Below are 57,671 nucleotides of genomic sequence, written 5' to 3' on the forward strand. Positions count from 1 at the left end.
CGTACCGTCGAAGGTGCGTGTCGTCGTCGATGCGCTCGTCGACGAGATTCCGCAGATGCTCGCGTCCGACGACGCCGACGGAGAACGCGCGCCGCGACGCGCGAGCCGCACGCGGTAGCCACGGCGCACGTACGCCAGCACGATGCGCGGGCGCGAGCATTCGGCTATCGGCGAAAGCGCGTGGGCGTACGCGGATGGCCGCGCATGGCGGTTGCGGCAACCGGCTCGTATCCGGCGATGCCCGACCTCGTTGAGCGCAAGAGCAGTGACCCGTCACCGCGTCACAGCGCTTCCACCAGCAACCGGTTGCTGTTCCCGCAATACTCATGACACGCGGCGCGCGCGGCGATCGACGCGCCGTGCACGAACTTCGGCGCATCCGCGCGCCGTGACATCGACACCACGATCGACGGGGGCAACGGCTGCAGCGGCAGCTCGACCACCTCGCCGCGCTCGATCAGCGCATCGACGAACAGCACCGGAATCGCCGCGACGCCGAACCCGTCGCGCACCAGCTGCACGATGACCGAGATCGACGGCGAGCCGGTGATGCGCGTCTCCGACAGCGGCACGCCGTGCGCGTGCGCGAGCGTGCGCACGATGTCCTCGAGCGCGCGATGCGGCGCGGTCCCGCGCCCGTAGGTGAGGATCGGCTGACGCAGCACCTGCCGCGCGAGGCCCGTGCGCGTGTTCGGCAGCAGCCCCGCGCGGGCGATCCAGCGCACCGGATAGTTCGCGAGCGCGTCGCACACCACCGACGGCTCGTCGCTGCCTTCCACCCGAATGATCAGATCGAGCTCGCCGGCCATCAGCCGGCGCTGCAGCACGACGCTGACGTCGACGGTCAGGTCGACCTCCAGTTGCGGATAGTCGGCGGCGAGCCGGCGCAGGTAGTGCGGCAGCCAGCTGTGCACGACCGTCTCGATCACGCCGAGCCGCAGCTTGCCGCGCAACGCGCTGTCGCCGGCCGCGGCCGCCTGCAGCTCCTGCGTCGCGGCGACGACGGCCTTCGCGTAGCCGAGCAGGTATTCGCCGTGCGCGGTGAGGCGGAATTCGCGGCTGTCGCGGTCGACGAGCACCGTCTGCAACTCGTCCTCGAGCGCCTTCACGCGCTGCGAGATCGCGGCCGGCGTCGCATGCAGCGCAGCCGCCGTGGTGCGGAAGCTGCGCAGCTTCGCGAGCGTGACGAAGGTTTCGAGAAAGCGCGTGTTCATGGGCGATCGGTGGACGTGGGACGCGCAGCTTGCCGGTGAAGAAAACTGAACGGGATCGGGGAAGACCCCGATACGCGTTAAGGAATTCTATACACCGGCAGCAAAAAAACTCGTTGGCCGGCCAATTTTTTCTTTCCTATTCTTCGCCGTATCCGCTGACGCAAGCGCGTCATCCCGACCACCGACCGATCTTCAGAGCACCTACATGACCCCTTCAGAATTCCGCCGGTCCGTACGCAGCGGCGCGTTCCGCGGCCCGACGGCCGGCCAGTGCGGGCCGTTCGCGCAGGCGAACCTCGCCATCCTGCCGAACGCGCATGCGCACGATTTCCTGCGCTTCTGTCATGCGAATCCGAAGGCGTGTCCGCTGCTGGGTGTCGGCGAGCCGGGCGCGTTCCGGGTCGACGTGCTCGGCGCGGATCTCGACGTGCGCACCGACGTGCCGAGCTACAACGTGTACCGCGACGGCCGGCTGACCGAGCGCGTCGATTCGCTCGAAGCGCTGTGGCGCGACGATTTCGTCGTGTTCGCGATCGGCTGCTCGTTCTCGTTCGAGGACATGCTCGCACGCGAAGGGATCGCGCTGCGCCATATCGAAGAAGGCCGCAACGTGCCGATGTACCGCACGTCGATTCCGAACCGCCGGGCGGGCATCTTCGGCGGCCAGCTGGTCGTGTCGATGCGCCCGCTGCGCGGCGCCGACGCGATTCGCGCGGTGCAGATCACGAGCCGCTTTCCCGGCGTGCACGGCGCGCCCATCCATATCGGCCATCCGCGGGCGTTGGGCATCGCCGATCTCGGCGCGCCCGATTTCGGCGACGCGGTGACGGTGCGCGACGACGAGCTGCCGGTGTTCTGGGCGTGCGGCGTGACGCCGCAAACCGCGCTGATGGAAGCGAAGCTGCCGCTCGCGATCGCGCATACGCCCGGCTACATGCTGATCACCGACATGACGAACGCGTCGCTCGCGGTGTTCTGAGCCGGCGTCCGCCGGCGCGACTTACCCGACGCGCATCGACCGAACCGCACACTTCGACAGGAGCTTCACCATGGAAAGCAAGACGCTCGCGGCGCCCGCCGCCGATCCGACGGGCCCCGCACGCAACGACAACGGCCTGTTCGGATGGTATGCGCACGCGCAGCCGCGCGAGCGCCGCGCGTTCTGGAGCTGCAAGGTCGGCTACATGCTCGACGGGATGGACACGCAGATGCTGTCGTTCGTGATCCCGACGCTCGTCGCGACGTGGGGCATTTCGCTCGCGGACGCCGGCTTCATCGGCACGATGACGCTGCTCGCATCGGCGCTCGGCGGCTGGCTCGCGGGCATCCTGTCGGACCGGATCGGCCGCGTGCGCACGCTGCAGCTGACCGTGCTGTGGTTCGCGGTGTTCACCGCAATGTGCGGGCTCGCGCAGAACTACTCGCAGCTGCTCGCGGCGCGCGCGCTGATGGGCTTCGGCTTCGGCGGCGAATGGACGGCCGGCGCGGTGCTGATCGGCGAAGTGATCCGCGCGCGCGACCGCGGCAAGGCGGTCGGGCTCGTGCAGTCGGGCTGGGCGATCGGCTGGGGCCTGGCGGCGCTGCTGTATGCGCTGCTGTTCTCGGTGCTGCCGGCCGAGCAGGCATGGCGCGCGCTGTTCCTCGTCGGCCTCGCGCCCGCGCTGCTGGTGGTCGTGATCCGTCGCTACGTGAAGGAGCCGGACGTCTACGAAAAGGAGAAGGCCGCGCAGCGCGCGACCGACGCGCCGCGCCTCACCGAAATCTTCGCGCCGAAGCTGCTGTCGACCACGCTGCGCGCGGCGCTGCTGACCACCGGCGCGCAGGGTGGCTATTACGCGATCACGACGTGGCTGCCGACGTTCCTGAAGACCGAGCGGCACCTGACCGTGATGGGCACGGGCGGCTATCTCGCGACGATCATCGTCGGCTCGTGGATCGGCTATCTGACGAGCGCCTACCTGACCGACCGTCTCGGCCGCAAGCCGAACTTCATCCTGTTCGCGCTCGGCTCGATGGTGATCGCATTCGCCTACACGTCGCCGGCGCTGCATCTGACGAACACGTCGATGCTGTGGCTCGGCTTTCCGCTCGGCTTCTTCGCGTCGGGCATCTTCTCCGGGATGGGCGCGTTCCTCACCGAGCTGTTCCCGACCCGCGTGCGCGGCTCGGGGCAGGGCTTCTGCTACAACGTCGGCCGCGCAGTCGGCGCGCTGTTTCCGTTCCTGATCGGCGCGCTGTCGAAGCACTACGGGCTCGGCGCGAGCATCGGCATCTTCGCGGTCGCCGCGTACGGCGTGTTGATCGTCGCCGCGCTGACGCTGCCCGAAACGCGCGGCCGCGAACTCGACGCCGCGTAAGCGCACCGCGCCCGCCGCTTCACCTTCCCACGTTCATCGAAGCCCACCCGCGGCGCGCGACGCGCGCCGTGCGGCGGCGCTCGTCCTCCGCTTCAACGACGCATCGACTTCAACGCCATGACCGACCGACACACTTCCCCCGTTTCCTCCGACGCCGCGCGCTGGCAATTCTGGATCGACCGCGGCGGCACGTTCACCGACATCGTCGCGCGCCGCCCGGACGGCACGCTCGTCACGCACAAGCTGCTGTCGGAAAACCCCGAGCAGTATCGCGACGCAGCGGTGGCCGGCATCCGCCAGCTGCTCGGCCTCGCCGACGGCGAGCCGATCACGCCCGAGCGCGTCGAGATGGTGAAGATGGGCACCACGGTCGCGACCAACGCGCTGCTCGAGCGCAACGGCGAGCGCACCGCGCTCGCGACGACCCGCGGCTTTCGCGACGTGCTGCGCATCGCGTATCAGAACCGGCCGCGGCTGTTCGATCTCGACATCGTGCTGCCCGACGCGCTGTACGAGACGGTCGTCGAGATCGACGAGCGGATCGGCGCGCACGGCGACGTCGTCGTGCCGCTCGACCTGCACGGCGCCGAAGCCGCGCTGCGCAGCGTGTTGGATACCGGCGTGCGTGCGCTGGCGATCGTGCTGATCCACGGCTACCGGCACACCGCGCACGAGCGTGCGCTCGCGCTGCTGGCGCGCCGGATCGGCTTCACGCAGGTGTCGGTGTCGCACGAGGTGTCGCCGCTGATGAAGATGGTGCCGCGCGGCGACACGACCGTGGTCGACGCATACCTGTCGCCGATCCTGCGCCGCTACGTCGAGCAGGTCGCGCACGAGATGCCCGGCGTGAACCTGCAGTTCATGCAGAGCAGCGGCGGCCTCACGCGCGCCGACGCGTTCCAGGGCAAGGACGCGATCCTGTCGGGGCCGGCCGGGGGCATCGTCGGGATGGCGCGCGCCGCGCGCGCGGCCGGCTTCGAGCGCGTGATCGGCTTCGACATGGGCGGCACGTCGACCGACGTATCGCACTACCACGGCGAGTTCGAGCGCGTGTTCGACACGCAGGTGGCCGGCGTGCGGATGCGCGCGCCGATGATGAGCATCCACACGGTCGCGGCCGGCGGCGGCTCGGTGCTCGGCTTCGACGGCGCGCGGCTGCGCGTCGGGCCGGAGTCGGCCGGCGCGAACCCCGGGCCGGCCGCATACCGGCGCGGCGGCCCGCTGACGGTGACCGACTGCAACGTGATGCTCGGCAAGATCCAGCCCGAGCACTTCCCGCGCGTGTTCGGCCCGAACGCGGACCAGCCGCTCGATCGCGACGGCGTCGTCGCGAAGTTCGCCGCGCTCGCCGACGAAATCCACGCGGCGACTGGCCGGCGCGAGACGCCCGAGGCGCTCGCCGAAGGCTTCCTGGAGATCGCGATCGGCAGCATGGCGAACGCGATCAAGAAGATTTCCGTGCAGCGCGGCCACGACGTGTCGCGCTACGTGCTGACGACCTTCGGCGGCGCGGGCGGCCAGCACGCGTGCGGCGTGGCCGACGCGCTCGGGATGACGCAGGTGTTCGCGCACCCGCTCGCGGGCGTGCTGTCCGCCTACGGGATGGGGCTCGCCGACCAGACCGCGATGCGCGAGGCCGCGATCGAAGCCGTGTTGTCCGACGCGTCGCTGCCGGCGCTGAACGCGGCGCTCGACCGCCTCGCCGACGACGCGATCGGCGCGCTGCTCGAGCAGGGCGTGGCGCCCGAGCGCATCGCCACCGAGCGGCGCGTGCACCTGCGCTACCAGGGCACCGATTCGGCGCTCGACGTGCCGGCCGGCAGCGTCGCCGCGATGCAGCAGGCGTTCGAGGCCGCGTACCGGCAGCGCTATGCGTTCCTGATGCCCGGCACGCCGCTGGTGGCCGAGCTGGCGTCGGTCGAGGCGATCGGCCGCTCCGACGCGCCGGTCGACGTCGCGCCGCTCGCGCCGCGCGACGCGGCGGCGAGCGTGCCCGTGCACGACACCGTGCGGTTTTATTCGGGCGGCCGCTGGCACGATGCGGCGCTCTACGTGCGCGACGCGCTGCTCGCTGGCGACACGATCGACGGCCCGGCGATCGTCGCCGAGCGCAACGGCACGACGGTCGTGGAGCCGGGCTGGCGCGCGCAGATGACCGCGCAGGGCAACCTCGTGCTGACCCGCACGACGCCGCTGCCGGTGCGCCGCTCGCTCGGCACCGAGGCCGATCCGGTGCGGCTCGAGATCTTCAACAACCTGTTCATGTCGATCGCCGAGCAGATGGGGCTGCGGCTGCAGAACACCGCGTATTCGGTGAACATCAAGGAGCGGCTCGACTTCTCGTGCGCGATCTTCGACGGCGCCGGCAACCTGATCGCGAACGCGCCGCACATGCCCGTGCATCTGGGCTCGATGGGCGAGAGCATCCGCACGGTGATCGAGCGCAACCGCGGCCGCATGCGCGACGGCGACGTGTTCATGCTGAACGATCCGTATCACGGCGGCACGCATCTGCCCGACGTCACGGTGATCACGCCGGTGCTCGCGGACGATGCCGACACGCCGCTGTTCTACGTCGGCTCGCGCGGCCACCACGCGGACATCGGCGGCACCACGCCCGGCTCGATGCCGCCCGATTCGACCCACATCGACGAAGAAGGCGTGCTGATCGACAACTGGCAGCTCGTGTCGGCGGGCGTGCTGCGCGACGCCGAGACGCGCGCGCTGCTCGCGTCGGGCCGCTATCCGGCGCGCAACGTCGAGCAGAACATGGCCGACCTGCGCGCGCAGATCGCGGCGAACCAGAAGGGCGTCGACGAGCTGCGGCGGATGGTCGCGCAGTTCGGCCGCGACGTGGTGGTCGCGTTCATGGCGCACGTGCAGGACAACGCGGAAGAAGCGGTGCGACGCGTGATCGGCGCGCTGCAGGACGGCGCCTATCGCTATCCGCTCGACAACGGCGCGGAGATTCGCGTCGCGATCCGCGTCGACCGCGCGGCGCGCAGTGCGCGGATCGACTTCGGCGGCACGTCCGCGCAGCTCGACAACAACTTCAACGCGCCGAAGGCCGTCTGCATGGCCGCGGTGCTGTACGTGTTCCGCACGCTGGTCGGCGACGACATTCCGCTGAACGCCGGCTGCCTGAAGCCGCTCGACGTGATCGTGCCGGCGCGCTCGATGCTGAACCCCGAGTATCCGGCGGCCGTCGTGTCGGGCAACGTCGAGACGTCGTCGGCGATCACCAATGCGCTGTACGGCGCGCTCGGCTGCGTCGCGTCGAGCCAGGGGACGATGAACAACTTCACGTTCGGCAACGCGCGCTACCAGTACTACGAGACCATCGCGGGCGGCAGCGGTGCCGGCGACGGCTTCGCCGGCGTGGGCGCGGTGCAGACCCACATGACGAACTCGCGGCTGACCGATCCGGAGGTGCTCGAATGGCGCTACCCGGTGCGGCTCGAGTCGCACCGGCTGCGCGCCGATTCCGGCGGGCGCGGGCGCTGGCGCGGCGGCGACGGTGCGGTGCGGCGGATCCGCTTCCTCGAGCCGATGACCGCATCGATCCTGTCGAACAACCGGATCCATGCGCCGTTCGGCGCGGCGGGCGGCCAAGCGGGCGCGCTCGGGCGCAACACGATCGAGCGCGCCGACGGCACCGTCGAGACGCTCGCGCATATCGGCCGCGCGCAGATGGCGGCCGGCGACGTGTTCGTCGTCGAAACGCCGGGCGGCGGCGGTTACGGCTTCGTCGACGGCGAATAGGCATGACGCGCGCCGCGCGGCCGTATGCGCGGCGTGCGATTTTCCGCGCGGGCGGGGCGCCTCGCTGGATTAGTACCGGTTCCACCGCGCGTCGCGTCGCCGCCCGCGTGCCGATATGGATGCGATTCGTCCGATGGAACGCCGCAACGGGACGGGAATTAATATGCGCCACTACGCGTGCATTCTCATGCGTACGGCAATAAAAATACGGCTTTAAGCGCTAATCCGCATTGCGTTCCGACCCCGGCTGGGCACGTGACCGCCGCTCGATTGCCGCGCTCGTCCGCTGCGCCGCAAAGCCCGCCGGACGCGGCTTCCCGACGGCCCCCACCACGTGCTTCGACGCCCGCGCAAGTCGCGGGCGCGATGCGGCGCGCATTCATGGAAAATCGTTGTCAATCATTGCGTGATTCCTTGACACTCGCCGTCAAATGTGAGTGTCAATCCGCATCGTCATTTGATAAGATGGGTTACATCATTCGTTTGAATAATCCTGCGCGCGTCGAGCGCGAATGCCGGGTCGCATTGGTTGAAAACACGTACGGAACGAGGGCCGCTGTCCCTGTCGTCACGACTGCGCCGCCGCGCATGCACGGTGCACCTGCAGCGACCGATGGCAGATGGCTCGCCTCCGTCTACACTATGCGTTTTTTCTGGATCGGGGCGTGTCGATGGATGACGAAAACGATTGCGCGGTACTCGAGGCGCACTTCGGCACGCGCAGCCCGTGCTGGCGCCTGGGCAGCGACAGCAATGCGCTCGAGCTGGCCGCGCAGCGCGGCTGTACCAATGTCGCCGTCGCGCTGACCGGCGAGCAGGCCGCGCGGATCCGCGCGCTGACCGGCGTGACCACCCACCTCGTGCTCGACATCAAGCTGTTCGGCGATCCGGTCAGCCTCCACCTCGTCGGCAAGAAGCTCACGACGGCCGACTGGGCCGGCACCGCGTGCGCATATTCGGACACCGAGTCGGTCGCGCGCGATCTCGCGCATGGCCTCGCATTTGCGGAGCAGGTCGTCTCCGAAGTCAATTCGCTCGTCGTGATCCTCGACCGCAACGGCATCGTGCAGCGCTTCAACCGCCTGTGCGAGGAAGTGACCGGCCGGCGCGAAGTCGACGTGGTCGGCCGCAGCGCGTTCGAGCTGTTCATGAGCGAGGACCAGGGCGCGCAGTCGCGCACCAACATCAGCGGTTTCTTCTCGAGCAACAAGCCGTTCTCGGTCGAGCGCTACATCAACACCATCAACGGCCCGCGCCTGTTCCAGTTCCGCAACAAGTTCGTGCAGAGCGGCAGCGGCGTCGACGAGCAGTTCCTGATCTGCTCGGGCATCGACATCACCGAGGAGCGCAAGGCGCAGCAGCGGCTCATCGAGCTCGCGAACACCGACGTGCTCACCGGCCTGCCGAACCGCCATGCGATCAGCGAGCAGATCAAGACCGTGCTGGCCGGCGACCCCGGCGATAACCTGCTCCAGGTCGGCATCCTGTTCCTCGATCTCGACAACTTCAAGCGCGTCAACGATCACTACGGGCACATCACCGGCGACCGGCTGCTGAAGGACGTGTCGGCGATCATCGCCGGCTGCCTGCCGGAGAATGCGACGCTGGCGCGCCTCGGCGGCGACGAATTCCTGGTGCTGTTCTCGCGCGGCACGCGCCCGCTGCTGGAGGCGACCGCGCAGGTGATCCTCGAGCGGCTGCGCACGCCGATCCATCTCGGGCTGATGGAGGTGTATACGAGCTGCTCGATCGGCATCGCGATGTATCCGCAGCACGGCGACACGCTCGAAACGCTGATCCGCAGCGCCGACACCGCGATGTACGTCGCGAAGGAAGCCGGCAAGCACACGTATCGCGTGTTCTCGGTGGAGATGAACCAGAAGGTCGCGAAGTACATGTGGCTCGACACGAACCTGCGCAAGGCGCTCGAAGAGGAGCAGTTCGTGCTGCATTACCAGCCGATCGTCGACCTCGCGACGGGCGACGTGCATGGCGTCGAGGCGCTGATCCGCTGGCAGTCGCCGGAACGCGGGCTCGTCGCGCCGGTCGAGTTCATCCAGTTCGCGGAGGAGTCCGGGCTGATCGCGCCGCTCGGCCGCTGGGTGATGCACACCGCGGCGGAACAGGCGGCCGCGTGGAAGGAGAGGGGGCTCGAGACGCGCATCGCGATCAACGTGTCCGCGCGGCAGTTGCAGGACCTGAACATCGTGCGCCAGTTCGCGACGATTCTCGACGAGGCGGGCCTGAAGCCGGGCCTGCTCGACATCGAGTTGACCGAAAGCTGCTTCATCGAAGACGAAGGCGCGGCGCTCGCGTTGATGAAGCAGTTCCGCCTGCTCGGCGCGGAGATCCACCTCGACGATTTCGGCACCGGCTATTCGTCGCTGTCGCAGCTGTCGCGCCTGCCGCTCGACACGATCAAGCTCGACCGCAGCTTCATCACCGGCATCGACCGCAATCCGCGTTCGCAGGCGCTGGTGCACTCGGTGGTGGCGCTGGCGCGCGCGCTGAATTTCTCGGTGGTGGCCGAAGGCGTCGAGACGCGCGCCGAAGCCGATTTTCTCAAGCAGATCGACGTCGATCAGGCGCAGGGCTACTACTTCGCGCGGCCGATGGCCGCGCAGGCGTTCGAGCAGTGGCTTACCGAAAAGAGAAAGTTCAGGCTCATCGCCTGAACTTTCCCATCATGCCGTGCCGTCAGGCGACGGCCGGCATCACACCGTGCGCAGCTTCGACACGCGCCGGTTCTGCAGCATCACGAGGCGTTCCATATACGCGAGATCCTTCGGCTCGATCGTGAACGCCGCCCGCACCCAGTCCTCCGTGATGTCCATCAGTTCGGCCCGCGACAGCGGGAACACGCGCTGACGTGCGCGCAGCATCGCGCGAACGCCGTTCAGCTTCGGCCGCAGCACGTCGATGAAGGTGCGCGTCGCGAGAAACGCGTCGCCCGCTTCGAACGTCTGGTCGACGAGGCCGTGATCCGCGTACCACTCGGCGACGTGCGGCTCGCCGTTCGCGATCAGTTCCCCTCCGCGAGGCGCCGGTGCGCCTTGCGCGCGACGAGCGAATAGCCGCCCATCCCCGGGAACAGGTTGAACGCGATCTCGGGGAAGCCGAGCTTCACGCCCTTCTGCGCGAGCACGTAGTGGTGCGCGAGCGCGGCCTCGAAACCGCCGCCGAGCGCGCTGCCCTCGACCATCGCGATCGAGATCGCGCCGGCGCCGAAGCCCGTGTAGATCTCGAATACACCGTCGATGCAGGAGCGCGCATACGCGACCAGCTGGTCGCGCCTGCCGCTGCGGATCGCGTCGACGAAGAAGCTCAGGTCGCCTCCGACGTTGAACAGCTCGGGGACGAGCGAGCCCGTCACCCAGAAGTCGAATGGCAGCCCGGTCTCCCGTGCGACGCGCGCGAGATGGATGATGTCGGTCACGAGCTGCTGGTTGAAGCACGGCCGCGGTTCGGAGCGAAGCATCATCCACATGACGTTGCGGCCTTCTTCGTAGAACGCGGTCAATTGCGTGAGTTCGCCTGCTTCATGGAACGGACGGCACGCCGGATGGGATTGGAGTTGCATGGTATGTCCTCGTGAGATGTGGTTCTTCGGAAAGCGCCGCGGCCGGCGTCGCGGAAAAACAGGCCCCCGGACGGCGCCGGTCGCGAGGCACCGCCATTGTTGCGCGCGCACAAATGCCGAAATGCGGGGAACAACGCACGAGTTGGGCGCTTACGCGAGCCGCGCACGCGGCGAGCGATGTGATCGCGCGAGTGGAGAGGGAGGGGTGGTGCCGCGCGCGTGCGCTTGCCGCGCGGCGGCGGCGATGGGCAGGGTGGTTTCGTGCGGGGCGAGCGAATGCCGGGCGGGTTGACGCTGGGCGGTGCGGCGAACACACTGGCTGCTCGAACTGAGCGAGCCGACCTCATCGGCTCGCGCTCGTTGCAGCCGGCGCCGATACGCCGGCCGAATTCCTGACCCGAACCCCCACGCGTTGGAGCGCTTCGACGTGGTGCGATTTCCCTTCCGCCGGTCCGGCAGCGGGCCGCGTCGCGCCTTTGCATGGGCGGCGGTCGCCGCCGTCGCGCTGACCGCCGCGCGCCCCGTGCCCGCCGCCGACACGGGCGACGCGGCGCCCGTCACGCTCGTCGACGATGTCCACGAATTCGTGATCCAGCGCGACGGCTCGCTCGAGGAGCACGACGATGCGACGCTGCGCGCGAACAACGCGAACGGCATCGACGCGATCGCGCAGCGCTACGTGTGGTTCGACAAGGATCTCGAGAAGGTCGACCTGCTCGCGGCGCAGACGCTCGATCGCGACGGCGTCGCGCATCCGGTCGGCCCGGACGCGATCCGCGACGTGCAGGAGCCGCGTTCCGCCGGCGCGCCGACGTTTCAGGACGGCGTGCTGCGCACGGTCGTGTTCCCCGGCGTCGAAGCCGGTTCGCGCACGCGCGTCGCGTTCCGCAAGGTGCGGACCCGGCCGCTCAATCCCGGTTTTTTCGGCTACTTCGTCGAGCCGTCGCGCGATCCGGTCGATTACCAGCGGCTGGTTTTCGACGTGCCGGCCGACATGCCGCTCCATGCCGACGCGCGCGGCTACGTCGCGTTGCCGCCGGTGACCGCGAACGGCCGCACGCGCTACGCGTTCGAATACCGTCACGGCCCGTATGACCGGATCGAGCTCGGCGCGGTCGGCTATCCGACCGACGGCGACCGGCTGATGGTGTCGACGCTGCCCGACTATGCCGCGTTCGCCGCGCGCTACCGCGACGCGGCGGTGGACCCGGGCGTGGACGATCCCGCAGTCGTGCAGCTTGCGCGCGCGCTCACCGCGAACGCGTCCGACCCGCACGACAAGGCGCGCATCCTGTACGACTGGGTGCGGGCGAACGTGCGCTACGTCGCGCTGTTTCTCGGCGAGACCGCCGCCGCGCCGCACCGCGTGACCGACATCCTGCGCAACCGCTACGGCGACTGCAAGGATCATGTCGCGCTGTTCGGCGCGCTGCTCGCGGCGGTCGGCATCCGCAGCGAGCCGGTGCTGCTCAACCTCGGGTCCGTGTATACGCTGCCGTCGGTGCCGGGCTACGGCGGCGGCGCGGTCAATCACGCGATCACGTGGCTGCCCGATCTCGGGCTGTACGCCGACACGACCACCGGCGGCATCGCGTTCGGCTACCTGCCGCCGATCGTGATGGACCGGCCGGCGCTGCTCGTCGACACCGGCGTGCTGGCGCGCACGCCGGCCACGCAGCCGCGGCGCCGCACCGCGCGGCTCGCGATCGATGCGGCGCAGGCGGGCGCCGCGCCGTTCCACGCATTCGTCGAAGACGACGGCTGGACCGCCGAACTCGAGCGCAACGTGTTCCGCCGTGCGCCGGCCGAGCGGATCGGTCAGCTCGCGAACGAACGCCTGCGGCAAACCGGGCTGCGCGGCCGCGCGCAGATCGAGACGAGCGATCGCCGCGCGACGGACGGCCCGTTCGACGTGACGTTTGCCGGCACGCTCGACCACGTCGTCTGGCCGGACGGCACGACCGCGGTGCCGGCGCTGTCGAGCCTGACCGGCGGGATCGCGACGCAGATCGAAGGGTGGCTCGCCGAACCGATGCGCACGCAACCATGGACCTGCATCGGCGGCACGTTCGACGAGACCGGCCAGATCGCGCTGCCGGCCGGCGCGGCGCTGACGGACCTGCCGGCCGACACGATCGTGCATGGGCGCTTCGTCGACTTCACGTCGCATTACGTGTTCGACCCGGTCGCGCGCATCGTGCAGGTCACGCGCCGGATGACGGCGGCGTTCGGCACACAGGTTTGTTCACCTGAAGTGTTCGCGGCGTTGCGCGGTTCGCTGGAGCGTATCGAACGCGATACGCAGGCACAGATCGTCGTGCGGGTCGGGCAACGGTGAGCGTCGAGTGCGGTGTGATGGGAGGCGCGGTCGAAACCAACGCCGCGGCAACCAAACCCAGCCCCGCCGCATCGACCGAGCCACTCCCCCTAAACCTCCGCCCGCGCATCGCCCTCCGCACGCACCGCACCGGGCGGCCGGCCGACCACCCGCTTGAACGCGCGGCTGAACGCCGCGAGCGACCCATACCCGAGCCGATACGCAACCGTCTCGATCGGTTCGCGATCGCGCGCGATCCATTGCGCGGCGAGCCGCATCCGCAGCTCGGTCAGGTAGCGCACGGGCGTCATCCCGGTCGCAGCGAGAAACCGCTCGGCGAACACCGAGCGCGACACGCCGGCTTCGGCCGCGAGTTCGGCGACGCTCCAGGTGCGGCCCGGTTCGCGATGCAGCGCGACGATCGCGCGGCCGAGCTTCGGATCGCGCAGCGCCTGCACCCAGCCGGTCGCGGCGCCGCAGCCGCATTCGACCCAGCCGCGCACGATGAACGCGGCCACCACGTCCGCGAGCCGCGCGAGGATGCCCGCGAATCCCGCGCGCTCGGTGCACGACTCGCGCTCCATCGCGTCGAGCATCGTCCGGAGCTCGGGATAGCGGGCGAGCAGCGTGCCGACCAGCATCACCTCGGGCATCGTCGCGACGAGCGGCTGCATGCCGCCGAGATCGAGCTCCATGCAGCCGCTGAAGATCAGCGCGTCGCCGGCATCCGCGCCCGCGGCGCTGCGCGTTGCGGCGTCGACCGACGCGACCGTGTCGCAGATTTTCGCGGCCGCGAAGCCGTCGATTTCGCGGCACGGCGCGTCCGGCTCCGACACCAGCGCATGCTCGCCGCCGTGCGGCAGCAGGATCGCGTCGCCGGCTTCGAGCCGGTAGGTTGCGCCGCCCGACGTGCGCAGCAGCACCGGCCCGCGCCCGACGAAGTGGAATTGCGCGCGGCCGCGCGCGTTGTCGAAGCGCACGCCGAACGGCCGCGCGACCTGGATGCGGCGGTACTGGACGCCGCTCAGGCGCATCCCGAGCAGCAGTTCGCTGACGAGGTCGTGCGCGTCGGACACGGGTGCGGCGGGTGGGGCGGCGATCTGCGGGTCTGCCATCGGTTTCGGACGATCGATCAATATTTGCGGATTGTATGTCATAGACCGTCCTGTCGTCGTTCCTTACGATACGCGGTCATTGGCACCTTTTTACGGAATGGAACGACGCATGAATCCGATCAATCAGCCCGCCGGCTCGACGGCGGCGCCCGGCGAGCCTGCGTGGGGCGCGGTTTTCGCGATGACGCTCGGCGTGTTCGGGCTCGTCACGGCGGAATTCCTGCCGGCGAGCCTGCTCACGCCGATGGCTGAGAGCCTCGGCGTGACGGAAGGCATCGCCGGCCAGGCGGTCACGGCGACCGCGACGGTCGCGCTCGTGACGAGCCTGCTGATCGCCGCCGCGACCCGCACCATCGACCGGCGGCGCGTGCTGCTCGCGTTCTCGGCGCTGCTGGTCGTGTCCAATCTCGCCGTCGCGTTCGCGACCAACCTGACGACGATCCTGATCGGCCGCGTGCTGCTCGGCATAGCGCTCGGCGGCTTCTGGACCATGTCGACCGCGACCGCGATGCGGCTCGTGCCGACCGCGATGGTGCCGCGCGCGCTGTCGGTCATCTTCAGCGGCGTGGCCGTCGCGACGATCGCGGCCGCGCCGCTCGGCAGCTATTTCGGTCACCTGATCGGCTGGCGCAACGTGTTCCTGATCGCGGCCGCGCTCGGCGTCGTCGCGCTCGCGGCGCAGGTCGCGACGCTGCCCGGCATGGCGCCGTCCGGCACGACGCGGCTGCGCACGCTGGTCGACGTGCTGCGGCGGCCGACGGTCGGCCTCGGGATGTTCGCGACGACGCTCGTGTTCACCGGGCATTTCGCGTTCTTCACGTATCTGCGGCCGTTTCTCGAGCAGGTCGCGGGCGTCGGCGTGAACGGGTTGTCGGCGATCCTGCTCGGCTACGGCGTCGCGAACTTCGTCGGCACGTCGCTCGCCGGCCGCGTGCTCGAGCACCGGCTGCGGCCGATGCTGATCGCGATGCCCGCGCTGATGGTCGTGCTCGGCGTCGCGCTGGTCGCGCTCGGCCGCGCGCCGCTCGTCGACGCGGTGCTGGTCGCGCTGTGGGGGATGGCGTTCGGGGGCGTGCCGGTTGCGTGGTCGACGTGGGTCACGCGCACGGTGCCGGATGAGGCGGAGAGCGCGGGCGGGCTGATCGTCGCGGCGGTTCAGCTGGCGATCGCGACCGGTGCGGCGGCGGGCGGCGTGGTGTTCGATGCGAACGGCGCGGCGGGGGTGTTCGTCGGCGCGGCGGTCGTGCTGGCCGTCGCGGTCGCGACGATCGTGACGGGCGTGCCGAAGCGCGCCGGCGTCGCGGCGGCGCTCGCCGAGTGACGTGCACGCGGGCCGATCGGCCCGCTGCCGCCCGGCTGCGGCAAGCATCAACCCGCTGCATCAACCAGCTATGACGCGCGCCTCAGCCGCGCGTCGCCGGGTCTTCCGACAGCATGCGCAACTGGTCGCGCAGCACGTCGACTTGCTCCGGTGCGAACGACTTTTCGATGTCGGCATGCGCTTGCTGCCACAGCGGAAACGCGTCGGCGAGCAGCTGGCGGCCGGCCGGCGTGAGTTCGAGCAGACGGCTGCGCCCGTCGTCCGGATCCTGAGCGATCGTGAGCAGCCCGCGCCGCTCGAGCGGCTTGAGCGCGGCCGTCAGCGTCGTGCGATCCATCGCCAGCAGCGACGCCACGTATTTCATCGTCGCCGGCTGCGGCCGGTTCAGCGACATCAGCAGCGAGAACTGCCCGTTCGTGAGGTCGAGCGGACGCAGCGCGTCGTCGAAGATGCGCGCGAGGTTGCGCGCCGCCCGCTGCATGTGCAGGCACAGGCAGCAGTCGCGCACCATCAGCGTCGTTTCGAAGGGGAGCCTGGCTGTACGGGACATGTTGCAATTGTGTTGATATCAACCTATTGTGTCAAGGGCGAGGTGCGGCAGCCTGCCGCGCCCGCCACCGGACGGAGGAAGCATGGATGCTCGACAGCAGTTGTATCTCGCGGTTTTCGTCGGCAGCAAGGACAGTGCGCCCATGAAGGCGTGGCTCGCGCTGTCGGAGGACGAGCGGCGCGCACGCGAGCGGGACGGAATGGCCGCGTGGCATGCGTGGGTCGACCGGCATCGCGATGCGATCGTCGAGCTCGGCGGGCCGCTCGGCAAGACCAAGACGATCGGCGAGCACGGCATCGCCGATACGGCCAACGCGCTGACGGCCTTTACGGTCGTGCGCGCCGCTTCGCACGAAGACGCGGCCAGGATGTTCGAAAGCCATCCGCATTTCACGATCTTTCCGGGCGAGACGATCGACGTGATGCCGATTCTGCCGGTGCCCGGCATGTGAGCGGCGGCACGCGCTGCGCGCGACCGACGCCGGCCGTGGTCGGACACGACGCGGCCCGCGCGACATGACACACAATCTGGACGGAGACATTGCGATGAAGCTTTACGGATTCGCCGGAACCCGTTCGCAGCGCGCGCTATGGGGGCTCAAGGAGCTCGATGCGGATTTCGAATTCATCTCGGTCAACCTGCTCGAGGGCGAGCACAAGCGGCCCGAATTCCTGCGCCTCAATCCCGCGGGCAAGGTCCCCGTGCTGGTGGACGGCGACCTCGTGATTCCCGAATCGGCGGCAATCGTGCTGTATCTCGCGGACAAGTACCCGCAGAAGGCGCTGCTGCCGGTCGATCTCGCCGCGCGGGCGCAGGCCTATCGCTGGGTCATGTTCGCGGTCACCGAGCTCGAGCAGCCGCTGTGGAGAATCACCCGGCACACGATGCTCTATCCGCCGGACAAGCGCCTGCCGGCCGATATCGCGCTGGCGCGGGAGGATTTCGTGAACATGGCGGCGATCCTCGACAGGCATCTCGACGGGCGTGCGTTCATCGTCGGCGACGCGCTGACGGTTGCCGACTGCGTGACGGCCTATCTGATCGACTGGGCCGGCGAATGCCAGTTGCTCGATACGTTCCCGCAATTGCAGGCGTATCTCGAACGCCTGTATGCGCGCCCGAAGGCGCCGCAACGGATCGCGCAGGCGCGTCAGGCGGCGTGACGGGGCGGGCGCCGTCACGCCGCTTCGTTGGGGCTGCCGAAGGCGCGACTCGGGATCGACGGGTTGTGAGCGGAGCGGGCGATGTCGATCGGCGGTGCGTCGTCGACGCAATTTGCCTCGTGCGCGCTGAAGGTCGTATCCGTTGGGCTCGTGCGCGCGTGTCGAGCCGCATGCGCGCACCGCAACGCATCGTCGAAGTCAAACGTGCTTGCGCATACGCGAGATGACCGCATGGCGACGCAACCTGCCGCGCGCGGCGGCGCTCACCATGGCCACGGAACGCGGTGGCCTGCGCCGTGCTCGACGGCCTGTCGATAGACGACGCGCGCGACGGTCAGATCCTGTAGCGCGAGGCCCGTCATGTCGAACACGGTGATGTCGTGCGCCGCACGATCGACCGTGACGACGCCCGCGAGCACGTCGCCGATCTCGATGCGCGGCAGCTCGGGCGCCCATTGGCATTCGCCGATGCTGCGCGCCTGCTCGTGATCGTCGACGAAGATTCGCGCGCGCGCCAACAGGTGTTCGGGAAGTTCGCGCTTGCCTGCCGTGTCGGCGCCCACGCAAGTCAGGTGGGTGCCCGGCTGCACTGCGGCGGCGTCGAACAGCGGGCCGCGGCCGGGCGTCGCCGTGATCACCACGTCGCTGCCGGCCACCGCATCGTTGCGGTCGCGCGCGGCCCGGATGTCGCAGCGTGCGCTGAATGCCGACTCGAACCCCGGCTCCGGTTCGCCGCTGACGTTCACGTACTGCACCGTGCAACGCTGCGGCAGCAGCGCGAGCGTCCGGTCGAGCTGGACGCGCGCCTGCACCCCCGTGCCGAACACGCAGATTCGGGCGCTTTCGGGGCGCGCAAGCAGCTGCAGCCCGAGGCCGCCCGCCGCACCGGTCCGCGCGGTGGTGATCGCATTGCCGTCCATGATGCACAGCGGCCGGCCCGTGTGCGGGTCGAACAGCGCGACGGTTGCCTGGTGAGGCTCGCCGCCCCGGCCCCGGTTGCCTGGCCAGAATCCGGCCGCCTTGAATCCGAGAAGGTCCTGGCTTGCGACGTCGCCGGACTTGATGCCGAATACGCCGCCCGTGTGCAGCTTCTCGCGGACCACCGGGAAGACGCGCCCGGCGCGCCGACTGTGCAGCAGGAAAGCGTCGCGCACGGCCGCCGTCACCTGTTCGGCCTGAAGCGCGGGCCCGACGGCATCACGATCGAGAAGCAGGAGCTGGGCGTCTGACGGCATGGCGGGCGAGCCTGTGGAAAGATGATGCAAAGTGGAATTCGATGAGGCGACTGTCGTTGAACAAACGGTTGCCTCGACGTTGAATCGCAACGGCCGCGATGGCCGGCGCTTTTACCACCCGTAGAAACGCGGCCAAGTCTGCGTCGCGCCGTCGCGCGTCAGCGCACGGTATTCCGGATGTTGCGCACCGGTCGCGCACGCGTGATTCGGCAGAATCCGCAAGCGGGTGCCGATCGGAAACCGCTTCGCGATATCCGGATCCGGCGTGCCGCTGCGCGACACGATCCCATGCTCCTGATTCGCCGAGCTCATCAGATAGCCGTCGAGCGCGTCGCCGGCTTCAGTGCACACCTGACCGTAGCCGAAGTCCCGCGCCTGCCGCTGCGTGCCGCGATCGCGGCTCATCGCCATCCAGCCCGCATCGACGATCGCCCAGCCTTTCTCTTCCTGGTGGCCGATGACGGTGGTCAGCACCGACAGCGCGATGTCGGACAGCGCGCACACGCCGATGTTGTGCATCACGAGGTCGAACATCACGTACACGCCCGCGCGGACTTCCGTCACGCCGTCGAGGTTCGCCGCGGACAGCGCGGTCGGCGTCGAGCCGATGCTGACGACGTCGCACGGCAAGCCCGCCGCCCGCAGGCGCTGCGCGGCGTGCACGGTGCGCGCGCGCTCCTGTTCGGCGATCGCGACCAGCGCGTCGTGCGTGTCGTATTCGTAGCTCGAGCCGGCGTGAGCCAGGACGCCGCCGAGCGTCATGCCGCCAGCGGCGAGCGTGCGCCCCACGTCGATCAGCAAGTCGTCGTCGGGGCGGATCCCCGAACGGTGACCGTCGACGTCGATCTCGATCCAGACTTCGAAGCGCTCGCCATGCTCGCGGCCGAACGCCGCGATCGCCTGCGCGGTGTGCAGGCTGTCGGCGACGATCTTCAGGTCGCAGCCGCGCCGGCGCAGCGCGAGCGCCTGCGGGAGCCGGGCGGGAATCATCCCGACCGCATAGACGATGTCGCGCACGCCGCTCGCGAAGAACTGCTCGGCCTCCTTCAGCGTCGACACCGTGATGCCGCGCGCGCCGGCCGCGATCTGCGCGTCCACGACCTGTTGGCACTTGGTCGTCTTCACGTGCGGCCGGAACGCGACGCCGAATGCGTCCAGATGCGCGTGCAAGCGCGCGATGTTGGCGTGCATCCGATCGACGTCGATCAGTGCGGCGGGGGTGGTGACGGTGGGGATGCCCATGATGCGTTGCCTCGATGGTTGGCGACGCACACACTCTACGGCGTTCGACTCGCCGCGGGTTTAACGCGGCGGAAATCGGTCATTAACACCAATTTAATGAGGGGCGGGCGGCGGCACCTTCGCGCGCCACGGCGGCGGCGCGAGAAATTGCGTGGCCGCTTCGAGGAACACCCGTTGTCGCGCGGAACGGCCCGTGCGCGACGGCAGCAGCGCGGTCACCGGCGCGGGCGGCAGATGCCAGTCGGGCAGCAGCCTGACCAGCTTGCCGCTCGCCAGCAGCGGCGCGACGTCCCATTCGGAGCGTTCGACGATGCCGAGCCCCGCGAGCGCCCAGTCGGTGATCACGGTGCCGTCGTTCGACGACAGCGCGCCCGTCACGCGGATCACGGCCGAGCGCCTGGCGTCGCCTTCGCCGTCGCCGGCTTGCGAGAAGCGCCAGCGGACGATGTCTTCGTCGTTCTCGCGCAGGCACAGGCAGTCGTAGCGGGCGAGGTCGGACGGATGGCTCAGTGCGCCGATGCGGCGTGCGTAACCGGGGCTTGCGCACAGGAAGCGTTCGTTGGGCGCGAGCGGATAGCCGATCCACGACGACGATTTCAGGCTGCCGACGTGGATCACCACATCGGCGCCCGACGCGCTCGTCAACGGGCTCTCCGACAGATGCAGCGAGATCTCGAGCTTCGGATGCGCACGCTGCACGTCGCGCACGATGCGCGCGACGTACTTGCGCCCGAAGCCGAACGGCGCGACGACGCGCAGCGTGCCTTGCACGTCGCCGTGATCGCCGGAGAGGCTGAGCGGCAACGCTTCGACGCGCTCGAGAATCGCGACGGCTTCCTGGTACAGCCGCTGCCCTTCGTCGGTCAGCGCGATGCCTTTCGACTGCCGCACCGCGAGCCGGACCTCGAGCCGCGCCTCCATCCGCTGCAGGCGCAGCGTGACCGCGGGCGGCGTGAGGTCGAGCAGGCGCGCGGCAGACGCCAGCGAGCGTGACGCGCCGATCGCGCGAACGAGCCGAAGATCTTCGAGGTCGAGCATGAAATGTCCGTTGATGCTGGCGTGGCCGGGCATCGATTAAACCGCACTTGGCGCGCGGAATCCATCGCTGCGCAGCGGTTGTGACGCCGGATTCCATCCGCGGCCAGCAACAATCACTTCCACGCAGCCCGATAACTCTCGAGGGCGCACGTGCTTAAACTTTAGTCATTGGCAACGAACGAGGTGTTCGAAGCCACACAACCAGACACAGTCGGAGGTACGTATCATGAAGAACCTTATTCAAGCCGTTGTCGTTGCTGCTGCCCTTGCCGCTCCGGTCGCCGTTTTCGCTCAGAACACCGCACCGCTCACCCGTGCGCAAGTGCGCGCCGAGCTGATCGAACTGGAGAAGGCCGGTTATAACCCGGCGGTCGGCGAAGACCCGCACTATCCGGACGACATCCAGGCCGCACAAGCCCGCGTCGATCAGCAACATGCGCTGGCTCGCGCACAAGGTGTCGACAACAGCGGTGTGGGCAACAACGCACAAGGCGCCGCAGCGGCCGGCAAGCCGGCGAAGGTCGTCGCGCCGCGCGCGAATGACGAGATGAAGTCGCTGTACCGCGGTCACTAAGCAGCACGAGTGACGCGAGGTTCGAGCGGGAGGCCGTAGCGCTCCCGCGTCGAACCGGACGGCCCGCGATTGCGATCAGCGCAATCGCGGGCTGTTTTTGTATCGGTTGGGCGGGCGTGGGTGCGCTGCGCGGCCGGGATCGATGGTCGCGCTCGGCGCATTGAATCACGCGGGTTTTGTCGAGCCGTCGCGGTTGCCGGTTCGCGCTCATGGTCGGCTGGGCCCGACGCGAGGCGATGCGGCATGTCGTTCGCGTTTCTCTTGCGGCTCGCGTCGGCTTTGGCTTCGGTATCGCCATCGCCATCGCCGTAGAGTCATCGAGCCGACGAACGCTCGGCGCAAGCGCGTTCGAACGATGCGCAATCGCGGCCGGCCTGCAACGATCGCGGTTGCGCCCGCGCGTCGCATCGACGGATGGGTAGCCAGTCGGCAATACGCACGACGACGGCCCGCGTATCTTCTGCTGCCGATCTCACGCGAATGACCGGCCGCGACGGCGTCGGTTTCGACGACGACCGACGCCGTCGCCGCAATGCCGCGTCTGCGCCATCACACGCACTCGCGCGTGCATGCCACGAACGCATTCGCACGCCGATCCCAACCGCCAGCGAACCGCCACTCCGGCCCGGCACGGCCCCCCGCGCTATCGCGGCCGACGTCCTGCAGCAGGCCATCCGACGCATTCCTGCACGCCGCGAAAGCCGTCGCGCCCGTGTCCCGTCCCCCGGACTTCTGCCCGATTCGCCCGCCACAGGGCAAAATACGGGTTTTCCGCACCCGAGAGGGCGCGCCCGAACTACGCGCCGGGCCGGGCGGCGTGCGTTCCGCGCATGCCGCTGCCGGGCGCTCAGGCAAGCTGCTCGCCGCGCGCGAGCCCACAGGAGTCCAAGCCACATGCCCGAATCCAACCTGTCCTTCTTCGGCCGGCTGTCGCTTGCCGTCGGCACGTTCTTCTCCGTGCTCGGCAACCGCGAGTTCGCCGCCGCCGTGCTGCGCGTGCGCGACGGCGCCGCGGCACCGATCGCACCGGCACCGGTTGCGCCGGCACCGGCCGCGGCGCCCGCACCCGCACCTCCTCCCGCACCGGCCAAGGCGCCCGCGCCCGAGCTGCGCGAAGCGAGCCCGCAGGCCGCGCTGCAATTGCTCGGCCTGCTGCAGCGCGATGCGCGCTTCATCGACTTCGTCGAGGAAGACATCGCCGGCTACGCGGACGCCGACATCGGCGCGGCCGCGCGCCTCGTGCACGACGGCTGCCGCGCCGCGCTGCGCGAGCACTTCACGATCGTGCCGGTGCGCGACGAGGCCGAAGGCAGCCGCGTGACGCTGCCGGCCGGCTTCGACGCCACCGCGGTGCGCGTGACCGGCAACGTCGTCGGCGCGGCGCCGTTCAGCGGCACCGTCAGCCATCGCGGCTGGCGCGTTTCCGACGTGCGCCTGCCGAAGCTGACCGGCAGCCACGATGCATCCGTGATCGCCCCGGCGGAGGTGGAACTGTGAGCGATTCCCGTTATTCGATCGGCATCGACCTCGGCACCACGCACTGCGCGCTGTCGTACGTCGACACGGCAGCGTGCGACGGCGAGACGATCGCGCAGCAGGTGCTGCCGATCGCGCAACTGACCGCGCCGGGCGCGCTCGAATCGCGCGACCTGCTGCCGTCGTTCCTCTACCTGCCGCATGAGAGCGAGCTGACGCAGGGCGACCTGACGCTGCCGTGGACCGCGTCGCGCAACTTCGCGGTCGGCGAGATGGCGCGCAGCCGCGGCGCCGGCACGCCGATCCGCCTCGTGTCGAGCGCGAAGAGCTGGCTGTGCCATCCGGGCGTCGACCGCCGCGCGGCGATCCTGCCGAGCGACGCGCCGCCCGAGGTGGCGCGCGTGTCGCCGCTCGAAAGCTCGATCCGCTACCTGACGCACCTGCGCGAAGCGTGGGACCACGCACATCCGGACGCGCCGTTCGCGGACCAGGACGTGACGGTCACGATTCCCGCGTCGTTCGACCCGGCCGCGCGCGAGCTGACGGCCGAGGCCGCACGGGCCGCCGGCTATGCGCGGATGACGCTGCTCGAGGAGCCGCAGGCGGCGCTCTACAGCTGGATCCAGAAGAGCGCGGGCGGCTGGCGCAAGCAGGTGCGGGTCGGCGACCTGATCCTGTGCGTCGACGTCGGCGGCGGCACGACCGACCTGTCGCTGATCGCGGTCGTCGAGCGCGACGGCAATCTCGAGCTGCACCGCGTCGCGGTCGGCGAGCACATCCTGCTCGGCGGCGACAACATGGACCTCGCGCTCGCGCACGTCGTCGCGCGCAAGCTCGCGACGCAGGGCACGCAGGCCGATCCGTGGCAGCTGCGCGCGCTCACGTATGCGTGCCGCGCCGCGAAGGAGACGCTGCTGTCCGACCCGTCCACCGACGCGGTGCCGCTCGTCGTGCCGAGCCGCGGCTCGAAGCTGATCGGCGGCTCGATCCGCACCGAGCTGACCCGCGCGGAACTCACGCAGACGATCCTCGAAGGCTTCTTCCCGCAGGTCGACGCGGCCGCGCGCCCGATCAGCCGCGCGCGCGTCGGCCTCACGCAGCTCGGCCTGCCGTATGCGCAGGACGCGGGCATCACGCGCCATCTCGCGGCGTTCCTCGGCCGCCAGGTCGCGGCGCTCGACACGCTCGAAGGCGTCGAGCGCGCACTGCCGGCAGGTGCGACGTTCCTGCACCCGACCGCGGTGCTGTTCAACGGCGGCGTGTTCAAGTCGTCGCTCCTCACGCAGCGCGTGCTCGATACGCTCAACAGCTGGCTCGCCGCCGAAGGCGCGGCGCCCGCGCGCCTGCTCGAAGGCGCGGATCTCGACCTCGCGGTCGCGCGCGGCGCCGCGTACTACGGCTACGTGAAGCGCGGCCGCGGCGTGCGGATTCGCGGCGGCACGGCGCGCGCGTACTACGTCGCGATCGAATCGGCGATGCCGGCGGTGCCGGGGCTCGAGCCGCCGGTGCAGGCGCTGTGCGTCGCGCCGTTCGGCATGGAGGAAGGCACCGACGCGGCGCTGCCGCCGCAGGAGTTCGGCCTCGTCGTCGGCGAGCCGGTGCATTTCCGCTTCTTCGGGTCGTCGGTGCGCCGCCAGGACCAGGTCGGCACGCTGCTCGACTACTGGTCGCCGGAGGAGCTGCAGGAACTCGAGGAGATCCAGGCGACGCTGCCGGCCGACGGCCGCACGGTCGGCGAGATCGTGCCCGTGAAGCTGCACGCGCGCGTGACCGAGGCCGGCACGCTCGAGCTCGAGGCGATCCCGAGCGGCACCGACGAGCGCTGGAAGGTCGAGTTCGACGTGCGCGGCGCCGCCTGAGCGCGATGAAGCGCTATACGGTCGGCATCGACCTCGGCACGAGCAATACGGTCGTCGCGTACGTCGAGAACGGCTCGGATGCGATCCGCGTGTTCGATGTCGAGCAACTCGTCGGCCCCGGCGAGGTCGGCGCGCAGCCGTTGCTGCCGTCGGTGCGCTATCACCCGGCGGCGGGCGAGTTGCCGGCGGACGCGCTGCGCTTGCCGTGGCAGGCCGTCGAGGCGGCCGGCGCAGTGGGTGCGGCGGGGGCGACGGGTGCGGCTGGCGCTGGCGGGGCACATGCGACGAACGCCGCCGGCGCGCCGCCGGCCGTGATCGGCCGCTATGCGCGTGCGCTCGGCGCGCAGGTGCCGGGCCGGCTCGTCGCCAGCGCGAAAAGCTGGCTGTCGCACGCGTCGGTCGACCGGCTCGCGCCGATCCTGCCGTGGGGCGCGGCCGACGGCGTCGACAAGATATCGCCGGTCGACGCGAGCGCCAGCTATCTCGCGCACGTGCGCGACGCGTGGGACGCGCATTTCCCCGATGCGCCGCTCGCCGAGCAGGACGTGATCCTCACGGTGCCCGCGTCGTTCGACGACGGCGCGCGCGCGCTGACGGTCGAGGCCGCACGTCTCGCAAGGCTGCCCGCGCTGCGCCTGCTCGAAGAGCCGCAGGCTGCGTTCTACGACTGGCTGTACCGCCACCGCGCGTCGCTGCGCGATACGCTCGCAGGCGCCCGGCGCGTGCTGATCTGCGACGTCGGCGGCGGCACGACCGACCTGACGCTGGTCGACGTCGCGCTCGGCGGCGACGGCGAGCCCGCGCTGACGCGGATCGGCGTCGGCAATCACCTGATGCTCGGCGGCGACAACATGGACCTCGCGCTCGCGCGGCTCGTCGAGACGCGCCTGACCGAGCCCGGCGCGCGGCTGTCGGCCGCGAGCCTGTCGCAGCTCGTCGAGCGCTGCCGCGCGGCCAAGGAGCGCCTGCTCGGCGACGATGCGCCCGATGCGGTCACGGTCACGCTGCTCGGCGCGGGCAGCCGCCTGATCGGCGGCGCGCGCTCGGCGGAGCTGACGCGGCAGGAGGTCGAGCAGATCGTCGTCGACGGCTTCTTCCCGCAGGTGGCGGCCGACGCGCTGCCGCGCCGCGCACGCAGCGCGATCGTCGAGTTCGGGCTGCCGTACGCGAGCGATGCGGCCGTCACGCGGCACGTCGCCGCGTTTCTCGCGCGGCACGCGGAAGGCCCGCTGCCCGACACGCTGCTGCTCAACGGCGGCGTGTTTCGCGCGGGCGCGCTCGCCGGCCGTCTCGCGCAGACGCTCGGCGCGTGGCGCGGCCAGCCGCTCAACGTGTTGCAGAACACGCAGCCGGACATCGCGGTTGCGCGCGGCGCGGTCGCGTACGGCCTCGCGCGCGCGGGGCACGCGCCGCGCATCGGCGGCGGCTCGCCGCGCAGCTATTTCCTCGTGCTCGACGACGGCGGCGATGCCGCCGCCGAAGCGCGCGGCGTATGCCTGCTGCCGCGCGGCACCGAAGAGGGCCGCGAAATCCGGCTGGAAGACCGCACGTTCGCGCTGCAGCTTGGGGCGCCGGTGCGTTTCCACCTCGTGTCGACGGTTGCTGATACGGCGTACCGTCCCGGCGATCTGGTGACGCTCGGCGACGGCGATTTCGTCCGGCTGCCGCCGATCGCGACGGTCATCGACCGGCAGGCGGGCGGCGGCGCACGCGAAACACCGGTGAAGCTCACGGCGTCGCTGACCGAAGTCGGCACGCTCGAAATGCACTGCATCGCGACGGATGACGCGGCGCAGCGCTGGCGCCTCGAATTCCAGTTGCGCGGCGACGCGGCGACTCGAGGCGACGTGGACATGCCCTTGCGGCATCCGCAACTCGATCAGGCGATCGAACTGATCGACCGCTCGTTCGGCGGCCGCTCGGCGGACGTCACGCCGAAGGACACGCGCCGGCTGCGCGCGCAGCTCGAGCAGCTGCTCGGCCCGCGCGACGAATGGGACGTCGCGCTCGCGCGCGAGCTGTTCGACGCGCTGCTCGCGCGGGCGCGCCGTCGGCGGCGCTCGGCCGATCACGAGCGCGCGTGGCTGAACCTCGCCGGCTATTGCGTGCGCCCGGGCTTTGGCCATCCGCTCGACGCGTGGCGCATCGAGCAGCTGTGGCCGCTGTTCGACGACGGCATCCAGTACGTGAACGACGGGCAGGTGTGGTCCGAATGGTGGACGCTGTGGCGGCGCGCGGCAGGCGGGCTCGACGAGGATGCGCAGACGCAGATCCGCGACGCGATTGCGTTTCTCGAACCGGCCGACGGCAAGCGGCGCAAGCTGCCGTTCGATCCGGCCAAGGTCGGGCCGGCCGACATGACGCGCTTGTCCGCGTCGCTCGAGCGGTTGCCGGTCGAGCGCAAGATCGAGCTTGCCGAGCGGCTGACCGCGCTGCTGCAGAAGCCGTCCGACTGCGCGCTCGGCGCGTGGGCGCTCGGCCGCGTCGGCGCGCGCCAGCCGTTCTACGGCAGCGCGCATGGCGTCGTGCCGGCCGACGTTGCAGGCAGCCTGCTCGACGCGCTGTTCGCGCTCGACTGGAAGCAGGTCGAGCCGGCCGCGTTCGCGGCCGCGCAGATCGCGCGGATGACGGGCGATCGCGAACGCGATCTGCCGGACGACACGCGTGCGGCGGTGATCAAGCGGCTGTCGGCGGCGAACGCGTCGGCCGCCTGGATCGACATGGTGCGCGAAGCGATCGCGTTCGATGAAGCGGACACGGCGCGCGTGTTCGGCGAGTCGTTGCCGGCGGGGTTGAAGCTGCTGGAGGGTTGAGCGAACGGCCGGGCGCCGCATCGACGGCTCGCCGGCCGGCGAGCAGCGCCACCGTCAAGTGTTCGTCGTGGCCTGCGGAAACACCGGTTCGCCGAGCGTCAGCATCAAGCGGTTCGCCCACGCGAAGATCGCGATCGCATGCGACAGGTCGAGTATTTCGTCATGAGCGAGTCCCGCGGCCTCGAGCGCGGCGATGTCGCTGTCGTCCACCGTGTCGGGCCGCTCGGTTAGCGCGATCGCATAGCGGACGATCGCGCGTTCGCGCGCGTTCGTCCCCGCCGTCGATGGGTCTTCAAATACCTGCTCGATCGAATCGCTGCGTTTCGCGAGCTGCGTGAAGCGTTGCGCATGGACCGATGCGCAGTACACGCAGCCATTCACACGCGACACCACCGTGCTCGCCAGTTCCCGCTCCGCGCGCGACAGTCCGCCGGGGCCGTACATGATCGCGTTGAACACGGCCGAGCGTTGCCGCAGGATCTCGGGCTGATGCACGAGCAGCAGGTAATAGTCGGACGTCGTTGCGTGCGGATGGCTCGCCTCGAGCACGTCGAGCTGCTCCGCGGTGGCGCGTTCGAGCGGCACCGTATCGAGCCACGCACGCCAGCCGAGCGTGTCGGACGTGAAGCCGTGGGAGGTGACCGTGGTCATGCGGCCTCCCGCGCGACGCGCGTGTGCAACGCGCTGGCCGCCGCCGCGACGCGCAGCTGATACGCGACGAACGCGACGAGCTGCGACAACGCAACGATTGCCGCCGTCGTGAATCCCGCCGACTTCAGTGCGGCGAGATCGGACGCGTGTGCGTCGACGGGCGACAGCGTCAGGCGCCGCGCATGCGCGAGCAGCGCACCCAGACGGCGCGGCAGCGCATCGAATGCGTCGGCGTCGGCGCGCGCGATGTCGTCCGGCGTGCCGCCCGCCTCGATCAGCCGCGCGTGGTAGGTCGCGGCGAGTGCGTGCGCACTCGATCGCTGCGCGACGTAGCGCGCCGCATGCAGACGCTCGATGAGCGAAAGATCGGGCAGCGCGGCATCGAACAGCGCGGCTTCGCTCAACTGCGTATGGCGCAGCACCTTCTCGCGCGCGCGGCGCAGTGCGGCGACCGGACTGTCGTCGCGCAGCCCGGCGACCGCGTCGATCGTATCCGGCGCGGCGGCCGGCGGTTGGGTATCAATCATCGTGGTGGGTTCCGGTGGTCACGGGTGTCGTGGAAGGCGCCGTCCACGCGTCGGCGTCGCGCCATTCGTCGCCATGCAGCTCCGCGTTGGCGAACGCGACGAGCGCGTCGTAGTGGCGGTCGCGATCGTCGTCGAACAGCCGGCTCGCGATGCCGCGCGCGAGCCGTCCCGCGCCCGCGCTGATCGCGGGGATGTCGCCGGACAGCTTGCCGTGGCTCAGACTCGCCGCATTGTTGAAGCAGTGGATGCGCGTGACGGCTGGGCATGCGCCGCGCTCGCGTTCCTGGAACGCGAACGCGGGACCGAGATCGGGCGACTCGGCGAGTTCGTCGAGCCAGGTGCCGGGCGGCGGTTGGTAGCGATCCTTCCAGCGCCGCACATGCGGCCCGAACGATGCGAATTCCGTGCGCGTGGTCCAATCGGAATGGAAGCCCGTCGCGAAGATCAGGAAATCGACCGTGTAGCGACCGCGCGGCGTGACGACCTGCAGCCCGTCATGAGCGTCGACCAGCGTTTCGATCGGGCTGGCCGCATGGAAGTACGCGTGCGGGTGCCGCGACACGCGCAGCACGCTCTCGCGCGGCGGCGGTGTCTGCGACGTCAGCGCATAGTGCATGAAGCGCCACTTCGTCGCGTCGTCGAGCGCGGCGAAGCCATGCACGAGGCCCGGGCTGCCGATGCCGGTCAGCTTGTTGATGCGCGGAATGTCCGCGCGACGGAACAGCAGGTCGACGCGAGCGGCGCCTGCCTCGAGTGCGGTACCGGCATTGTCGAACGCGGACGCGCCCGCGCCCACCACGCCGACGCGCTTGCCGGCGAGCGCCGCGAAATCGATCGGCTCGGACGAATGCGCCCAGCGCGTGCGCGGCACGCGTTGCGCGACGGGCGGAACGTACGGGCCGCCGAGTCCGTCGCGGCCGGTCGCCAGTACGACGTGACGCGCGAGCACCGTCCGCGTTGCGCCGCTCGCTTGCAAGTCGAGCGCAAGCAGGCCGTCGTCACGCGGGCGCAGTGCGACGAGCGTGGTGTCGTTGTGCACCGACAGGTCGAGCACGCGGCGGTACCAGCGCAGATAGTCCATCCACTGCGTGCGCGGGATCTTGTAGAGCGCATCCCATGCGTCGCGGCCGTGGCAGGCTTCGAACCACGCGCGAAAGGTCAGTGCGGGGAGCCCGAGCGCGGGGCCGGCGAGCTGCTTTGGCGAGCGCAACGTCTCCATCCGCGCGAAGGTGACCCACGGGCCTTCATAGCCGGCCGGCGCGCGGTCGATCACGCATTGGTTGTCGATGCCGAGCAGACGCAGCTCGGCCGACGCCGCGAGCCCTGCCATGCCGCCGCCGACGATCGCGACGTCGAGTACGCGCGCACCGTCGACCTCGCGCGGCGGCACCCACGACGGCGGGGGCAGGTCGAGCCAGCGCAGGTCCTGCGCGACACGTGCTTCCAGTGCCGCGAGTGTGTCGGGCGTCGCCGTCATGCGGCCTCCTTGCGGGCGCCGCGCGCGTGCGCGGTTCGGGTCGATCGGGTAGGGCGCGTCGCGCGAGCCGGGCGCGCGTCGCCGTCGGTGCGCGGCCGGTCGCCGCGCATCCACGCGTCGTGCACAGATGCATCGTGAAAGATCACGCCGTCGAGGAGTGTGCGCGTCGTGCGCTGCAGCGCGTCGAGCAGCGCGTCGACGGCGGCCGTGCGCGGCTTGCCGGCCGGCGTCGCGACGCCGAACGCAAACGGTATGTCCGCATCGAGCGGGCGTACGACGACGCCTTCGACCGGCAGTGCGACGCCCGTTGCCGGATCGACGATCGCGATCCCGAGCGCGGCGCGCGCGGCCATCACGGCATTCAGCGATGCGTTGGTCTCGACGAATACACGGACGTCGACACGTGCTGCGGCCAACGCCGCATCGATGCGCTGGCGCAGCCGGTGCCGGTTCGCGACCGTCACGATGCGGCGCCGCGCGAGATCGCGCAGTGTGATACGCGGCTTGGTCGCGAGCGGATCGGCCGCGGCCAGCACGGCGACGCAACGGGCTTGCGCGATCCAGTGCACGTCGAGCCCGGCATGCGCGATCGGCAACGTGACGACGCCGATATCGGCGGTGCCTGCCAGCACTTCGTGCACGACGTGTTCGGCCGATTCGCTGCGCAGCTGGTAATGCGGCGCGTGCGCGCCGTCGGGCAGCGCGGCGAGCGCGGCCGGCACGAGCGCGGCCGCGAGCGAAGGCGTGGCCGCGATGCGCACGGGCTCGGCCGTTTCGTCGCCGAGTGCGCGTGCCCGCGCTTCGATCGCGCGCAGGCCGACGAGCGAACGCTCGACTTCGTCGTAGAGCAGGAACGCGCGGCGCGTCGGCGTGACGCGGGGGCCGTGCCGGTCGAACAGCGCATAGCCGAGATCGGCTTCGAGCTCCTGGATCTGCCGCGTGACGGCCGGCTGCGAACGGCCGAGCAGTTCGCCCGCGCCGGTGACGCTGCCGGCCGACATGACCGCCGAAAATGCTTCGAGTTGATGCAACTCCATGGCGCGTTCCGATGATGCAATGTGCGCATTGTAGGAGCGCCAGCATGCGTGATTCATATAATGATTTTTGCTATCGACAGCGCGAAAAGTGCGAAGCGCGGGCGCACCGCGCGGAGTTCGATTACGTGCATGCGTGCCGGTCCCGCACGGCCGCGCATGTCGAACCTCAATCGAATCAAAGCGCTGCGCCGCGTACGCACGCGCCGTGCATGTGCGCCGCACGCCGATGCATCGACGCACGCGTTCGGCTTCGCGCCGCGTGCGATATCGATATGCGCAAAACTTCGTTGGAACGCCCTGAGGCAGATGGTTACATGCCGTCACTCTTTTCGATTGGCGGACGGCTGGGGGGCGTATGAAGGTATCGGGCATCGACACACGCGGCGCATGGCGGCGCGCACTGGGCACGGTTGCGGCGCTGGCTGCCGCATGGGGTTTGTCGACGGGCGGCGCGCTCGCCGCGGGCGTATCGGGCGAGCCGCTGGTGATCGGCGTGAGCGGACCGCTCACCGGGCAGGACGCGCAATACGGCGAGCAATGGAAGCGCGGCTTCGATCTCGCGCTCGACGAGATCAACGGCAGCGGCGGCATCCATGGCCGCCCGCTCGCGGTGGATTTCCAGGACAGCCGCAGCGACCCGCGCCAAGCGGTCGCGATCGCGCAGAAATTCGTCGCCGATCCGCGCATCGTGATCGAGCTCGGCGACTTCTCCAGCGCGACGTCGATGGCCGCGTCGCCGATCTACCAGCGCGGGCAGCTGATTCAGTTCGGCTTCACGAATTCGCATCCCGATTTCACGAAGGGCGGCGACTACCTGTGGAGCACCGCGCTCAGTCAGGCCGAGGAGCAGCCGCTGCTGGCGCGTTACGCGGTGAAGGAGCTCGGCTTCAAGCGGATTGCGGTGCTGTACCTGAACACCGACTGGGGCCGCACGAGCAAGGACATCTTCGCGAAGGCGGCGGCGGGGCTCGGCGCGCAGGTCGTCGCGGCCGAAGGCTACCAGCCGGCGGAGAAGGACTTCCGCTCGACGCTCGTGCGCATCGGTGCGTCGAAGCCCGATTCGATCGTGCTGATCTCGTATTACGCCGACGGCGCGCAGATCGTGCGTCAGGCGCGTAGCGCGGGCCTCGCGTTGCCGATCGCGGCGGTCGGCTCCGTGTATTCGCCGAAATTCCTCGAACTGGGCGGCACGGCCGTGGAAGGCGTCTATACCGAGTCGAACTTTTTCCCGGCCGAACCGCGTCCGGAAGTGCAGGCGTTCGTGCAGCGCTATCGCGCGAAATATCATGCGGATCCCGATTCGTTCGTGGCGCGCGCGTACGACGCGCTGATCCTGTCGGCCGACGTGCTGCGCCGCTACGGGACCACGCGTGCGGCCGCGCACGACGGCTTCGCGAAGGTGAGCGACGTGCCGAGCGTGATCTTCGGCAAGGTGCGCTTCGACCCGCAGACGCGCCGTGTCGCGGGCGCCCGCACCGTCTATCTCGTGGTGAAGCAGGGGCAGTGGGCGCTGTGGGACGGCGCGAAGCCGCAGCTCGCCGCGCGCTGATCCAGCGCGCGCCCTGACCCGCATGCTTTCGACGGACGTATCGTGATGGCTTCCTGGCTCGACTACACGCTCAACGGTCTCATCGTCGGCAACATCTACGCGTTGCTCGCGGTCGGGCTCGCGTTGATCTTCGGCGTGTCGCATCTGATCAACTTCGCGCACGGCTCGGTCTACATGGTGGGCGCGTTCGTCGGCTGGCTGTGCCTGACGCGCTTCGGCCTGCCGCTGCCCGTCGCGCTCGCGGCGGTGGTCGCGGGCTGCGCGGCGCTCGGCATCGCGATCGAGCGCATCGGGCTGCGGCCGTTGCGCCACGCGGCGCGGATCGCGCCGCTGCTCGCGACGATCGGCATCAGTTTCATCCTCGATCAGCTCGTGCAGCTCGTGTTCGGCGCCGATCCGCGCGCCGTGCCGACGCCGTTGCCCGACTGGCACGTGCGGATCGCGGGCGCGACGCTCGGCGCGCTCGACCTGCTGATCGCGGGCATCGGCATCGCGGCGGCCGCACTGCTGTACGGATTCCTGCGCTTCACGCGGCTCGGCTGGGCCGTGCGCGCCACTGCGCAGGACCGCGACGCGGCGCTGCAAATGGGCGTCGACGTCGATCGCGTGAACCAGGCCGTGTTCGCAATCGCATGCGCGCTCGGCGGCGTCAGCGGGCTGCTGGTCGGCATGTACTACAACAGCATCGATCCTGCGATGGGCTTCCAGGCGACGCTCAAGGGCGTGGTCGCGCTGCTGATCGGCGGGCTCGGCAACGTGCCGGGCGCGATTGCGGGCAGCCTGCTGCTCGGTCTCGTCGAAAGCTACGGCGTCGCGCTGTTCGGGACGAGCTATCGCGACCTGTTCGCGTTCGGGCTGCTGATCGTGTTCCTGGTATGGCGGCCGAACGGGCTGTTCAGCGCGAAGCGCGCGCTGCCGCCCGAGCCGATGACCGGCACCTTCCTCGCCGCTGCGAGGCACGTACGCGTGTCGCGCCCGGCCGTCGCGGCGCTGATCGTGCTGGCTGCCGCGCTGCCGTGGCTCGGCGCGTCGCCGTATGTGCTGCAGACACTGACCAACGCGTGGCTGTACGGGCTGCTCGCACTGAGCCTCACGCTGGTGGCCGGCACGGTCGGGCAGATCTCGCTCGGCCATGCGGCGCTGCTCGTGATCGGCGCGTATGCATCGGCGCTGCTGTCGTCGGATCTCGGCTGGTCGCCGGCCGTGACGATCCCGTGTGCGGGCGCGATCACCGCGGCGCTCGGCACGCTGCTCGTCTATCCGGCATTCCGCTTGCGCGGCCACTACGTGTCGATCGCGACGCTCGGCATCGGCGAAGTGGTGAGCCTCGTGATCCTGAACTGGGACGGCCTCACGCGCGGCCCGCTCGGCATCACCGGCATCGCGCCGCTGCCGTGGGCGAGCACCGCGCGCGCCGCGTACTGGTTCGCACTCGCGGTGCTCGTCGTGCTGGCGCTGCTGCAGGTGCGGCTGCTGCGCTCGCATCTCGGCCGTACGCTGCGCGCGGTGCGCGAGGACGACGTCGCCGCACGCGCGCACGGCATCGCGCCGAATCGCTACAAGGCGATCGCATTCGCGGTCGGCGGCGTGGCGGCCGGCGTGAGCGGCGGAATCGCCGCGCATCTGTACAGCTACATCAATCACCAGACCTTCGATTCGCAGGTCTCGATCCTTGCGTTGACGATGGTGATCCTCGGCGGGCTCGGCAACGTGCTTGGCGGTATCGTCGGCGCGGTTGCGCTGATCGGGCTGCCCGAGCTGTTCCGCTGGGCGGCCGACTATCGGATGCTGATCTACGGCGTCGTGCTGGTGCTGCTCGTCCGGTTCCGGCCGCAGGGCCTGCTCGGCACCGTGTAAGGAGAAATGCGATGACCACTCGTCGACCGTTGCTCGACGTGCGCGGATTGACACGCCGCTTCGACGGCGTGACCGCGCTCGACGCCGCGAGCCTGACGCTCGCCGACGGCGAATTGCTGAGCGTGATCGGCCCGAACGGCGCGGGCAAGTCGACGCTGTTCAACCTGATCGCGGGCGCGGACCGTCCCGACGCCGGCCGCGTGACGTTCGACGGGAGCGACATCACCGGCGTCGCACCGGAGCGGCTCGCGGCGCTCGGCATCGCGCGCACGTTTCAGCACGGCCGCGTGTTCGGCAACCTGAGCGTGCTCGACAACGTATTGATCGGCGCCCATGCGCGGCTGCGGGCGGCGCGACGCGGCTGGCCGGTGCTCGGCGCGGCGGCCGAGGTATGGCGCGCGCTGGTGCGGCCCGCGTCGGTGCGGCGCGAGGAAGCCGCGTTGCGCGCCGAAGCGCGCGACATCGTCGCGCGATTCGGCGAGCGGCTCGCGCCGCGCATCGATCACCCGGCGCATAGCCTGTCGTATGCGAACCGCCGACGCGTCGAGATCGGCCGCGCGCTCGCGCTGCACCCGCGCCTGCTGCTGCTCGACGAGCCGACCGCCGGGATGAACGAGACCGAGACCGCCGAGATGCTGCAACTGATCCAGTCGCTGAAGGCGGGCGGCCTGACGATCCTGCTGATCGAACACAAGCTCGAGCTCGTGATGCGCGTATCCGATCGCGTGATGGTGCTCGACAACGGCGTGAAGATCGCCGAAGGCGCGCCGCGCGACGTGCGGCACGATCCGCGCGTGATCGAGGCCTATCTCGGGCGCCGCCATGCGGACGCCGCGCGCGCGGCGGCATGAGCCCACCATTTTCTGGAGCTGACCTCGCGATGACCGACACGCTGCTGAAACTGGAGCACCTCGACACGTTCTACGGACCGGTGCAGGTGCATTTCGACGTGAGCTTCGAGGTCGGCCGCGGGCAGATCGTCAGCCTGCTCGGCGGCAACGCGAGCGGCAAGTCGACGACGATGAAGCTGATTCTCGGGCTGATGCGGCCGGGGCGCGGCGTCGTGCGCTTCGACGGCGACGACGTGACGTCGCTCGCGACGCCGCAGCGCGTCCGGCGCGGGATCGCGGCGGTGCCCGAGGCGCGGCGGCTGTTCGGCGACATGAGCGTGCGCGAGAACCTGTTGATGGGCGCGTACACGCGTGGCGACCGCGCGGCGGTCGCCGACGATTACGCGCGCGTGCTCGACCTGTTTCCGCGCGTGAAGGAGCGGCTCGCGCAGCGTGCGGGCACGCTGTCGGGCGGCGAGCAGCAGATGCTCGCGATGGCGCGTGCGCTGATGGCGCGGCCGAAACTGATCTGCATGGACGAGCCGACGATGGGCTTGTCGCCGCTCTACGTCGACAAGGTGCTCGAACTCATCGATGCGATCAACCGGCAGGGCGTGACGGTGTTCATGGTCGAGCAGAACGCGAGCCTCGCGCTGGAGATCGCGCACTACGGATACGTGTTGCAGACGGGGCGCGTCGCGCTCGAAGGGCCGGCGAGGGCGCTGCTCGACGACGAACGCGTGCGCGATGCGTATCTCGGCGGGGATGCCGTGACGGCCTGACGGCGGCAGTATGCTGCGTGCTCACGCTCCCCGCCCACTCCCCACCGCCCGTGGAAACGTCAACACCACCGCGAACCCGCCCTCTGGCGGAAACGCGAAGCCGACGCTTCCGCCATGCGCTTTCATCACTTCCTGCACGATTGCGAGCCCGAGCCCCGACCCGGTGCGGCGCTCGCTGCCGTCCGGCGCGATTCGCACGAACGGCTGCAATGCCGCGTCCCACTGCTCGCGGGGAATGCCGCGGCCGTTGTCGGCGACGGTCAGCGTCACCGCGTCGCCGGCAGTTGCGACCGACACCGCGATGTCGTCCGCGTGGCCGTGCAGCAACGCGTTGTGCAGCACGTTCGACAGCGCCTCCTGCAGGCTGATCGCGTCGCCGTCGATCCACGTGTGCGGCGCGTCGCTGTCGAACGCGACCGCCACGTCACGTTCGTCGGCGAGCGGGATCGTGCGCCCGAGCACTTCCTTCGCAATCCCGACCAGTTCGACCGGCTGCAGTGGAACGACTTCGGTGCGATGGATCACCATCGCGTGATTCAGCAGTTGCCCGGTGAGCCGGCCGACGTCCGCGCAGGTCGCGCGCAGCGCGTCGAGCCGCGCCGCGTGGCGCGCCGGGTCGGCTTCGCTGCCGAGCAGCTCGATCTGCGCATCGAGCCGCGCGAGCGGCGTGCGCATCTGGTGCGCGGCGTCGGCGATGAAGCGCTGCATCACCGCGATCCGCTCCGCGAGACGGCGCATCAGCCCGTTGATCGCGCCGATGATCGCGTCGATCTCGCTCGGCGTGTCGACGGCTACCGGCCGAAGATCGGCGGGATCGCGCGCGGCGATGATCGTCTCGATCTGCGCGAGCGGCCGCAGCCCGCGCCGGATCGCGAGGCCGCTCGCGCCGATCGCGAGCACGCTCATCAGCAGGATCAGCGTCCACACCTTGAAGCTCATGTCGTTCGTCAGCTGCCGGCGCGCGTTCGTCGTCTGCGCGACGGTGACGAGCGCCCAGCCGGGCGTGCGCTCCTCGGGCATGTAGCGCGCGATGGTCGCCATCCGGATGCGCTGGCGCTGGTAGGCGCCGTTCGCGAACGCGGGGCCCTGCCGCGCGGCGGCGAGGGTCGCGGGGCTCGCGAGATCGTTGTAGCCGGCCACGACGACGCCGCGCGAATCGACGACCTTGTAGTAGACGAGGTCGTAGCGCGACAGCGTCGACAGCGCGGCGACCGGCGGATTCAGCGCGAGCACGCCGCCCTGCACGTAGAGGTTCTCCGCGACCTGGATCGCGGCGCCGGCGAGCAGCTGGTCGTACGCGCGCTCGGCGGCGACGCCCGCGTAGTAGCGCGCGATCGCGGCCAGCGCGAGCGCGCCCGACGCGACGACGAGCGCGACGAACAGCAGCGTGCGCCCGAACAGCGTCTTCGGAAACCAGTCAATGCGCGGCAATCTGATACCCCATCCCGCGCGCGGTGCGGATCTCGACCGAGCTGCCGTGCAGCTTCCGGCGCACGCGCGTCACGTATTGCTCGACCGCGTTCGCGCTCGGCTCGTTGCCGAAGCTGAACAGCTGGTTCAGCAATTCTTCCTTCGAAAAGATCCGCTGCGGCCGGCTCGCGAGAATCTCGAGCAGCGCGAACTCCTGGCGCGACAGCGACAGCGGCCGGCCGTCGAGTTCGGCGAGGCGGCTGCTGCGATCGATCGTGAGGCCGCCGAGCGTCAGCACGTCGTTCGCGTGGCCGCTGTTGCGGCGCAGGAGCGCCTGCACGCGCGCGTCCAGTTCGCGGTAGTCGAACGGCTTCACGAGATAGTCGTCCGCGCCGAGCCCGAGGCCGCTCACGCGGTCGTCGATCGCGGAGCGCGCGGTGACGAGCAGCACCGGCGTCGTGCTGCCCGATGCGCGCAGGTGGCGCAGGATCGCGAAGCCGTCCATCGAAGGCAGCATCACGTCGAGCACGACGAGATCGAAGCGCTCGATGCGCAGCAGGCTGTTCGCCGTCGCGCCGTCGGTCTCGAGATCCACCGCGTGGCCGAGCCGCGTCAGGCGGCTGCGGATCGCCGCACCGATTTCCGCGTCGTCTTCTGCGACGAGAATGCGCATGTTGCCGTCCTGCCGATTCACTGGGTTACGGGTTTTCCCGGGGAGGGGATGTCAGCATTTTCTCAGACTCGCTCGATAACCTGTGCGCAGCCGGGAATTGCAGAGACGGCATTAATACCAGAGGAGACGGCACCATGCAGCAGGCAACGAGCGAAGCGGGAGCGCGCGCATGACGCCGTCGCCGCGCCGCCGCGCGATCGTCGCCGCCGGGCTCGGCGCGGCGCTCGCGCCGTCGCTCGTGCTGCCGAAGCCGCGCACGGTGCGGATCTCGAAAGGCTACGGCGTGCTGTACCTGCCGCTGCTCGTGATGGAGAAGCAGCGGCTGTTCGAGCGGCACGCGGCGCGGCACGGCGTGCGCGACGTCAGCGTCGACTGGGTGCTGCTCGACGGCGGCAACTCGGTCAACGACGCGATGATGGCCGGCACGCTCGACTTCGCGGGCGCCGGCGCGCCGGGCTTCATCGAGCTGTGGGCGCGGGCGCGCGGGATTCCGAACGTCGAGGTGATCGGCGTCGGCGGGCTGTCGACGACGTCGCTGTCGCTGAACGCGAACCGGCCCGGGCTCGCGTCGCTGCGCGACTTCACGCCGTCCGACCGGATCGCGGTGCCGGGCATCCGTACATCGCTGTCGGCGGTCGTGCTGCAGATGGTCGCGGGCAAGCTGCTGGGCCGGCAGCATTTCGCGCAGCTCGATTCGATCACCGTGAACCTGCCGCACCCGCAGGCGATGCAGGCGCTGATCCGGCACGAGAGCGGCGTCACCGCGCACTTCACGTCGCCGCCGTTCTCGACGCTCGAACTCCGGCAGCCGGGCATCCACCGCGTCGTCGGCTCGATCGACGTGCTCGGCCCGCTGACGCTCGACGTCGTGTTCGCGCCGAAGCGGCTCGTCGACGCGGAGCCTGCGCTCGCCGCCGCATTCCTCGGCGCGCTCGACGACGCGAACCGGCTGATCGCGCAGGACCCGCGCGCGGCGGCGGCGATCTATGCGTCGGCGTCGGGCGTCGGCGTGTCGCACGACGACGTGATGCAGATGCTCGCCGCGCCCGAGACGCGCTTCTCGGTGCGGCCGAACCAGTTGATGGACTACGTCGATTTTCTCTACATGGCCGGCACGATCAAGGCGAAGCCGCGCACGTGGCAGGAGATGTTCGTGCCGATGCTCGACGGCTTCCGGCCGTCGTAGGCGCAACCTCACATACTCACAACCGACACCCCGGAGGAGCAAGCAGTGACCGCTACCGAAACCCTGAACCCCGCGTCCGCCGATGAGCGGCACGTCATGTCGAAGATGGCGCGGCGCCTGCTGCCCATCCTCGTCGTGATGTTCCTGATCGCGTTCATCGACCGGCAGAACGTCGGCTTCGCGAAACTGCAGATGGTGCACAGCCTCGGGATGACGGAGGCCGCGTTCGGCCTCGCGTCGTCGCTGTTCTTCATCGGCTACCTGCTGTTCGAGGTGCCGAGCACGCTCGCGCTGCATCGCTACGGCGCGCGGGTGTGGCTCGCGCGCATCATGCTGACGTGGGGGCTGATCACGGTGGCGATGGGCTTCACGACGTCGATGCCGGTGTTCTGCGGGCTGCGCTTCGCGCTCGGCATCGCCGAGGCGGGCTTCTATCCGGGCGTCATCTACTACCTGACGCTGTGGTTCCCGCAAAGCTATCGCGCGAAGGTGCTCGGCATCTTCACGCTCGGCAGCGCGCTCGCGAACATGCTCGGCTCGCTGGTCGGCGGCTGGCTGCTGAGCCTGAACGGCGTGTGGGGGCTCGCGGGCTGGCAGTGGGTGTTCGTCGCGACGGGCATCCCGGCGGTGGCGGTCGCGATCGTCGTGTTCCGCGTGCTGCCCGCGTCGTATCGCGACGCGCGCTTCCTCGACGAGCGCGAGAAGCAGGTCGTCGCCGCCGCGCTCGAACGCGAGCAGCCTGCGCAGGCCGAGCACGCGCAGCCGTGGAAGGCGCTGCTCGATCCGCGCGTGATGCTGTTCGCGGCGACCTACATGCTGATGTCGACGTCGCTGTACGGCGTCACGTACTGGCTGCCGACGCTCGTGAAGTCGTTCGGCGTATCGAGCGGCATGAACGGTTTCCTCAGCATGCTGCCGTGGGCGCTCGCGGTGCTGCTGCTGCTCTGGCTGCCCGCGAAGCTGCGCCGCGCGAAGAGCATCCTGCGCACGATCGCGATCGTCGCGGCGCTCGGCGCGCTCGGCTTCCTGCTGAGCCTCGTGCTGCCGTCGACGCCGCTGCGCTTCGTCGCGCTCGTGCTCGGCGGCGCGTGCATTCCGCTGCTGTATCCGTGCTTCTGGTCGATGCCGCCGCGCTACTTCACCGGCGCGCGCGCGGCGGCGAGCGTCGCGGCGATCAACTCGATCGGCAACCTCGGCGGCTTCTTCAGCCAGAACCTGATGCCGTTCGCCGGCAAGGTCACCGGCACCGCGTTCGGGCCGATGATCGTGCCGATCGTGTGTCTCGCGTTGCTCGGCGTCGGCGCGGTCGTCGCGTGGACGCGCTCGGAGCGCACGATGGTCGCCGCGCAGGCGTGATGCGCCACGCCGCGCGCGCCGGCGTGCTCCTCGCCGGTCATTCCTGTGTGCGCGCGGCGTGGCGTGCGTCGTACGCGATCGCGACATGCGCGGCCGCCACCGGAACCTCCACCTCGACCGTCGTTCCTTCGCCGAGCGTCGTGTCGATCCGCAACGTTCCGCCGACCAGGTACGCCCGCTCGCGCAACCCGACGAGCCCGAACGAGCCGGGCTTGCGCGGATCGCCGGGATCGAAGCCGGCGCCGTCGTCGCGGATCGTCAGCACGAGCGTTTCGTCGCGATATGCGAGCGCCACGCTCGCGCTCGACGCCGCCGCATGGCGCGCGACGTTCGCCAGCGCTTCCTGCGCGATGCGGAACACGGCCGTCGCATACGGCTCGTCGAGCTGCAATTCGCCGGGCTCGACGCGCAGCGTGCAAGCGACCCCATGACGGCGCTGGAAATCTTCGACGAGCCACTGCATCGCCGCGGCGAAGCCGAGATCGTCGAGCATCAGCGGCCGGAGATCCGACGCGATGCGCCGCGTCGCGGCCACCGCGCCGCGCGCGAGCCCGTGCATCGCCGCGATCTTGCGCGCGAGCTGCGCGTCGTCCTGCGGCACGTGGTCGATCAGCCATTCGAGATCGTTCTTCAGCGTCGCGAGCGTCTGCGCGAGTTCGTCGTGCAGCTCGCGCGCGATGCGGCGCTGCTCCGCTTCGCGCGCGCTCGCGCTGATCGCCGAGATCTCCCGCAGCTCCTCGCGCGACGCCTGCAAGGCCCGCTCCGCGCGCACGCGTTCCTCGACCTCGCGCCGCAGGTCGCGGTTCGACGCGCTCAGCTGCGCGGTGCGCGCGGCGACGCGCTGCTCGAGGCGTTCGTTCGCGTCGTTCAGCTCCGCGGTCTTCTGCAGCACGAGCTGATGCTCGTGCCGTTCGCCGGCGAGCGCGCGCGCCGTGCGTGCATGCAGCCGGCCGTTCTCGAACAGCAGCGCGAACAGCACGAGGCTCGATGCGACGAGCCCGTAGGTGCGCCCCGCATAGAAGCCGAGATCGAAGCGCCCGTGATTCAGCATCGCCGACATGGCGATATCGAACAGCCACGCGACCGTGACGATCATCACCCACAGGTCGAGTACCGAATGGCGGCGCCGGCGCCGCCACAGCAGCACGAGCGCCGCGAGGTTCAACCCCCAGACGACCGCGATCGCGTTCGTCATCGTCGCGGTCATCCGGTTGCCGTCCATGATGCGCGGCAGCAAATCGTGGCCGGCGGTCGCGAGCAACGCGAGCGCGGCGGTCGCGCCGGCGGTCAGCGCGATGCACAGCAGCACGGGAACCGCCGCGCGGCGCCGCTGCAGCGATGGGCTGCGCGTACGCGAGGCCGCGCGCAGCAGCGCGTATACGCCGAGCGCCAACGGAAAGCCGCCGTGCCAGAAGATGTACAGCCACGCGGTCGTCTGTTCGCCCGCGTGCAGCAGGCCGGTCGGCGCGAACAGGCCTGGGAAGGTCAGCATGTGCACGCCGGCCATGAGGCCCGTGAACAGGTAGCCGGCCGCGAGCGCCAGCAGCGCCCGCTCGCGCAGGATCGCGTATTGGCCGAGCAGCAGGCCGGCCGTCACCATGTCGTTGACGAGGATCGCCGTCTGGTAGACCGGGATGAAGCCCCACTCCTGCGCGAGCGGCATCTTCGCGAACGGCGCCAGCGCGACGAAGATCGCCGCCGATACGATCACGGTCGCGAGCGCGAGCCGGCGCTCGCGCCGCTCCGGCCGCAGCGACGACATGAACATGTGCGACGGCTGTGGCGCGTCGTCGTCGGCGGCGGCGGCCGGCTCGCGCATGCGGAACGCGGCCATCATGCGTCGCCCACGCCGAGATCGAGCTCGTGGCGCACCGCATAGCGGATCAGCGCCGCGTCGTGCGGCAGGTCCATTTTCTCGAGAATGCGCATCTTGTAGGTGCTGACCGTCTTCGCGCTGAGGGCGAGCGCGCTCGCGATCTGCGTGACGGTCTGTCCCGCGACGATGCGGCGCATCACGTCGAATTCGCGCGCCGACAGCCGTTCGTGCGGCGGCGTCTCGACCGGCGCGTGCAGGGTCCGGGCAAGGCTCTCCGCCGCCGACGGGCTCACGTAGACGCCGCCGGACGCCACCTTGCCGACCGCCGCGACCAGCTCGGCGGTTGCGCTGTCCTTCGTCAGGTAGCCGGTCGCGCCGGCCTTGAACGCGCGCGCCGCGTACTGCTCCTCCGCGTGCATCGTGAGCACGAGCGTGCGCAGCGTCGGCGTGTGGGTCTTGAGCAGCTTGAGGAGCTCGATGCCGGTCGGCGCGGGCATCGACAGGTCGAGCAGCAGCACGTCGGCCGCGCCGCGCTCGGCCAGCGCGAGCGTGGTCGGGCCGTCGCAGGCTTCGCCGATGATTTCGAAACCGCCGGCCGTCTCGAGTATGTGACGCAGCCCGTCTCGCATGACTGCGTGGTCGTCGGCCAGTATCACCTTGATCATGGAGCGGTTCTCTCCCGGATGGCGCCGCGTGGCCGCGGCTGTTCGTCCAACAATATATTCCGCCGCAGCGGCAAACGGTGTGCCCGATGTATCTTTTTGAGACACTTGAGCGGGGAATGCATATTGCAGCGAAACGATCGCCGCGTACAGGTGCAGGCGGCAGCGCCAGACGGGGCGGGCGTTTCCGCGTGGTCGTCGGCCGCCGGTCGATGCCGCGGACCGCGGGCCGGCCTGTTTAAGAGATAAACTGGTGAGCGATTGGAATGCGTCCCGCCGAAGGAATCCCGACGATGGTCGATCTCGTCCACATCCTGCCGTCCGTGCTGCCCGACGCCGTCGCGTGGGCCGGTGCGCAGGCCGCGCAGGGGCTTGCGCACGGCGCGCCTCTGACGCGCGCGCAGCACGCCGATGCGCACTCGGTCGGCGTCGCGCAGCCGGAGCGGATCCGCGTCGTGATCGCGGATCGGCTGCCGTTTCCCGATACGCCGACGCTGGGCGCGATCGCCCACGACTCCGGGCTGCTCGCGCCGGAGACGATCGGCCTGACGCTCGGCCACGCGGTGTTCGTGCTGCAGGGGCACGATACGCGCCGGCTCCTCACCCACGAATTCCGCCATGTGCACCAGTACGAAGCCGCCGGGTCGATCGGCGCGTTTCTCGCGCGCTATCTGCGCGAGATCGCGACGGTCGGCTACGACGCCGCGCCGCTCGAGGCGGATGCGCGGCGGCACGAGATCGGCTGACGCTGCCCACGGGCGCGCACGCGCATCGACGAAGCCGCGCGCCGCCGCGATGCGCCCGCTGCCGGCGCGGCGCACAGTGATGCCCGGCGGCCCGCGATGAGCGACGCGATCCACGGCTGGCTGGCCGCGATCGGCGCGCATCCGCTGCTCGTGCTGGCGGTGGTGTTCGTCGTCGCCTGTGCCGAATCGATCGCGCTGATCGGCACGGTGGTGCCGGCCGGCGCGGTGATGTTCGCGGCGGGTACGCTGATCGGCGCGGGCGCGCTCGACGGCTGGATCACGATCGGCGTCGCGGTCGCCGGCGCGGCCGTCGGCGACGGGATCAGCTACGAGGTCGGCCGCCGCTATCGCGGCGCGATTCGCAACGGCTGGGTGCGCTTCGGCTACGCGAACGCCTATGCGCGCGGCGAGCAGTTCGTGCTGCGCCACGGCATGAAAAGCATCGTGCTCGCGCGCTTCCTCGCGCCGGTGCGCGCGGTCGTGCCGGTCGTGGTCGGCTGCGCGTCCCTGCCTCGCCGGTCGTTCTATCCGACGAACGTCGCGTCGGCGCTCGTGTGGGCGCCCGTGCATGTGGCGCCGGGCATCGCGTTCGGCGCGTCGGCCGCGCTGGCCGAGGCGGTCAGCACGCGGGTCGCCGCGATCCTGCTGGTCGTTGCCGCGCTGGTCGCGGCCGTGTGGTTCGGCGTGCGGGTCGCGCTGCGGCGCGGCGTGCCGTTGTTGCGCCGCATAGCCGCCGCGGGCATGCACGCGTGCGCGCGGCGCTGGCCGCGCTTCGGCACGCGGCTGCACGCGGCGATCGAAGCGCTTCGGCGGCTGCCCGGCGCCGTGCCGGTGCTCGCGCTCCTGTTCGTCGGCAGCGTCTGGCTGTTCGCCGGCGTCGTGCAGGACGTCGTCGCGAACGATCCGCTGATGCGCGCCGACACCGCGCTGTACGCGTTCCTGCAGAACCTGCGCACGCCGCCCGTCGACGCGGCGATGCGCGCGGTCACGGTGCTGAACGGCCGCGACGTCGGCCTGATCGTCGCGGCGGCGTTCCTGGTCTGGCTGATGATCCACCGCTGCTGGCTGACGGCCGCGTGGTGGATCGCGGCGGTCGGCGTCGCGGTCGTGCTCGTGCCGCCGTTCGGCGCCGGCGCGCTCGGCACGACGCCCGCGAGCCTGCCGCCCGGCACGTTGCACGTGCCGCTGCCGGACGCCGACGCGGCGTTCGCGATCCTCGCGAGCAGCGGCATCGGCTGGCTGCTCGCGCGCGACCGGCCCGCGCTGTGGCGCGTGCCGGTCGTCACGGCCGTCGTGCTGTGGATCGTGCTCGGCGGCTTCGCGCGGCTGTATCTCGGCAATGCGTGGCTGTCCGGGCTGCTCGGCGGCTGGAGCCTCGGGCTCGCGTGGTTCGCGGTGCTGGCCGCCACCTATGCGTACTGGCGGGTGCGCGAGCACGTGCAGCCGCGCGGCGCGCTGGTCGCGCTGGTGGTCGTCACGGCGACGGCCGGCGTGTGGACCGTGCCCGCGCAGTGGGCGCTCGATCGCGCGGCGCGTCCGCATGTGGGCGACGTCGTCGCAATGACGGTCGACCAGTGGATGGACGGCGGCTGGCAGTCCGTGCCGGCGCGGCGCACCGAAATCAGCGGCGATCGCGAGGAATTCCTGCCGCTGCAGTGGTGCGCGTCGTCCGACACGCTCGACCGGCATCTCGCGCAGGCGGGCTGGCGGCGCGCGACGCCGTGGTCCGGGCAGACCGCGCTGCGCTGGCTGCTGCCGCAGACGCCGGCCGACGGGCTGCCGGTGCTGCCGCGCTATTCGCAGGGCGTGGACACGCGGCGCGTGTTCGTGCGCGTCGAGCCCGGACAGCCGAACCGCCGGCTCGTGCTGCGGCTGTGGCGCTATCCGTACGTGCTGCAGGATGCGCAGGGCACGCGGGCGCTGTGGTATGGCGCGCTGTATCGCGAAACGCTGCATCGGCCCGCGCGGCTGATGACGATCGTGCGCACGACGACGGTCGACGATGCGGCCGCGATTGCGCAGGCACTCGACGTCGAGCCGAGGCTCGAACGCCCGCCGGCGGACATGCACGCGGCGCCGGCGACGGTGGTGCTCGTGTGGATGGTGCAGCCTTGATGCGCGCGCCACTCCGCTCCCATCTTTCAACCGCAAGGACCCCAATGATCACGATTCGTCCGATGACCGAAGAGGATTTTGCGCTGTTCTGGCCGACCTACCGCGCAGTGGTCGCTGCGCAGGAAACCTACGCATTCGATCCCGCGCAGACCGAGGACGCCGCGCGCGCGCTGTGGCTCGACGCGCCGCTGTGCGCCTGGGTCGCGGAAGAGGACGGCGTGCTGCTCGGCTCGTACTATCTGAAGGCAAATGCGGCGGGGCCCGGCAGCCACGTCTGCAACTGCGGCTACATGGTGAGCGAAGCGGCGCGCGGCCGCGGCGTCGCGCGCCGGATGTGCGAACACTCGCAGCAGGTCGCGCGCGAACGCGGCTTTCTCGCGATGCAGTTCAATTCGGTGGTGTCGACCAATGCAGCCGCGGTGGCGCTGTGGCAGAAGCTCGGGTTCGAGATCGTCGGCCGCCTGCCGCACGCGTATCGCCACGCGCGGCTCGGGCTGGTCGACAGCCTCGTGATGTACAAGTGGCTCGGCGACGCTGCCGCCGCCGAAGCCTGACGCGCGCTCAGACGGCGAAGGCGCCGTCGAACACGATCCGGTCGTCGAACGCCAGCTTGCCCTTCGCGAAGATCAGGTCGAGATGGTGGCTGCCTTGCGCGCCGCCGCCGAGGCCGAGATGCAGGCCCGGATGCCGCTCCTCGAAACCGGCGTTGCGGCCGTACAGGCCCTTGATGCCGAGATTCGTGCCGATGCCGAATTCCTCGACCCGCCGGTGATTCTCGTGCCGGTCCAGGTAGGACGCGAAATCGCGCCGGAAGCCCGCATCGTCGCTGTCGAAACCGTCGATCAGGCTGTCGCGCACGTGCAGCGTCGCGAGCCGCTCGGCCACGCGGTATTTGATCGCGAACGGCACGGTGCCGAGGAAGGTGCCGCTGAACACGATCGAGCCGCGCAGGTCGGTCACGTGCGTCGCGATCTCGCCGGGCACGACGTCGAGGTTGCCCATCCCGTCCACGCTGGTCCATTTCTGGTCCGGCGCGAGCGAGCCCGTCAGCCGGTTGCCGGCCTCGTCGACGAAATGGATCTGCGACGCGCGCGAGGCGGCCTCGATCAGCCGTTCGTTGCGCGCCGCGATGTCGTCGAGCGATTCCGCGAACGCTTCGTCGAGATGCGGGCCGTAGTCCTTGAACAGCACCGACTTGCTCCAGTGCTCGACGATCGCCGGCCGGATCGCCGCGAGGAACGGCGGGCCGCTCGGCGACGGCGTCGGCAGCGTGGACGAGTCGTACAGCAGCACGAACAGGTCGGCGCGGCTGATTGCCGCGACGATCTCGGCGGGCGCGGTGGTTTCGAGGCAGAGGGTCGTCGCGTCGAGCGACGCGGGCAGCGTGGAAAACGCGCGCAACGCGATGTCGCGATTGCGCGCGTCGTAGGCGACCAGCAGCTTGCCCTGGTCTGCGCGCGCGAGCTTGTCGCGCAGCGCGGGATGAAAGCCGAGCGCGCGGTGCAGGTTCAGCATGCGTGTCTCCGGAAGCGGCGGAAGGGACGGCGCCCTTCCGCCTGGTCGAATGGCGCGCTTACAGCGGCCAGAGCGCGGTGCCGAACGGCACCACGGCATCCGCGACCATCATGTCGACGGCTTCCGGATGCGTGTCTTCCTGCATCCACTCGAGCAAGTCGATTTGCTGATTTTCCTGCATGTCAGTTCTCCTGTGGTGAACAGCGATTCAACATGAAAGCACGGTAAGGGTATTACCGCCGCCCACCCGGTATTTCCTGAATGCCGGGCGAGTGGCGTCGATATTAGTCTGAGGATTTATCGAATGCAATGCATTGCTGCGTTTTTAGTCGTTCGCTGATAAACACGCGGAATTCGCGCCTGTCGGCGTGATCCGGGGCCGGATGAAGCCGAATCGATTCAAACGCGCGCGGCGATTTTTTTTGGAATATCGGCGATGGGAGCAATTCAGCGGGGAATTGTATTTTTTATAATTTCAATCGGCGTATAGCGGCTTCTTTTTTTGCATTCGGTCATGCGCAACATGCGCACGCACGACCGGCCGCGCTCGCGCGCCGGCGGTTGCCGATGCCGCACCGGGCACGCGCGGCGCCGCCGGTTTTCTGGCACCATCTGACGGCTTCCTCACGCGCGGCCACGGCCGCGCGCACGGCCGGTCAGGCTGGACGATTCGAACCATCATGGAGACACCGCGATGCGCGCAGCGCCGCCACCGCAGCATGCCGCCCGCGCACGGGCGGGCGCCGGCACGGCCGAAGCCGACCGGATGGCCGCATGGCGGCTCGCGGTCCGGCTGTCGCTCGGCAGCGCGATCGCGCTGGGGCTCGCGCGCTTTTCGTATGCACTGCTGTTGCCGCCGATGAAGGCCGATCTCGGCTGGTCGTTCGCCGAGGCCGGCGCGCTCAATACGGCCAACGCGGCCGGCTATCTGCTCGGCGCGCTCGTCTTCCCGTTGCTGTCGCGGCGCTGGCGCGCGGGCACACTGCTCACCGCCGGCTGCGTGCTCACCGTATCGCTGATGGCCGCTTGCGGGCTGCTGTCGGGCGCCGACGCGCTGCTCGCCGCGCGCGTCGCGACGGGCATCGGCAGCGCGCTGATCTTCATCAGCGGCGGCGTGCTGGCCGCGCGGCTCGCGTCCGCGTCGCCACGCGACGCGGGGCTGCTGCTCGGCCTGTACTACGGCGGCACCGGCTGGGGGATCGTCGCGTCGTCGCTGCTGGTGCCCGCGACGCTCGTGCATCGCGCGCACGGCTGGCAACCGGCCTGGTTCGCGCTCGCAGTCGCGTGCGTGCTGTTCTCGGCGGCGGCCGTGTCGGCCGCGCGCCGCATCGAGCACGCGCACGCGGCAGCCGCCGTGCGGCGCGACGCCGCCGCGCCGGCCGCGATCGCCGGCCCCGCGCGCTTCGCGTTCGCGCTCGCGGGCTACGGGCTGTTCGGCGTCGGCTACATCGGCTACATGACGTTCATCGTCGCGCTGCTGCGCGGCGCCGGGATGAGCGGGACGGTGGTGGCCGCGTTCTACGTGATGCTCGGCGTCGCGACCGTCGTGTCGGCACGGCTATGGTCGACGCTGCTCGACCGGATGCGCGGCGGCCAGGCGCTCGCGGTGCTCAATGCGTTGCTCGGCGTGGCGACGCTGATGCCCGCGCTGTTCGTTCATCCGGCAGCCGCGTTCGCGTCGGGCGTGTTGTTCGGCGCGACGTTCCTGTCGGCGGTCGCGTCGACGACCGCGTTCGTGCGTCACAACCTGCCGCCGCAAGGCTGGGCGAAAGGCATCAGCGCGTTCACGACGGTCTTCGCGTTCGGACAGATCGCCGGGCCGGTCGCGATCGGCTGGGTGTCGGACAGCGCGGGGCTCGCGCGCGGGCTCGTCTATTCGGCGCTGACGCTGTTCGCGGGGGCTGGGCTGGCGGCGGCGCAGCGGGCGTTGCCGCGCCGCTGATCGCCGGCGCGCGGCCGGCGCGCACCGCGTCCGCGGAGGATGGCCGCGGCGCCGGCGATGGCGCACCCCCAACCCTCGACACTCACCGCTCGATCTGCCGATTCCAGCGCGTATCCCACTGCGTGCGATGCGCGTTGATCGCGGTCCAGTCGACCACCGTCACCTTGTGCAGCAGATCGTCGACGTTGCCGAGGCTCTGCTGCATCGCGGCGGGCATCTTCGCGAGCCGGTTGGTCGGGATCTGCCTGCCGGCCTCGGCCGCCTTCGTCTGCGCGGGGGCCGACAGCAGGAACTGCGCGAGCTTCTGCGCGAGTTGCGGGTCCGGGTTGTTCGCCACCACGCACAGGTCGACCAGCAGCAGCACCGGCCCTTCCTTCGGGTTCGCGTAGGCGACCGGAATGCCCTTGTCCTGGAGATCGCCGACACCGGTCGGCGTCAGCGGGAACAGGCCGGCTTCGCCGGTCTGCACCATCTCGGAGATCTTCGCCGAGTTCGGAATGTACTCGACGACGTTCGGGCCGACCGTGCTCGCCCACTTGCTGAAGCCCGGCTCGACGTTCTGCTCGCTGCCGCCGAGCAGCCGGTTGATCGCGAGGAAGCCGTGCAGCCCGAAGGTGCTGCTCGATGCGGACTGGAACACGACCTTGCCCTTGTATTTCGGATCGGCGAAATCGAGCCACGACGTCGGCGGCGCCCAGCCCTTTTCCGCGAACAGTTTCCGGTTGTACGCGATGCCCGTCATGCCGAGCTGCACGCCCGCGCCGACGTCGTCCTTCATCCGCGCGAACGGATACAGCTCCTTGAGCACCGGCGAATCGTCGAGCTTCTGGCACACGCCGAGGCTCACCGCGCGCGCCATCACGCCGTCGTCGAGGAACGCGACGTGGATCTGCGGCTTGTTGCGATTCGCAAGCAGCTTCGCGAGCACGTCCGACGACGTGCCGGGCACGACGACGACCTTCACGTTGTTCGCCTTCTCGAACTCGGGCAGCACCTGGCTCGTATAGGCCTTCTCCATCGGGCCGCCGTTCATGCCGACGTAGATCGTCCTGGTTTGCGCGGACGCGGGCGCGACGGCGCACGCGATGCAGAGGGCGGCCGCCGCCGCGATCGTTGCGGGCAGTTTCATCGTTGGGTCTCCTGTTGACGGATAGGGGCGCTCGGCGCGGCTTCGCGGAAGAAGCGGCCGATCGAGAATGCACTGAGCGGCGTGGCGGTTTCGCCGGCCGTGACGAGGTCGGCGAGCACTTCGCCGACGCCCGGCGCGAGCAGGAAGCCCCCGCCGGAAAAGCCGAACGCATGCAGCAGCTTCGGTGTCGTACGGCTCGCGCCGATGACGGGGTTGTGGTCCGGCGTGCAGCCTTCGACGCCGCTCCACGTGCGGATCAGCAGCGCGTCGCGCAGCGCGGGCAGCAGCGCGCACGCGTCGCGCATCACCGCGCGCGTCGTGTCGACCGACGGCTGGCCGAACTCGCCGTCGCCGCGGCCGCGTCCGCCGCCGATCACGCAGTTGCCGCGCGCGACCTGCCGCGCGTATACGCCGCCGCCGTACACGCCGAGGTTGTGCGTGATGAACGGCGGCAGCGGTTCGGTCACCCACATGTTCGGGTAGATCGGCTCCATCGGCACCGCCTCGCCGAAGCGTTCGGCGATCGTGTTCGCCCACGCGCCGGCCGAGTTGATCAGCCACGTCGCGACGCATGTGCGCGCGCCCGCATGGATATGAAACTGCGTGCCGTCGTGTCGCACGTCGTCGACGGGCGCGTGTTCGAACACGTCGGCGCCGGCCGCGCGCGCCGCGCGCGCGAACGCGGGCGACACGATGCGCGGGTTCGCGTGCCCGTCGGTCGCGCACAGCGAGCCGCCGAGCGCCGCGCTGCCGAGCCAGGAGTAGCGGCGGCGGAACGCCGCGCCGCGCATCACTTGCAGCGGCAGCCCGTGCTCGCCGGCGAGCGTCGCGTATGCATCGAGCGCGTCGAGATCGGCGTCGCTGCGCGCGAGCCGCAAGTGGCCGGACACGACGAACTCGCCGTCGCTGCCGATCAGCTCGGGCAGCCGATCCCAGATGCGCCGCGCGCGCAGCGCGAGCGGCAGCTGTTCGGCCGGGCGGCCCTGGCAGCGCACGCCGCCGTAGTTGACGCCGCTCGCCTGCGCGCCGCAATCGCGGCGCTCGAACAGCGCGACGCGCAGCCCGCGCCGCGTCAGCGCGAGCGCCGCCGACGCGCCCACCAGCCCCCCGCCGACGATCGCGACATCGTAACGGCTGCGCTCATTCATCGCGCGCCTCGTCGGGAATCGTCGCGACGTCGTCGCTTGCGAGCGCGGCCGCGATCGGAAACGGCTTCACCGGCGGTTGCGCGCGCAACCGTCCGACCTCCGCCAGCGGGCGGCCGGTTTCGGCGGCGAGCACGCGCGCGGCCGCGTCCGCGCACATGCGGCCCTGGCAGCGGCCCATCCCGGCACGCGTCAGCGCCTTCAGCCGGTTCAGTTCGGTTGCTGCGCCGTCGCGAACACAGCGGCGCAGCGTGCCCGCATCGATCTCCTCGCAGCGGCACACGATCGTGTCGTCGGGGCAGCGTGCGGCGAGCTCGGGCGGCGGCGCGAACGCCGCCTCGAGGCCCGCGCGGAACGCACCGAGCCGCGCCAGCGTGCGCTCGAGCGCGGCCGCGCCGGGCTTGCCGGAGGGCGAGCCCGGCGCGAAGCCGGCATCGTCGAGCAGTGCGAGCGCCGCGCGCCGGCCCGATGCTTCGGCCGCGTCGGCGCCCGCGATGCCCGCGCCGTCGCCGGCGACGTAGACGCCGCGCATCGACGTGCGGCCGGCCGCGTCGCGCTCCGGCAGCCACGTGCCGCTCAGCGGATCGAAGCGGAACCGGCATCCGGCGAGATCGGCGAGCTGCGTTTCGGGGCGAAGCCCGAAGCCGAGGCCGAGCGCATCGCAGTCGAGCATGTGCGCGTCGCCGTCGGCCGCGCGCCACGCGAGCCCGCGCACGTGCTGGTCGCCGAGCACGCGCTCGAGCGTCACGCCGGTTTCCACCGCAACGCCGTGCGCGCGCAGCCAGCCGATGTAATACAGCCCCTTCGCGAAGGTCGTCGGCATCCGCAACAGCGCGGCGGCGGCGGCCGTCTGCTGACGCAGCGGGCTCGTATCGAGCACGGCCGCGACCTGCGCGCCGGCTTTCGCATATTGATAGGCGACCAGATACAGCAACGGCCCGGTGCCGGCGAACACGACGCGGCGGCCGATCGCGCAGCCCTGCGCCTTCAGCGCGACCTGCGCGCCGCCGAGCGTGTAGACGCCCGCGAGCGTCCATCCGGGCACCGGCAGCATGCGGTCGGTCGCGCCGCTCGCAACGATCAGGCGCGAAAACGGCACCGTCACTTCGCGGCCGTCCTGCAGCGTGTCGATACGGCCCGTGCCGCACGCCCACGCGAGCGTGTTCGGCCGGTAGTCGACGTGCGGCAGCAGCGCGGCCATGGTGCGGTGCACGGCGTCGGCCTTCGCGGCGTCGAAGCCGTACAGCGTGCGCTTGCCGCGCGTGAACGCGTGCCCGGCCGGCGGCTGCCGATAGATCTGCCCGCCCCAACGTGCGTTCTCGTCGATCACGACGGGGCGCAGCCCCGCGTCGACCAGCGCCTCGGCCGCGCGCACGCCCGCCGGCCCCGCGCCGACGATCACCGGCTGCAGCGCGGCCGTCACGACGCGGCTCCGGTCGCGGCCGGCTGCACGGCTGTCGTCACGAGGCGCATGCCTTCGGCGATCGGCGTGGAGCACGCGCGCAGCCGTGCGCCGGCTTCGGTGCGCACCCAGCAGTCCTGGCATGCGCCGATCAGGCAGAAGCCCGCGCGCGGCTGGCCGCTGAATTCGCTCACGCGCACGCGACGCTGCGCGACGAGGATGGCGGTGAGCACGGTGTCGCCGGCGAGCGCCTGCGCGGCGCGGCCGTCGAGCGTGAACCCGACCGCCGTGCGTCCGTGTTCGGCGACGCGCACGAACTGCGCGCCGTCGTCGGCGATATCGGTGGAGCGGGAAGCGGAAGTCGTCATCAATGTTGGCCGATCAGGATGCGGTTCAGGCCGTACACGCGATCGAGCAGCAGCATCGCGCCGGCGGTGATGAAAATGACGAGCGCCGACACCGACGCCATCATCGGGTCGATCGATTCGGTCGCGTACATGTACATGCGCACCGGCAGCGTGACCGTCTGCGGCGACGTGACGAAGATCGACATCGTCAGCTCGTCGAAGCTGTTGATGAAAGCGAGCAGCCAGCCGCCGGTGATGCCCGGCACGATCATCGGCAGCGTGATGCGGCGGAAGATCGTCCACGGGTCGGCGCCGAGCGAGCACGCGGCCTGTTCGATGCTGCGGTCGAGCCCCGCGACGGACGCGAGCACGAGCCGCATCACGAACGGCGTGATGACGATCGTGTGCGCGAGCACGAGCCACGCGAACGAGCCGGTCGCGCCGATCAGCGCGAACAGGCGCAGCAGCGCGATGCCGAGCACGAGGCCGGGAATCACCAGCGGCGACAGCAGCAGGCCGTTCACGAACGCGCGGCCGGGGAACGTCGCGCGCCCGATCGCGAGGCCGGCCGGCAGGCCGAGCGCGAGCGACAGCGTCGCCGACGCGAACGCGAGCTTCACGCTGTTGGCGAACGCCGTGATGAAGTCCGGATAGTCGAGGATCGCGCGGAACCAGCGCAGCGACAGTCCGTGCGTCGGCAGCGTCAGCGTTTCGTCGGGCGTGAACGCGACCAGCACGACGATCGCGAGCGGCGCGAGCACGAACAGGATCACGAGCGTGTGGAACGCCAGCGCGACAGGGCCGTTGTTTCTCATCGGGAAGCGCCTCCGAGGCTGCGCGCGTAGCGGCGTTCGAGCACGCGGTAGTAGGTGAGCATCACGACGAGATTCGCGACCAGCAGCAGCACGGCGATGGTCGCGCCGAGCGGCCAGTTCAGCGAGCCGAGGAATTCGTCGTAGACGGCGGTGGCAGCAACCTTCAGCCGGCGTCCGCCGAGCAGGCCGGGAATCGCGAACGCGCTCGCCGACAGCCCGAACACCATCAGGCTGCCCGACAGCACGCCGGGCATCAGCTGCGGCACCACGATGCGCCGCAGCGTCGTGAACGGCGATGCGCCGAGCGACAGCGCCGCGTGCTCGGTTTGCGGATCGAGCCGTTGCAGGGCCGTCCACACGGGAATCACCATGAACGGCAGCATCACGTGGACGAGCGCGATCACGATCGCGAACGTCGTGTACTCGAGCTTGTACGGGCCGAGCCCGACGAGCGCGAGCGCCTGGTTCGCGAGGCCGCCCGTGTTGAGCAGCATGCTCCAGCCGAATGCGCGCACGACCACCGAGACGAGCAGCGGCGCGAGGATGACGAGCAGGAACAGCGAACGCCACGGGTCGCGCATCTTCGACAGCACGTACGCTTCCGGCGTGCCGATCGCGACGCAGATCGCGGTGGTCAGCGCGGCGATGCCGAAGGTGCGCGCGAAGATCGCATGGAAGTACGACGAGCCGAGCACCTCCGCGTAGTGACCGAACTGGAACGCGGCGCTCGGGCCGGTGGCCGGATCGAAGCGGTAGAACGTGAGCGCGAAGGTCATCGCGAGCGGCGCGAGCACGAGCGCCGCGAACAGCGCGAACGCCGGCGCGCACATCAGCCACAGCGGCGCATGGGCGCGCCACGTCGCGCGCGGCGGACGCGGGGCGGCCGCGCGTGCCGGCGGCGTAGCGGCGCTCGTATTGGTGCTCGTGCTCGTGCCGCGTTGCGCGGGATCGGCAGGCAGCGGGCGGGCAGGCTGTGCCATTCATGCCTCCCCGCGCATCACGCGCACCGCGTCGCTGTGCCAGTCGACGCCGACCGGCGCGCCTTCCTCGAGTGGCTCCGCGCCTTCGTTCTGGCAGCACACGAGCACTTCGCCGAGTGCGCTGTCCACGCGGTACAGCCACTGGCTGCCGAGGAAGAAGCGGCTCGTGACGGTCGCGGCGAAGCGGCCCGCGCCCGGCGCGCACAGCCGCAGCTTCTCGGGGCGGATGCATACCGACACGGCGTCGCCGACGCGCACGTCGCGCTCGTGCATCGGCAGATGCGCGGTGCGGCCCGTCTCGGCGAGATCGTGGCCGAGGTCGATGCGAATCGCATCGCCGTCGTGCGCGACGACCGTGCCGGGCAACAGGTTCGCCTTGCCGATGAACTGCGACACGAAGCGGTTCTCCGGGCGTTCGTACGCGCGGTACGGCGTGTCGGTCTGCGTGATGCGGCCGGCTTCCATCACGACCACGCGGTCGCTGATCGACAGCGCCTCGGACTGATCGTGCGTGACCATGATCGTCGTCGTGCCGATCTTGCGCTGGATCGCGCGCAGTTCGAACTGCATGTCCTCGCGCAGCTTCGCGTCGAGGTTCGACATCGGCTCGTCGAGCAGCAGCACCGGCGGCTCGATCACCACCGCGCGCGCGATCGCGACGCGCTGCCGCTGCCCGCCGGACAGCTCGCGCGGAAAACGCTGCGCGAGCGCATCGAGTCGCACCAGCGACAGCGCCGCGCGGATGCGCTCCGCGCGCTCGGCCTTGTCGACGCCGCGCATGTCGAGGCCGAAGCCCACGTTCTGCTCGACGCTCATGTGCGGAAACAGCGCATAGCTCTGGAACACGATGCCGAGGCCGCGGCGATTCGGCTTCATGTGCGTGATGTCCTGCCCGTCGAGCGCGATGCGCCCGCGCGTCACGTCGACGAAACCGGCGATCATCTGCAGCGTCGTGGTTTTGCCGCAGCCCGACGGCCCGAGCAGCGACACGAACTCGCCTTGCTCGACCGACAGGTTGACGTCCGCGACGGCGGTGAGCTCGCCGTACGTTTTCGTCAGATCCGTAAGCGTGAGAAACGACATGGGAGGCTCCGGTTCGCACACCGGAGCGCCGGTGCGTCATTGACGCGGACTCTAGCCAGCCATATTTCGGCGCGTCAATTTCGAATTCTGCTCAACGAGAGGAATTTCGGAAAAATTCCGGTGAACGGAATGAATCGACGAAGCGGGTGCGATTCGTTCCGTTGGATGAAGGGCGGCCGTGCCGCGAAAAACGCACGTCAATCCCGTGCACACCCGGATGCCCGCGGTTTTTCGGCGGGACCACAATGGCGGCTCACCCTGTTCCATTCAATGAAATCATCGAGGAGCGCCGGTATGCAGGAACCCGATTCGCGCGGAACGTCGGCGGAAGCGCCCGTGCGGCAGCCGGACGACGCCAGCGGCGCAGCGGGCGTCGGCATGCTGCAGCGTGCGTTCGCGATCCTGCGCGCGCTGGCGGGCATGCAGCAGGACGGCGTGCGCGTCACGCACCTCGCGAAGGCCGTCGGCCTCACGCAAGGCACCGCGCATCGCATCCTGCAGTCGCTGATCGCCGAGCGCATGGTCGAGCAGGACGAACAATCGAAGCTGTATCGGTTGAGCGTCGACTTCTTCGCGCTCGCCGCGCTGGCCGGCAATCCGAGCAGCATGCGCACGCTGTGCCGGCCCGCGTTGCTGCGGCTGTGCGCGAGCCTCGGCGAGACGATCTTCCTGCTCGTGAAGAGCGGCTTCGACGCGGTGTGTCTGGACTTGTGCGAAGGGCCATTTCCGATCCGGTCGTTTACCGGCGACATCGGCGGGCGCATCGCACTCGGCGTCGGGCAGGGCAGCCTCGCGATCCTCGCGTTCCTGCCGGAAGCCGAGCGCGAGGAGGTGATCCGCTTCAACGTGCCGCGTATCCGCGGCTACGGCGTGCTCGACGAGGTGTATCTGCGCACCGAGATCGAGCGCGTGCGCGAGCTCGGCTACGCGGGTCGCAACAGCGGCGTGCTCGACGGCATGGCCGGCGTCGCGGTGCCCATCCTCGATCGCACCGGCTATCCGGTCGGCGCGCTGAGCGTCGGC

Annotated in this window: 47 protein-coding genes and 1 pseudogene (2 of these 48 cut by a window edge); 24 read left to right on the forward strand and 24 right to left on the reverse strand. The window is 70.1% G+C overall.

The genetic code is table 11. From position 1 onward, the window contains the following. Positions 1-118, forward strand: partial view of a LysR family transcriptional regulator gene (locus tag WJ35_RS21270; RefSeq protein WP_069239930.1) — the final stretch only. Its footprint begins 836 nt before the window's first position; only the last 118 of its 954 coding nucleotides appear in the window; the start codon falls outside the window, past its left edge; the stop codon is at positions 116-118. Positions 119-281: 163 nt separating this feature from the next. Here WJ35_RS21270 and WJ35_RS21275 read toward each other — a convergent pair whose 3' ends face one another. Beyond that, positions 282-1,214 carry a LysR family transcriptional regulator gene (locus WJ35_RS21275; RefSeq protein WP_011881366.1) on the reverse strand — a complete coding sequence of 311 codons (933 nt, stop codon included), beginning with the start codon at positions 1,212-1,214 and terminating at the stop codon, positions 282-284. A 205-nt stretch (positions 1,215-1,419) separates the two neighbouring features. On the opposite strand from WJ35_RS21275, the gene WJ35_RS21280 reads away from it, so the two are divergent. From WJ35_RS21280 to pdeR, 4 genes are all read left to right on the forward strand, one after another. Beyond that, entirely contained in the window at positions 1,420-2,193 is a 774-nt protein-coding gene (locus WJ35_RS21280; protein WP_011881367.1) for a putative hydro-lyase, read from the forward strand. Between the two features lie 70 nt (positions 2,194-2,263). Then, positions 2,264-3,571: an MFS transporter gene (locus WJ35_RS21285; protein ID WP_059623024.1), complete on the forward strand. Its 1,308-nt coding sequence runs from the start codon at positions 2,264-2,266 to the stop codon at positions 3,569-3,571. Positions 3,572-3,688: 117 nt separating this feature from the next. After that, the gene (locus WJ35_RS21290) at positions 3,689-7,333 is read left to right on the forward strand and encodes a hydantoinase B/oxoprolinase family protein (protein WP_069239931.1); all 3,645 of its coding nucleotides are present in this window, start codon (positions 3,689-3,691) and stop codon (positions 7,331-7,333) included. A 671-nt stretch (positions 7,334-8,004) separates the two neighbouring features. Beyond that, the gene (gene pdeR / locus WJ35_RS21295; protein WP_069239932.1) at positions 8,005-10,008 is read left to right on the forward strand and encodes a cyclic di-GMP phosphodiesterase; all 2,004 of its coding nucleotides are present in this window, start codon (positions 8,005-8,007) and stop codon (positions 10,006-10,008) included. Positions 10,009-10,047: 39 nt separating this feature from the next. Here pdeR and WJ35_RS21300 read toward each other — a convergent pair. Next, positions 10,048-10,913, reverse strand: a pseudogene (locus WJ35_RS21300) (crotonase/enoyl-CoA hydratase family protein). Between the two features lie 427 nt (positions 10,914-11,340). Here WJ35_RS21300 and WJ35_RS21305 point away from each other — a divergent pair. Further along, positions 11,341-13,251, forward strand: coding sequence for a DUF3857 domain-containing transglutaminase family protein (locus tag WJ35_RS21305; protein ID WP_069240592.1), 1,911 nt, complete (start codon positions 11,341-11,343; stop codon positions 13,249-13,251). Positions 13,252-13,340: 89 nt separating this feature from the next. Here WJ35_RS21305 and WJ35_RS21310 read toward each other — a convergent pair whose 3' ends face one another. After that, positions 13,341-14,387, reverse strand: a complete 1,047-nt coding sequence (locus tag WJ35_RS21310) for an AraC family transcriptional regulator (RefSeq protein WP_069239933.1) — start codon at positions 14,385-14,387, stop codon at positions 13,341-13,343. Between the two features lie 67 nt (positions 14,388-14,454). Here WJ35_RS21310 and WJ35_RS21315 point away from each other — a divergent pair, with 67 nt between their 5' ends. Beyond that, a complete protein-coding gene (locus WJ35_RS21315; protein ID WP_069239934.1) occupies positions 14,455-15,666 on the forward strand; it encodes an MFS transporter in 1,212 nt (403 codons plus the stop codon). Positions 15,667-15,748: 82 nt separating this feature from the next. Here the strand turns inward: WJ35_RS21315 and WJ35_RS21320 are convergent, their stop codons facing one another. Continuing rightward, on the reverse strand, positions 15,749-16,216 hold the full coding sequence (locus WJ35_RS21320) for a MarR family winged helix-turn-helix transcriptional regulator (RefSeq protein WP_069239935.1): 468 nt from the start codon (positions 16,214-16,216) through the stop codon (positions 15,749-15,751). A gap of 82 nt (positions 16,217-16,298) precedes the next feature. On the opposite strand from WJ35_RS21320, the gene WJ35_RS21325 reads away from it, so the two are divergent. Next, positions 16,299-16,667: a hypothetical protein gene (locus tag WJ35_RS21325; RefSeq protein ID WP_069239936.1), complete on the forward strand. Its 369-nt coding sequence runs from the start codon at positions 16,299-16,301 to the stop codon at positions 16,665-16,667. A 94-nt stretch (positions 16,668-16,761) separates the two neighbouring features. Then, positions 16,762-17,379 carry a glutathione S-transferase family protein gene (locus tag WJ35_RS21330; RefSeq protein WP_069239937.1) on the forward strand — a complete coding sequence of 206 codons (618 nt, stop codon included), beginning with the start codon at positions 16,762-16,764 and terminating at the stop codon, positions 17,377-17,379. 263 nt (positions 17,380-17,642) lie between these two features. On the opposite strand, the gene WJ35_RS21335 is transcribed toward WJ35_RS21330, so the two are convergent. The 3 genes from WJ35_RS21335 to WJ35_RS21345 form a co-directional block, all read right to left on the reverse strand. Further along, positions 17,643-18,614, reverse strand: coding sequence for an ornithine cyclodeaminase family protein (locus tag WJ35_RS21335; protein WP_069239938.1), 972 nt, complete (start codon positions 18,612-18,614; stop codon positions 17,643-17,645). A 111-nt stretch (positions 18,615-18,725) separates the two neighbouring features. Further along, positions 18,726-19,856 carry a DSD1 family PLP-dependent enzyme gene (locus WJ35_RS21340; protein WP_011881379.1) on the reverse strand — a complete coding sequence of 377 codons (1,131 nt, stop codon included), beginning with the start codon at positions 19,854-19,856 and terminating at the stop codon, positions 18,726-18,728. A gap of 93 nt (positions 19,857-19,949) precedes the next feature. Next, a complete protein-coding gene (locus tag WJ35_RS21345) occupies positions 19,950-20,894 on the reverse strand; it encodes a LysR family transcriptional regulator (RefSeq protein ID WP_014724475.1) in 945 nt (314 codons plus the stop codon). A gap of 226 nt (positions 20,895-21,120) precedes the next feature. Between WJ35_RS21345 and WJ35_RS21350 the strand changes: the two genes are divergently transcribed. From WJ35_RS21350 to WJ35_RS21365, 4 genes are all read left to right on the forward strand, one after another. Then, on the forward strand, positions 21,121-21,468 hold the full coding sequence (locus tag WJ35_RS21350) for a DUF4148 domain-containing protein (RefSeq protein WP_011881381.1): 348 nt from the start codon (positions 21,121-21,123) through the stop codon (positions 21,466-21,468). An 894-nt stretch (positions 21,469-22,362) separates the two neighbouring features. After that, complete coding sequence (locus tag WJ35_RS21355) at positions 22,363-22,965, forward strand: DUF2760 domain-containing protein (protein WP_069239939.1); 603 nt, start codon at positions 22,363-22,365, stop codon at positions 22,963-22,965. Next, positions 22,962-24,803: an Hsp70 family protein gene (locus tag WJ35_RS21360; RefSeq protein ID WP_060235543.1), complete on the forward strand. Its 1,842-nt coding sequence runs from the start codon at positions 22,962-22,964 to the stop codon at positions 24,801-24,803. The genes WJ35_RS21355 and WJ35_RS21360 overlap by 4 nt, the downstream gene beginning before the upstream one ends. A gap of 5 nt (positions 24,804-24,808) precedes the next feature. Continuing rightward, positions 24,809-27,616, forward strand: a complete 2,808-nt coding sequence (locus WJ35_RS21365; protein ID WP_069239940.1) for an Hsp70 family protein — start codon at positions 24,809-24,811, stop codon at positions 27,614-27,616. 54 nt (positions 27,617-27,670) lie between these two features. Here WJ35_RS21365 and WJ35_RS21370 read toward each other — a convergent pair whose 3' ends face one another. From WJ35_RS21370 to WJ35_RS21385, 4 genes are read right to left on the reverse strand one after another with little or no spacing between them, the layout of a single operon-like run. After that, positions 27,671-28,267, reverse strand: coding sequence for a peroxidase-related enzyme (locus WJ35_RS21370; protein ID WP_014724477.1), 597 nt, complete (start codon positions 28,265-28,267; stop codon positions 27,671-27,673). Continuing rightward, a complete protein-coding gene (locus tag WJ35_RS21375) occupies positions 28,264-28,794 on the reverse strand; it encodes a CMD domain-containing protein (protein WP_011881386.1) in 531 nt (176 codons plus the stop codon). The genes WJ35_RS21370 and WJ35_RS21375 overlap by 4 nt, the downstream gene beginning before the upstream one ends. Then, positions 28,787-30,271 carry an NAD(P)-binding domain-containing protein gene (locus WJ35_RS21380; RefSeq protein ID WP_059567593.1) on the reverse strand — a complete coding sequence of 495 codons (1,485 nt, stop codon included), beginning with the start codon at positions 30,269-30,271 and terminating at the stop codon, positions 28,787-28,789. The genes WJ35_RS21375 and WJ35_RS21380 overlap by 8 nt, the downstream gene beginning before the upstream one ends. Further along, positions 30,268-31,308 (reverse strand): LysR family transcriptional regulator, encoded by a 1,041-nt coding sequence (locus WJ35_RS21385; RefSeq protein WP_069239941.1) that lies wholly within the window; start codon positions 31,306-31,308, stop codon positions 30,268-30,270. The genes WJ35_RS21380 and WJ35_RS21385 overlap by 4 nt, the downstream gene beginning before the upstream one ends. 355 nt (positions 31,309-31,663) lie before the next feature. On the opposite strand from WJ35_RS21385, the gene WJ35_RS21390 reads away from it, so the two are divergent. The 4 genes from WJ35_RS21390 to WJ35_RS21405 are packed head-to-tail and all read left to right on the forward strand — an operon-like array spanning position 31,664 to position 36,326. Beyond that, positions 31,664-32,857 carry an ABC transporter substrate-binding protein gene (locus tag WJ35_RS21390; protein ID WP_011881389.1) on the forward strand — a complete coding sequence of 398 codons (1,194 nt, stop codon included), beginning with the start codon at positions 31,664-31,666 and terminating at the stop codon, positions 32,855-32,857. Between the two features lie 45 nt (positions 32,858-32,902). Further along, positions 32,903-34,714 (forward strand): ABC transporter permease, encoded by a 1,812-nt coding sequence (locus tag WJ35_RS21395; protein WP_069239942.1) that lies wholly within the window; start codon positions 32,903-32,905, stop codon positions 34,712-34,714. Between the two features lie 11 nt (positions 34,715-34,725). Further along, positions 34,726-35,565, forward strand: coding sequence for an ABC transporter ATP-binding protein (locus WJ35_RS21400; RefSeq protein WP_011881391.1), 840 nt, complete (start codon positions 34,726-34,728; stop codon positions 35,563-35,565). A 29-nt stretch (positions 35,566-35,594) separates the two neighbouring features. Continuing rightward, positions 35,595-36,326: an ABC transporter ATP-binding protein gene (locus tag WJ35_RS21405; protein ID WP_185499741.1), complete on the forward strand. Its 732-nt coding sequence runs from the start codon at positions 35,595-35,597 to the stop codon at positions 36,324-36,326. A gap of 21 nt (positions 36,327-36,347) precedes the next feature. On the opposite strand, the gene WJ35_RS21410 is transcribed toward WJ35_RS21405, so the two are convergent. Both WJ35_RS21410 and WJ35_RS21415 read right to left on the reverse strand, forming a co-directional pair. Continuing rightward, positions 36,348-37,757, reverse strand: coding sequence for a sensor histidine kinase (locus WJ35_RS21410; protein WP_069239944.1), 1,410 nt, complete (start codon positions 37,755-37,757; stop codon positions 36,348-36,350). Beyond that, positions 37,744-38,409 carry a response regulator transcription factor gene (locus WJ35_RS21415; protein WP_060235672.1) on the reverse strand — a complete coding sequence of 222 codons (666 nt, stop codon included), beginning with the start codon at positions 38,407-38,409 and terminating at the stop codon, positions 37,744-37,746. Before WJ35_RS21415 ends, WJ35_RS21410 begins: the two co-directional genes overlap by 14 nt. A 169-nt stretch (positions 38,410-38,578) precedes the next feature. Between WJ35_RS21415 and WJ35_RS21420 the strand changes: the two genes are divergently transcribed. Further along, positions 38,579-39,595, forward strand: a complete 1,017-nt coding sequence (locus WJ35_RS21420; RefSeq protein ID WP_060235527.1) for an ABC transporter substrate-binding protein — start codon at positions 38,579-38,581, stop codon at positions 39,593-39,595. A 45-nt stretch (positions 39,596-39,640) separates the two neighbouring features. Then, positions 39,641-40,951: an MFS transporter gene (locus tag WJ35_RS21425; protein WP_069239945.1), complete on the forward strand. Its 1,311-nt coding sequence runs from the start codon at positions 39,641-39,643 to the stop codon at positions 40,949-40,951. A gap of 37 nt (positions 40,952-40,988) precedes the next feature. Here the strand turns inward: WJ35_RS21425 and WJ35_RS21430 are convergent, their stop codons facing one another. Both WJ35_RS21430 and WJ35_RS21435 read right to left on the reverse strand, forming a co-directional pair. Continuing rightward, positions 40,989-42,788, reverse strand: a complete 1,800-nt coding sequence (locus WJ35_RS21430; protein ID WP_069239946.1) for a sensor histidine kinase — start codon at positions 42,786-42,788, stop codon at positions 40,989-40,991. Then, entirely contained in the window at positions 42,785-43,432 is a 648-nt protein-coding gene (locus tag WJ35_RS21435; RefSeq protein ID WP_069239947.1) for a response regulator transcription factor, read from the reverse strand. The genes WJ35_RS21430 and WJ35_RS21435 overlap by 4 nt, the downstream gene beginning before the upstream one ends. A gap of 290 nt (positions 43,433-43,722) precedes the next feature. Between WJ35_RS21435 and WJ35_RS21440 the strand changes: the two genes are divergently transcribed. From WJ35_RS21440 to WJ35_RS21450, 3 genes are all read left to right on the forward strand, one after another. After that, positions 43,723-44,175 carry a hypothetical protein gene (locus WJ35_RS21440; RefSeq protein ID WP_069240593.1) on the forward strand — a complete coding sequence of 151 codons (453 nt, stop codon included), beginning with the start codon at positions 43,723-43,725 and terminating at the stop codon, positions 44,173-44,175. A 96-nt stretch (positions 44,176-44,271) separates the two neighbouring features. Then, positions 44,272-46,290: an LssY C-terminal domain-containing protein gene (locus WJ35_RS21445; protein WP_069239948.1), complete on the forward strand. Its 2,019-nt coding sequence runs from the start codon at positions 44,272-44,274 to the stop codon at positions 46,288-46,290. A 44-nt stretch (positions 46,291-46,334) separates the two neighbouring features. After that, entirely contained in the window at positions 46,335-46,844 is a 510-nt protein-coding gene (locus WJ35_RS21450; RefSeq protein WP_069239949.1) for a GNAT family N-acetyltransferase, read from the forward strand. Between the two features lie 7 nt (positions 46,845-46,851). Here the strand turns inward: WJ35_RS21450 and WJ35_RS21455 are convergent, their stop codons facing one another. Together WJ35_RS21455 and WJ35_RS32555 are read right to left on the reverse strand one after the other, a co-directional pair. Further along, a complete protein-coding gene (locus WJ35_RS21455; RefSeq protein ID WP_069239950.1) occupies positions 46,852-47,805 on the reverse strand; it encodes a leucyl aminopeptidase in 954 nt (317 codons plus the stop codon). Between the two features lie 58 nt (positions 47,806-47,863). After that, a complete protein-coding gene (locus WJ35_RS32555; RefSeq protein WP_042587152.1) occupies positions 47,864-47,986 on the reverse strand; it encodes a hypothetical protein in 123 nt (40 codons plus the stop codon). A 513-nt stretch (positions 47,987-48,499) separates the two neighbouring features. On the opposite strand from WJ35_RS32555, the gene WJ35_RS21460 reads away from it, so the two are divergent. Then, positions 48,500-49,747 carry a YbfB/YjiJ family MFS transporter gene (locus tag WJ35_RS21460; RefSeq protein ID WP_069239951.1) on the forward strand — a complete coding sequence of 416 codons (1,248 nt, stop codon included), beginning with the start codon at positions 48,500-48,502 and terminating at the stop codon, positions 49,745-49,747. 82 nt (positions 49,748-49,829) lie between these two features. Here the strand turns inward: WJ35_RS21460 and WJ35_RS21465 are convergent, their stop codons facing one another. From WJ35_RS21465 to WJ35_RS21495, 7 genes are read right to left on the reverse strand one after another with little or no spacing between them, the layout of a single operon-like run. Beyond that, positions 49,830-50,876 (reverse strand): ABC transporter substrate-binding protein, encoded by a 1,047-nt coding sequence (locus WJ35_RS21465; protein ID WP_011881405.1) that lies wholly within the window; start codon positions 50,874-50,876, stop codon positions 49,830-49,832. Further along, positions 50,873-52,024, reverse strand: coding sequence for an NAD(P)/FAD-dependent oxidoreductase (locus tag WJ35_RS21470; RefSeq protein WP_059896129.1), 1,152 nt, complete (start codon positions 52,022-52,024; stop codon positions 50,873-50,875). Before WJ35_RS21470 ends, WJ35_RS21465 begins: the two co-directional genes overlap by 4 nt. Next, complete coding sequence (locus tag WJ35_RS21475) at positions 52,017-53,444, reverse strand: FAD-dependent oxidoreductase (RefSeq protein WP_069239952.1); 1,428 nt, start codon at positions 53,442-53,444, stop codon at positions 52,017-52,019. The genes WJ35_RS21470 and WJ35_RS21475 overlap by 8 nt, the downstream gene beginning before the upstream one ends. Beyond that, a complete protein-coding gene (locus tag WJ35_RS21480; protein WP_011881408.1) occupies positions 53,441-53,791 on the reverse strand; it encodes a (2Fe-2S)-binding protein in 351 nt (116 codons plus the stop codon). Before WJ35_RS21480 ends, WJ35_RS21475 begins: the two co-directional genes overlap by 4 nt. Beyond that, complete coding sequence (locus tag WJ35_RS21485) at positions 53,791-54,585, reverse strand: ABC transporter permease (RefSeq protein WP_011881409.1); 795 nt, start codon at positions 54,583-54,585, stop codon at positions 53,791-53,793. The genes WJ35_RS21480 and WJ35_RS21485 overlap by 1 nt, the downstream gene beginning before the upstream one ends. Further along, complete coding sequence (locus WJ35_RS21490) at positions 54,582-55,565, reverse strand: ABC transporter permease (RefSeq protein WP_059889744.1); 984 nt, start codon at positions 55,563-55,565, stop codon at positions 54,582-54,584. Before WJ35_RS21490 ends, WJ35_RS21485 begins: the two co-directional genes overlap by 4 nt. After that, a complete protein-coding gene (locus tag WJ35_RS21495) occupies positions 55,566-56,648 on the reverse strand; it encodes an ABC transporter ATP-binding protein (protein WP_034194912.1) in 1,083 nt (360 codons plus the stop codon). A gap of 294 nt (positions 56,649-56,942) precedes the next feature. Here WJ35_RS21495 and WJ35_RS21500 point away from each other — a divergent pair, with 294 nt between their 5' ends. After that, a protein-coding gene (locus WJ35_RS21500; RefSeq protein ID WP_011881412.1) for an IclR family transcriptional regulator crosses the window boundary here: on the forward strand, positions 56,943-57,671 show its 5' portion. It continues 147 nt past the right edge of the window; 729 of the gene's 876 nt are visible here — the first part of the coding sequence; it begins with the start codon at positions 56,943-56,945; the stop codon falls past the right edge of the window.

The organism is Burkholderia ubonensis, from assembly GCF_001718695.1.
In the GTDB taxonomy this organism is placed as follows: Bacteria; Pseudomonadota; Gammaproteobacteria; order Burkholderiales; family Burkholderiaceae; genus Burkholderia; species Burkholderia ubonensis_B.

Coding starts and splice junctions, on each gene's coding strand:
- WJ35_RS21275 (WP_011881366.1), bottom strand. CDS start 1,214: ATGAACACGCGCTTTCTCGAAACCTTCGTCACGCTCGCGAAGCTGCGC.
- WJ35_RS21280 (WP_011881367.1), top strand. CDS start 1,420: ATGACCCCTTCAGAATTCCGCCGGTCCGTACGCAGCGGCGCGTTCCGC.
- WJ35_RS21285 (WP_059623024.1), top strand. CDS start 2,264: ATGGAAAGCAAGACGCTCGCGGCGCCCGCCGCCGATCCGACGGGCCCC.
- WJ35_RS21290 (WP_069239931.1), top strand. CDS start 3,689: ATGACCGACCGACACACTTCCCCCGTTTCCTCCGACGCCGCGCGCTGG.
- pdeR (WP_069239932.1), top strand. CDS start 8,005: ATGGATGACGAAAACGATTGCGCGGTACTCGAGGCGCACTTCGGCACG.
- WJ35_RS21310 (WP_069239933.1), bottom strand. CDS start 14,387: ATGACATACAATCCGCAAATATTGATCGATCGTCCGAAACCGATGGCA.
- WJ35_RS21315 (WP_069239934.1), top strand. CDS start 14,455: ATGAATCCGATCAATCAGCCCGCCGGCTCGACGGCGGCGCCCGGCGAG.
- WJ35_RS21320 (WP_069239935.1), bottom strand. CDS start 16,216: ATGTCCCGTACAGCCAGGCTCCCCTTCGAAACGACGCTGATGGTGCGC.
- WJ35_RS21325 (WP_069239936.1), top strand. CDS start 16,299: ATGGATGCTCGACAGCAGTTGTATCTCGCGGTTTTCGTCGGCAGCAAG.
- WJ35_RS21330 (WP_069239937.1), top strand. CDS start 16,762: ATGAAGCTTTACGGATTCGCCGGAACCCGTTCGCAGCGCGCGCTATGG.
- WJ35_RS21335 (WP_069239938.1), bottom strand. CDS start 18,614: ATGCCGTCAGACGCCCAGCTCCTGCTTCTCGATCGTGATGCCGTCGGG.
- WJ35_RS21340 (WP_011881379.1), bottom strand. CDS start 19,856: ATGGGCATCCCCACCGTCACCACCCCCGCCGCACTGATCGACGTCGAT.
- WJ35_RS21345 (WP_014724475.1), bottom strand. CDS start 20,894: ATGCTCGACCTCGAAGATCTTCGGCTCGTTCGCGCGATCGGCGCGTCA.
- WJ35_RS21350 (WP_011881381.1), top strand. CDS start 21,121: ATGAAGAACCTTATTCAAGCCGTTGTCGTTGCTGCTGCCCTTGCCGCT.
- WJ35_RS21355 (WP_069239939.1), top strand. CDS start 22,363: ATGCCCGAATCCAACCTGTCCTTCTTCGGCCGGCTGTCGCTTGCCGTC.
- WJ35_RS21365 (WP_069239940.1), top strand. CDS start 24,809: ATGAAGCGCTATACGGTCGGCATCGACCTCGGCACGAGCAATACGGTC.
- WJ35_RS21370 (WP_014724477.1), bottom strand. CDS start 28,267: ATGACCACGGTCACCTCCCACGGCTTCACGTCCGACACGCTCGGCTGG.
- WJ35_RS21375 (WP_011881386.1), bottom strand. CDS start 28,794: ATGATTGATACCCAACCGCCGGCCGCCGCGCCGGATACGATCGACGCG.
- WJ35_RS21380 (WP_059567593.1), bottom strand. CDS start 30,271: ATGACGGCGACGCCCGACACACTCGCGGCACTGGAAGCACGTGTCGCG.
- WJ35_RS21385 (WP_069239941.1), bottom strand. CDS start 31,308: ATGGAGTTGCATCAACTCGAAGCATTTTCGGCGGTCATGTCGGCCGGC.
- WJ35_RS21390 (WP_011881389.1), top strand. CDS start 31,664: ATGAAGGTATCGGGCATCGACACACGCGGCGCATGGCGGCGCGCACTG.
- WJ35_RS21395 (WP_069239942.1), top strand. CDS start 32,903: ATGGCTTCCTGGCTCGACTACACGCTCAACGGTCTCATCGTCGGCAAC.
- WJ35_RS21400 (WP_011881391.1), top strand. CDS start 34,726: ATGACCACTCGTCGACCGTTGCTCGACGTGCGCGGATTGACACGCCGC.
- WJ35_RS21405 (WP_185499741.1), top strand. CDS start 35,595: ATGACCGACACGCTGCTGAAACTGGAGCACCTCGACACGTTCTACGGA.
- WJ35_RS21415 (WP_060235672.1), bottom strand. CDS start 38,409: ATGCGCATTCTCGTCGCAGAAGACGACGCGGAAATCGGTGCGGCGATC.
- WJ35_RS21420 (WP_060235527.1), top strand. CDS start 38,579: ATGACGCCGTCGCCGCGCCGCCGCGCGATCGTCGCCGCCGGGCTCGGC.
- WJ35_RS21430 (WP_069239946.1), bottom strand. CDS start 42,788: ATGATGGCCGCGTTCCGCATGCGCGAGCCGGCCGCCGCCGCCGACGAC.
- WJ35_RS21435 (WP_069239947.1), bottom strand. CDS start 43,432: ATGATCAAGGTGATACTGGCCGACGACCACGCAGTCATGCGAGACGGG.
- WJ35_RS21440 (WP_069240593.1), top strand. CDS start 43,723: ATGGTCGATCTCGTCCACATCCTGCCGTCCGTGCTGCCCGACGCCGTC.
- WJ35_RS21445 (WP_069239948.1), top strand. CDS start 44,272: ATGAGCGACGCGATCCACGGCTGGCTGGCCGCGATCGGCGCGCATCCG.
- WJ35_RS21450 (WP_069239949.1), top strand. CDS start 46,335: ATGATCACGATTCGTCCGATGACCGAAGAGGATTTTGCGCTGTTCTGG.
- WJ35_RS21455 (WP_069239950.1), bottom strand. CDS start 47,805: ATGCTGAACCTGCACCGCGCGCTCGGCTTTCATCCCGCGCTGCGCGAC.
- WJ35_RS32555 (WP_042587152.1), bottom strand. CDS start 47,986: ATGCAGGAAAATCAGCAAATCGACTTGCTCGAGTGGATGCAGGAAGAC.
- WJ35_RS21460 (WP_069239951.1), top strand. CDS start 48,500: ATGCGCGCAGCGCCGCCACCGCAGCATGCCGCCCGCGCACGGGCGGGC.
- WJ35_RS21465 (WP_011881405.1), bottom strand. CDS start 50,876: ATGAAACTGCCCGCAACGATCGCGGCGGCGGCCGCCCTCTGCATCGCG.
- WJ35_RS21470 (WP_059896129.1), bottom strand. CDS start 52,024: ATGAATGAGCGCAGCCGTTACGATGTCGCGATCGTCGGCGGGGGGCTG.
- WJ35_RS21480 (WP_011881408.1), bottom strand. CDS start 53,791: ATGACGACTTCCGCTTCCCGCTCCACCGATATCGCCGACGACGGCGCG.
- WJ35_RS21485 (WP_011881409.1), bottom strand. CDS start 54,585: ATGAGAAACAACGGCCCTGTCGCGCTGGCGTTCCACACGCTCGTGATC.
- WJ35_RS21490 (WP_059889744.1), bottom strand. CDS start 55,565: ATGGCACAGCCTGCCCGCCCGCTGCCTGCCGATCCCGCGCAACGCGGC.
- WJ35_RS21495 (WP_034194912.1), bottom strand. CDS start 56,648: ATGTCGTTTCTCACGCTTACGGATCTGACGAAAACGTACGGCGAGCTC.